Raw genomic sequence first — 56,395 nt, forward strand, 5'->3', positions numbered from 1 at the left:
GTGAACGTGGAGGCAAGGGGCCTAGTCCGCTACCAAAACCGTTTGTTTGCCGTGACCGACAGGGGCCTGGCCGAGCTGACGCTCAAGCAGTTCGCGCGGCCAATCCTTGGTGTAGGCCAGCAATGGCAGACATCGGTCAACTCGACACGATGGTTCGATGGGGTGGGTGTGCTCGACACGATGGGGGCGACGTACTTGATTGCTCCATTCGGTGCAGATGCTTGCGCGCAAACCCGTGTTCGAGAGCTCGACGGTCTCCATGTCGTCGCAGCAAAAGCCGGTCCTCGTTTTGTGTCGGTTATCGTGATTGACGCGAAGGGTGAATATCGCAAGATGGAGTTCACCTTCGACAGGCAATACAGTACTTCCTACACCGTTTGGGAGGGAGGCGCTGAAAGTCCCGAACTCAACATGGCATTGCTCCCCCGTGGAGTGATGGCGACGGTTGTTCGGGACGGTCAGCTCGTTGTGTTCGTCCCCACCTCGGGGAACGTCACGCGAGCGGACGACAAGGATGTCAAGACCGACATGCTCCTGGGCAACTGGGAGGATCAGGTTGTATACATCCGTGATGGTCAGCTCTGGCATGTCAGCATGAAGAGCTGACCGACCGCAGCCTGGTGTGGCGCCGCTCGTATTTTTCGAGCATGGCGCCACACCGACTGCGGTATTTTATTTAAGAAATTATAAATACGATAAAATAGAATCATGAAACGGCTCGCACATTATTCGCAATATTTTCTCCGTAGCCCGCGGCTCATTAAAGAACTCGTTGGTCATACATCAATTAAAAAGACGGATACGGTATACGACATAGGCGCTGGCAGCGGTGTAATAGCTTCAGTGCTGGCGGCGCGAGCAGGAAGGGTTGTAGCTGTAGAATATGAACCACGTATGGCGGTCAAACTGCGCGACAATATGAGACGTTATTCGAATGTTACTGTGCATGAAGGCGATTTCTTGACAATGGATCTGCCGCGCGAGTCGTATAAGGTATTTGCAAATATTCCATTCCATCTTAGCTCGCCGATTGTGCACAAACTCACTGAAGCATCTTATCCGCCTGATGCGATCTATCTAATAGTGCAAAAGCAGTTTGCAAATAAGCTATTGCCCGACTCGAAAGCGTTTACCGGTCAGCTCGGTATGATTGTCGGTCCTCTATTTGCTGCTCGGATACGGAAACGTTTGAATCGGTCGGACTTTTGGCCGCATCCAAATGTAGACACCGTATTGCTCGAATTGATTCGTCGGCCAGAACCACTCCTTCCGGTCGAGGATATGGTAAAGTACCGCCAGTTTATCGAGGTGTGCTTTTCTGATCCTAGAAAATTCGCTCGCACGCCGAGGCAAAAAGCTGGATTGCCCGAGGGTATAAAACCATCTCAAATGAAGCTAGCCGATTGGGTGCGATTGTTTCAGCTTTCATAAAATTTTTATTAGGTCGTGTGAGTAGCGCAAGGGTCTCTGTTTACTAGAGTCGGCGACTTGAATGCAACGTATTAAAACTTGTTAAACTAGAAGTATGGTAGCGGAAATTTTTATAGGTACCTCCGGATGGCATTACAATGACTGGACGAGAACATTTTATCCACCGGAGATTACCGGATATCATGAACTAACCTATCATGCGCGATTCTTTAATACGGTTGAGAATAATTCTTCATTTTATCGGGTTGCGAGTGAGCCGACATACAAAACATGGAGCAAAATGACACGAGGGGGTTACAAGTTTTCCATTAAGCTAAATAAACAAATCACTCATACGAATAAGTTGCGGATATCAGACGATGTCCGCGAGAAGGTAGATTATATTTTAGATACCACTCAAGTACTCGAAAACAAAATCGGAGCTCTGCTTATTCAACTGCCGGCAAGCTTTAAGTTTGATTTGGAGCGTTTGAAATTATTTTTGGCATTTTTTACAAAAAAAGTTCGATCTCACCCTTTTGCATTTGACCTGGCAATAGAATTTCGTAATCGTTATTGGTTTACCGAGGAGACATATGCATTGCTACGAAAATATAATGTAGCACTGGTTGCGGCAGATTCATCACGTTATCCGAGCGTACGCGAGGTAACGGCAAATGTGGCGTATATCCGCATGCACGGCCCTACAAAATTATTTGCTTCTTCGTATTCGGATGAACAGCTAAAGGATTTGGCCGAGTATATTCAGACCATTTCGCCTGGCGTGAACCGGATTTATGTGTATTTCAATAATGACTTTCATGGCTACGCAATTAAAAATGCTCAGAGGCTACAATATTTCCTAGGGCCTGGATGATACAGTCTCTCTCCGAGTGTGGCCGCAATGTTATGCGGCCACACTCGTACTACGAGAGCCGACTACGCACAGGTTTTTGCCCGCGAGTGGCCAAAGCGAGATGTTACGGGTGCCACGGAGACGAGCTCGGGTTGCCCGGGCACGATGTGTGGTTCGTGCTGTTCATCTTGTTCTTGAAGCGCATCCACATGTCCTCGTGGTTGACACCGTCGTAGTTGCAGACGATGACCTGGCTTCGGATGTTCCTTCCGCCAATGACCGGGTAGTCGCGAATGGCAGAAAACAGCTTGTTCTGGATACCAGCGTGGGCATAGCCGTTCACCGGGTGGCGGTAGTCGGCGGTGTACTCGCCGGCGAGGACCATCAGCACGTGGCTCTTGTCGCGCGCCAGCCAGTCCGCCAGCATCGCCGACTTGTTCGGGTAGGCGTTGTCGCAGGCACCACTGTAGTAGGCGTCCTTGTCGCCGGGGTCGATCAGCAAAACGAAATTGACGTTTTCCCAGCCGGGCGGCCGAGCCGACAAATACATGATCGGTCCGTTGCGACCCGAGCTCCAGCCGGCCAGCGTCGTGATGCGCTTGGCGGTCGGTGTTTGCGGAACGCTGTTGCTTGCGTTGCAACCGGGCTGCCAGATCTTCTGGTCCAGGGTGACCGTTGCCGGCGAAGGCGCGTTCACCCAAGTGTAGGCATGGTCGAAAGGCCAGCGGTTCTTGTACACCTTGATGCTCGGTCCGTCGTACGGCGAGTAGTACAGGGATCCGCCGCCCGGAAGGGGCTGCGAACTGTTACACGGCGGCACACCCGGAGCGACTTGATTGGCGCCGGTGCCATCGTTGACGAAGTGGGCGTTGATCCACCCCTGGTTGGATCGCGGGCCGGGAGCCGTGGGTCGGCTCGTGTTGTTTGCTTTGTACCAGATGGTGTTGCTTCCGCCGTCTCGGCGAGGCACGTTGGTCCCGCGGGCCCAGCACTGGAGCTGAACACGATGACCAGCATAGACACCCCAGCCACTCACCCGGCTTGTGTCGTTCCAGTCGGGGCTGTTGCGGAAGTAGATGCCATCCGGCGGGTACTCGGACGTGTTCATGACAGGGTAGGTCGGCCCCGCGGCGGCAGCCGGAATACTCGTAGCGAACAGTCCGCCAGCCACTATGGCCAATCCGGTCATGAAGATGACGAACGAGCGCCGCATCCGCGCAAAACGCGCAGTCATATCCTTCACCTCAATCTCTCGTAGTAGGTTCAACGCCTTGTAAAAGTTAAAGGCGCCTCCGTACAATAGTAATATAACTCCTGTACGAATGCCAGGTTACGATTACTTTATAAAAGCGTTAGTATAGTGGCCGTTGTATTTCCTGGCATGAGATAAAGACGATCTACAGCATATTTCGCGCAGCTAAAAACAGATTAACAAACACTGCAAAGTCTACCAAAATATGTATAACGAGAGTCACAAGCAGAGTTTTTGTTTTATGAAACACATACGCTTGGAACATTGCGTACAAAAACACTAATAGGACAATCCATCCTCGAAATCCAATCTGAAATAAAAAGGCACTAAAAAATATGGCTTGTAAAACTATCGCCCAAGCGTATGGAAGAACACGCTGTAATATGCCGTACACCGTACCAATAAAGAAGAATTCCTCCCAAATTCCAATCACCATAATGCATGTGAAAACGACAGCTATATCACTTGGTGTTGCCATTGACCAGTTTTCGTGAGCATTAGTTGTAGAAAAATATAAAAGCATACACAGCATGCAACTTACTACCGCACCAACAACGTACGCTATTTCCAGCCACGACCATTTGCGTCGTAAGTTCAAATTAAAATGAACAAGCGAGTGCTTAAAGTAATAGCGGGAAATTGCGTACGGTACAATTACTGCCAATAGCATACCGCCTGCCATAAGAAAAAAACGACCCCACGAGATAGATGTTCCTACAGGAGTTGCAAGCAGCAGTGCTAATCCGACAGCCATTAGACCGACATGCGAAGTCTTGTGGAGCTTTGTAAGCATAATCGCCAGAGCCACAGCTCCCCACAAAAGCCACGCAACAAACGTAAGTGAAAACATAGTGTGAAGCACATACACTAGCGCAATAAGCAGGACAATACCGAGTACGGGCAGCTGCGCTCGAGATAACAGGTACGATTCTTTTTGAAGCAAGGGGTCCTTCATATTACCTCGTAATAAAAATTGGAATAAGATCTGGATGGTGTGCATTAATGAGGGCCAGGTACAGAACAAGGTCGAGCGTCAAGTGGATCGCAATAACATACACAAGATTCTCGGTTTTCTTGAATACAATTCCTTGAAGTAGTGCAAACGGAAAAATTAAGAATGGTGCCCATCCACGAAACCCAAGTTCGTATAGGAAAGAAGTAAACATCACGGCTTGTGCCATATTTGCCCAAAAAAATGGCATATGACGTCGCATAAGCCCAAGGGCGGTTACGACAAAAAAAAGCTCATCCCAAATACCCAGGCTGTTTGTGCCTATAAATAGTAGCCCCAAAGAGGCGAACGTAATTTCAAAATTCCAATGCGTATATCCGCCTGTCGTCTGCATCCAAAACGGTAAAATAAGGTAACTAAGCACGAAGGCAAATAGAAGATATCCAATATGACCCCTTGTCCACGTATGTTTTCCCAACGGATAAACGATCGATTTTTCTTTATACACATACCGAGTTATTAAAAACGGTATACCGACCGCACATGCTAACAAACCGCCCATAAGTAGCATATGAGACAAAGTGATACTAGTATCAATAGGTGTGATACCGAGAATACCTATAGAAAGATAGATAAGCACAATATCACGCGCATATGCTCTGGGGGTGGCAAAAAGCGTTGCCGCTCCGACTGTCAAAATACCATAACCCAGCAACCGCTGCTCGAATGGAATAAGGACAACTGCACCTAGGCAGAGCAGTACAATGCTTACAACCTTGGCAACTTTTCTGAATAGAGGAAAAGTCATAAAAGTAGTTTAGCATATTAACAGATATATGGTTTTGTACCTAAGTATTCAGAGCTCGCTGAAGTAATCAGTACACTCCAACCACAAAGCCAAGCTTGAGTTATGCGGTTTTACGCTTGTAAACACGAAGCGCAAGCAAGTACGATATCACTAGCAAGCCTACACACCAAGCCAGGGCAACTCCGGCGCTATCTCCGGTGCTTCCACTGGTCAAAAGCGAACGCAGCGTTTCAATAATGGGCGTCATAGGCTGGTTTTCAGCAAACCACCTAAGAGCAGGCTCCATTTTATCTACCGGAGTAAAGCCTGAACTTATAAAGATCAATAAAAGGAGGATATAGCTAAATGCCCCTGCGCCTTCCATTGTCTTGGCGAAAAGACCGAACAATATCGCGAGCCATGTAGTCGCAAGGGTAAAGAGAATAAGAATGCCCGCAAATGTCAGCCACTCAATAATACCGGCATCCGAGCGAAAGCCAATAAGAATAGCGACAAGCAGCACCAAGAGAGATGAAAAGAGGTTAGAAAGTGTCGATGAAGCTGCATGACCGCCTAAAATAGAAGACGACGCCACCGGCATTGTTTTAAAACGGTTAATAATCCCTCTCTGCATATCCATACTTAGGCGTACCGCCGCATAAGAAATGCCACTCACCACCGTCATGATGATAATCGTCGGCGTCACGAAGTCGACATATTTTACATTGCCTGTTTGCGGGCCAAACGAGCCGCCGAAGACATACACAAACAGCAGCAGCATTGCAATTGGCATAGCCACAACCGTAATGATAGTATCCATACTTCGTATCGTGTGGCGAAGGCTCCGCTTAGCCATAGTCCATGTATCGTGTAGTACGTGCATTATTTTGTTTCCTTTTTGTCGTTAACGATTTTTAAAAAGACATCATCAAGTGTGGGTGCTTTTTGAGCAAATTCTGCAATCTCAATGTGTGCCGTTTCTAAATGATTCAGTAATCGAGTAAGTTGCGTCACGCTACCGTCAGTCGTCACCACAATAGAAGACATCTCGTTATTTACGGCTGTTTTGTAATCCTTAAGTAGCTTTATAGCTGTATTCAACTGACCTGCATTATGAAATCGCAGCTCGACCTGGCCATGCGGCAACGATTTTTTTAATTCATGTGCCGTTCCTTGAGTGACGATCTTTCCCTTATGCAAAATCGCAATAGTATCGGCCAATTGATCCGCCTCTTCCAGGTATTGTGTGGTAAGAAAGACAGTCGTGCCGCCTTCCGCAAGTAGCCGTATTGTTTCCCACATTGCGTTGCGACTTTGGGGGTCAAGCCCGGTTGTCGGTTCATCTAAAAAGATGATCGAAGGGTCGCCGATAAGACTCATGGCAATGTCTAGCCGTCGACGCATGCCGCCAGAAAAAGTCATCGTGCGACGGTCGGCGGCATCAATAAGATCGAATTTTGCTAGCAAGGTTTCGGCAGTTTTTGCCGAGTCGCTGACATGGCGTAAATCACCAATTAAAACGAGGTTCTCACGAGCCGTTAACGTATCGTCAACGGCAGCAAACTGTCCGGTAAGGCTGATTGACGCACGTACCTTGTGGGGCTGAACCGCAATGTCAAAGCCATTTACGGTCGCTTTGCCGCTATCAGGCTGGATCAATGTCGTTAAGATATTGATCATTGTCGTTTTACCGGCACCATTTGCGCCAAGTAAAGCAAAAACGCTGCCTTTTTCTACTTCAAAAGAAACGTCTTGAAGAACGTTTATTTTCTTGAACGATTTCTTTATTCCCTCGGCGGTGATTACTGAGCTCACTTTAGTCCTCCTTATTTTTATGTTGTAATGCTTGACAATTTTTTTGCCACTTTTCTTCTAGGAGTGGCATTTCTGCAACGAGAAAATCAGACAGGTTTCTTATCTCTTCAAGTATTCGTCGGCGCTCTGGCGATGCATCTTTCAGCAACTCCAAACCTTCACGAGCGAGGCGTCCTTGCTCTGCATATTCTTGGATATCAAATGCCTTGCTGCCTGTAGCGCCATTGAGGTCGATGCTTATCAAATCGACTCGACTTCCAGCTGGACGCGAGCGTTGGATCAAATGTATATTTTCGAGCATCGTTACTGCTGAAGTGATTGCGCTACGGCTCGTCAGTAGTGCATCAGCTAAGTCATTGATCGATTGCTCCATCGGGTCACACACCGATAGATACCCCAGCAGTCGTGCGGCCACCGGGTTAAAACCATACTGTCGGGTATAAAATCGGCCTGCATGATCGGCATAAATTAACATCGCGTCGTTATCCATACCTGCAATATAGCACAGAAGACACAAATAACACAAATTTGCGTTATTTGGTTTATCGATCATTGGGCAGGAATGGCAGGGGTGCTCTGATAACCCGCAACACGCATTTGCGCGCAATATAACTCGGGCACGCAAGGTAATATGCGGCCATGCTACCCCAGAAATCAGATGGGATAACGCGATTGCCGCCCACAGTGATCTTGCTACGACGGTAAATGAACTGAAACAGCAACCGGGTAAAAACATCATCGTCTTTGGGGGTGCTGGTTTTGCCGCATCACCCATCGCCGCCGAGCTTGTCGATGAATTCCATTTCATAACCAATCCAGTCGTATTGGCAAGCGGCCGGTCAATCTTTCCAGAAATGGTTGTTCCGCTATACCTGACTCATCAAAAGACGACTTCTTATGACCACGGAATGACCGTTTCACAGTGGTTGAAGTAATTTAGAGTATTTTCAAGGTTACATTGATATAGGAAAAAGGCTCTTCCGGGAACGCCATAATGGCGACTCGGAAGAGCCTTTCCTCAACTCTGTAAGTACGCGGCCACGCGGTCGCGGTATCCGTCGGTGTCTTGCCAGACAACCACGTAGCGGTTCGTACGACACACCGGTGGCCCGATCACGATCGTACCGCGACGTTCCGGCTGGCCGGACAGTGGAGCGCCAAAAGGAACCTCCAAGATCCCGACCTGCTCGTACCGGTACGGAAAGTCCTGGTGGCCCCGAACACGCTGTTCAGCGAGGATGACAAGCCCCAGATCGTGGATGAAAAGCGACGTTCCCCGCCTCTTGGCGGAGTGTTCGTAGTGCACCCGATACCCTTCAAGGAGCGGGGGATAGATACCGAGGCCTGCGAGTTGGTCGGGCGTGGCGAAACCGAGCTCGGACTGCTTGGTCATGTTCGACGGGAGAAGGATGACCTCTCCGTCGTGACCGCGCAGCACGTCGTCAAGCGCCACTGCATCAACCGCGCCATTGAACGAATTGCCCTTGCCCCCGAGGAGGTTGGTGGACTCGTCGTCAGCGAAGTCACCCGCCTGAACGAATATTGTCCCGAACTTGGCAGCGACGTCGGGCGCGTAACGCTGGATGAGTGCGACCTCGGTAAGGGGTCCACCCACAAGGACAAGGAACTTCTTGGCCTTGTGGTGCCGAAGAAATTGTATGCCCTCGGTGAACTCGTGGATCCTGGCTTCGCCCCACGCGTCCCACAGGTCGTAAACCTCCTCATTCACATGAGCGCGATGAGGGATGACAGTGCGAATCTGGGTACGGTGCACGCGTTCTCCCATGATGACGGGAATATCCGCGCGTCCGGCATTCTGGAGGAACTGCTGGAGGCGTGCCGCGTTGAGAAAGTGGATGTAACTGGAGTAGTTTTCGTCCCTTTCTTCAACCGAAGCATTGGGGTCGGTGTGTGCGGCCCGTCCCGTGACGAAAATCGCCTTCACATCCAGCAAGGAGGAAGGACGGGTCGCCGCCAAGGCGAGGGCCATGTTGTCCCAACTGGTGTTGTCAAGGAACAAGACTGCGGGGTGTTTCATTTCACCTTCCAAAGTCGAGGAAGCCAGACAGTCTCTGACTATATAATTATAACACAATAACTATGTTTTTGCAATCCGTGGTTCACAGTAATCGATAGTGGCGCGAGAACCTTATAATTGCTTTTCGGCGCCCATAGAACGAACGTGAATTTTTATTTTAGGTAGGATGGTACTAATTCGCTCTTGCGTTGCAAGAGAGGCTATATACGCGGTATTTGTCACGATACCTGTGTGGCGATAGTAGTCTATTGCAAACGCCTTCCATGTCACTCGATCTGCAAATTCTTCAAATTGGGCTGCTATTGAGGGCATAGCGGACTTATAGCAAGGACATTTAATTATAAGGTGCGATGTAACGCGCAAAAGTTTGGCCGACAATAATACACCGATTGAATAGGAGGTCTTGGGTATGACCTTTATTTCGTTTGCGACGAAGACGCCAAAGTAATCCAAGCTTTGTCTTGACGAGAGTATAGGCCTATGAGGGCAAGTACATTTTACTATTCTAATTCTACGTAGAAGTTGCCTTCAGGCAAATTATAGATAATAATAGCAATAATGGAAAGATTAAATAATGTAAATTCAAAAACACGATTTGATAACACTGACGAGGATCCTCACACAGACACTAGGCCATCAGAAGCCTCCACCATCGACATGGTGGCCCTCCAGGCGCTCACGCGGGTAAATATTCCAGCTTCTCCTCAGGAGACTGCCTTCGAGAGTCTTGTAGCTACAGATCCCGTCATTTCTCGAAGGAGTTCAGTGGTCGGAACGGGTGAGGCTCAGCGGTCTGACTTTGACGCTGACTTTGATTGATAAGAATGAATGGCAAATAGCACACACACCTTACCAACAGGACCGATATTGATTGCGACCTCGGCATATGACTGGCCGTGCATTGAACATACTGTTTCTTTACTTAAAGGCCATGGTTACGAGCTGCTTTTATTTAATTCTGACGAGATTGCCAACGGCGCAAAACAGTTCAGCATGCACATCAGTACGTCGGGTATACCGACCTTTATCTACGAAGACAAGCAGGTTGACCCCTCAAAAATTCAAGCGGCGTGGTATCGAAGGCCAAATATTTTTGGTCTTGATGAGACGCCGCTTCGCGCATATTCGCTCAACCAAGAATACCGCGAACTCCAACGGTTTTTTTGGGATTCTATTCCTCCTAGGGCATGGTTTAACGATCCGGTATACATGCGAGCGGCAAACAATAAACTTTCTCAGCTAACGTTGGCCAGAAAGTTAGGGTTTATCATCCCTGAGACCGTCGTTAGTAATAAGTGGAACGATATAACGGCACTCCGGGCGCAGACACTTACCTTTAAAATGCCCTGTAGCGGCACCCTTTACATGGGGTCAGAACCACCAAAAGGGATGGGCTCCACTACGCTAGCCAACGATCCTGCCGAGCTACCTTTACACGCATTGCCTTATCCTGGCCTATGGCAACGGCACATTCCCAAAAAGCGTGAATGGCGAGTAGCGGTTGTTGGGAAGCAATACTTTAGTACGTCGATCTACACACACAATGACGCCAAAGATGACTGGCGCAAGCATCAGGACAATCCAGAGTTAGTCCAATTTGCCGTTGAATCATTCCCTGCTGAACTAGGCGTGAAATGTTGTGAATACGTAAAGCAGTATGGGCTGACGTACGGTGCTTTTGACTTTGTCGAGCAGCCAGACGGCACCATAGTATTCCTAGAAATGAATACCAACGGTCAGTTTATACACCTAGAAGGGGCCGCCATGCCCGTCTCCGAAGCGATAGCAAACGAGCTAGCGCAAACCTTAGAGCGAAACCGTGCCACCCAGCAGTAGGCTTCCATGAATGTATTTCGTGCAATGTCTTTAGTATTATTCCCACCATGCCAATCGCAAAACAATAGCGTGAGAGCGCTTGTTTTGTAACGGTCGACTAACCCTGATACGCAACATGGCGGTACTGTAGCAGAATTCTAACCCTTCACGATGGGGTTAGAGTCAATAACACGTAGAGTTGCGTATTTTCTTATCTGTAAATAATTTTGGCTGGGCATAAAGAACGATTATAGAACTTTGATAGAGGCAGATAAACTAGATTTTGTCGAAAAAGAGGACGAAGACGAGGAGGATAGCAATCAAGAATAACTAGGTCTTGTAGCCACCGTGACCGTCAGCGCTCATTGTTTCAACCTCTTCCCACTCGACAGGTTCACGACGAACTATTATGCCTTGGGCTAGCGTCTCACCTTTTTTAACCTCTACGGCCTTGTTAGTGATGTTATATAGTTGGATCCTCAATTCATCCTCATCTCCACTAAAGAAAGGGTCGACAATGCCTACACCATTGGCTAACATCAGACCTTTCTTCCAGGGCGTACTACTGCGAACGGACAGCAATAGAAAACAGTCTGGCGGAGTTTGGATCGAGTTGTTTACTCCAACGAGCGCTAATTCATGAGGGCCGATAACTACGTCTTCTCGGCAGAAGAAGTCAAAACCAGCTACTCGACTTTTATCATATCTAGCTCCAGTTTTTGGATCAGATTCGTCAAATTCAGGGAGAGGCAACGATTTATCAAAACGTTTAATTTTTACCTTCATATTATTATTGTAACAGGAGTAAGCATGCAAGACGAAAAAAGGGATTCGAACTTTTTCGTGCTAAAATAGACTACAGTTCAAACTGTAGTTTTTCTCATAATTTCATGGCTGGAGATCAAGAACGATTATAGAACTAATTGGCCTTGAAACTGAGCCGTCAATTAAATGTGAGGAAGAAAGCGAACAATGGGACCTAGAGAGACAATCAGGAAGTAATGTCCAAAATATACAATAGTTTTAATATCCCATGTGTTTAACTGAATAAACAATACAGTATTAATGTAAAAGGAGCTTTATGAAACTAGTAACAAATATTCAAATCTCTGTAGATGGAGTAGTGCAAGCCAACGGCGGCCCGATTGAAAACGGCAAAAAAGTACTTGAGCGCGGTGGATGGGCGAGCCCGTTATTCGATGATGAGGCAATAGAATTTGTTAACCAATTCTACGAACGAGCGGAGGCATTCTTATTTGGTGAACGGACATATGAACTGTTCGCAGGTTACTGGGGTGCGAGAGATGACATGGACCATCCAATCGTTAACGCCCTGAACACCAAGCCAAAGTATGTTGTATCCGACACGCTTAAGGACCCGAAATGGACAAACACGACGGTCATTTCTGGCGATGTTGCTGCGGCCATCCGGGAGCTAAAAGCCAAACCCGGTGGCGAGCTGCAAGTACATGGTAGCGGCACTCTAACACACTGGCTTCTTGTGAACGATCTCATTGATGAAATGGACTTACTTATTTGTCCCGTAGTGGTTGGTCAAGGCAAGCGACTGTTTCCTGAAAATGGCCCGGATATTGCCCTTAACCTAATCGAATCACGTGCTTTTCCTAAAGGCATTACGCTCCAGGTGTATCAGCTAGCGGGCCGACCGGAATACGCATCATAAAAGTAATCTATCGTGACAAATGGTACGCAAAAAGCACCTTTTTAAAGAGGTGCTTTTTGAAAATAATTTCATGGCTGGGGTGGAGGGATTCGAACCCCACTAACAGAGTTATAAATAAAAAGAGTCCGAGAGTCGAACTCTTTTGTATCTGGAATAATTTCATGGCTGGAGAGAATGATCGTAAGTCGAGCTTCTGAGATTAAGGAACTAGAATTAGAAAACAAGGGATTACCCAAAAGATGGGTGGCGAGTATGTTAGTCATTTTCATGACTAGAAATAAGAGGTACTACCAAGACTTTATTTACTTCCGACTTACGTTATGTTATTTGTAATGGCCCAAGAGACCCACTAAATAACCAAAGCCTGAAAGTCCAACAAGAACCCCAAAAATGTCGAGAATCCAACCTACGACAGTTAAGGCGCTCTGAGGTTGAGCTGTCAGCGATAACCCTATCACAACGATAACTAGACCTACGACTATTATTAAAATTCCCTTTTTAACATTCTTAGTCGTGACACGTGTATTTGATGATGCCATTACAACCCTTCTTACATTAGTTCATATTTCGTACTATCTACTTCACAATGCTATTATAGAAATATGACAAAGTCAAATTCTCACGAGGCAGCACTTGAAGCACTCCGGGCAGCAGCACAGGCTATGTCCCGCCCTTCTACCGTGATGCGCACGCTAATAGCCGAAAGAGCGGGACTCAATGCGACGGATGCGGAGTGTATTGACTATCTTATGTCGAATGCGCCCTGCACGCCGAGCGACCTTGTGCGAGTAACCGGCCTAGGTAAAAGCACTGTCACCTCAGTATTGCACCGCCTTGAAAAAGCCGGTTACATTACCCGTCAAACTCATACAGAAGACCGTCGCGTCCTACAAATCTACCCGAACCTACCACTTATTCACGCAAAATTTGGTCCGTACTATAAAGCAGTCACACTAGGATTCCGCGAAATTACAGCCGACTACGGTCTTGAAGAACTCCAACTGCTTACAAAGCATTATAATCGTATGACCGACCTCTACGAGCGGCAAGTTATGCTTCTTTCAAATCCAAACTATAAAGGAGTGGGGTTTGTTGCTCCGTCGGAATAACTTCGCCCTATGGTAGGAGAACATGAAAAAAGATTGACAATTCGTCAATCTTTTTTCATGGCTGGGCGTGAGTTTCTCACCTGGCACCATCTAATATCTGACCTCATTGTTGTTGGCCAAAAATTAGAGCAATTGGGCTTCACTTACTCCCTGGGTACAGTACTTGTCATTGACCTTACGGAAATGCAATAGGCCTTAGGTAGGAGGATTAGGGTGCTCAAGCTTTGCAACCACGATGTAAGATCATTATTGACAAAAGTAAGAATAGGTAGTATAATAAAGTAAGGTAGTTACCTAGTCCTTCGATAAGGGAGTCAGAAATGACCGCCATCAGCAACTCGCAGCTTGCCACCGTCAAGATCCGTCTCGGCGCGGGCGGACTCGGAGTGATGGTACTCGGTGTCATCTTCTTCATGCTCGCGACCAACTGGGACAACCAGGCCGACCGTGTAGCATGGACGTGGATGTTCATCGCCCTCGGCATCGCCGGTGTCCTCGGGAGCCTCCTGATCGGACGTCGCTCGTTGCTGGCACGGGTCCTCCTGTGGGTGGGCATCGTCATCTTCGTCGCGAGCATCTTCGCGTTGAGGATCGCGCTCACCCTCACTGTCTGAGCCCCCCGCCACCCTGGCCGGAAATACTGCGTCTCCGACGTACTATTCCGGCCAGGTGAGACGGACGGGCTCTTTTTCTTTGTGCACAGAAAGGCTCCCTATGCTTATCTGCACACAAAGAAGTGTAAAGGTCACCCCAAAAAAACAAGCAAAGGGTGCCATATAAAGACATACGCCCCACTAAATGGAGCATATGTACCTCTGTATAAATTCATGGCTGGGGTGGAGGGATTCGAACCCCCGAATGCTGGGACCAGAACCCAGTGCCTTACCACTTGGCGACACCCCAATAGTGTTGGTCGAGTTAAATTGTACCATTTATAGGTTGTCTTCTCAAGAGTGGATGGCATGAGCGTGAGTACCTGCGGTTTTTTGCAAGTTTAAATTTTTTTCTATGGTGTAATTGTAAGACAAATACGAAAAGGAGAAAAATACGTATGCGAAAAATAATTGTTAGCAATATCGTCTCATTGGATGGTTTTTACGAAGGGCCGGGAAAGAACGTTATGGTACTTCCGATGGACGGCTCTTTTGATACTCAAAACCTCGAATGTATGAAAAATGCCGATGTCGTTCTGCTGGGCGGAAACTCATACAAATTTTTTGGCGCTTTTTGGCCGATGATGGAAAACAACCAGGAAACATCTGAAACGAATCGTGAATTTTCAAGGCGTTACAATAAAATTCAAAAGGTTGCGATTTCGAATAGTCTCACTCTTGATGATGCGCCAGAGGCTTGGAAGACAACGACCCGGATTATCTCGGAAAATGTATATGAAGAACTTGCTAAGCTAAAAGATGAGGATGGTAAGGACATTGTAATGTATGCAAGTCGCATGCTTTGGAATGACCTGATGCAACATGGTTTAGTGGACGAATTGCACTTTGTGGTTGGAAACGTGGTGCTGGGTGACGGAACCCCGATCTTTGAAAAGACGATCTCGTATGACGATCCAAATGTGAAACTAGAGCTTTTGGATACGAAAAAAGGAGAAGGATCGAATAATAATTTGGTGAAGTACAAGGTAGTCTACAAAGACTAAAAAAACGCCCTCCTGTAAAAGGAGGGCGTTTTTTTATTTCTTTCGAAGGTTGAGGGCGCTGAGTGCCAGGGTGATTTGCCAAGCGATAATCGCGATGACGACGACTCGGTTCATCCAGCCAATAGTTGCTCCAGGTCCGTAGTGACCTCCATTTTGGCCGGCTGTACTCATGAAGAGGACAAGGCCAATAAACGGCAGGGCAATAGTAGCGAGAAGCGCGGCCTTCGCTTGCTTCCAGTCTGCATTTTTACGAAGAAGGGCTAAGTTGAGTAGTATTGCCGCAAGTGGTGCGCCCCATACTGCCAGTGCAGCGCCTATCGAGTGCCAAAGTGCGCTTGTAGTGAGCTGATCTTGAGGTGTGTTCATTGGGTCGGAAATACCGATGCCACCAATGATGGCGCCAATGCCCGCAATACAAAGAAGCACAAGTCCTACGCGTCCGTAAATGTTTTTAATTTGTGACTTTAGCATGATAAATAGCGCAAGATGGCTAAGACCAAGAAGGATAAAGTTGAGTTGGCCGATCCAGCCAAAGTTTCCTCTTGAGTAAATACTGAGCGTCACCCATGAAGGATCAACCTCGGGCTTTATTATGTGAAGCAATGCAAGCAGGATGAGATAAGCAATGCTGATTCCGATAACTGCCTTTGCGGCAACCATCGATAAGTTTGATGTTTTCATATATTCCTTTTCCAGAACGCGAATATAAGAGCGTCTTATAACTCTTGGGCCAGCCTCAACCATGATGCCTGTAGCTGGTGTACGGCCTTGCTTGCGGTTGATGTTTTTGTAAGTTTCGTCTTTCCGCCCGTCAACTGCTCTAATGTGATCGTTACAAGGGCCTGCGGGCGTGTGCTGCTCGGCTCGCCAAAACCATCAGTATATGTGAGTCGCTGATAAGGAGTGACCTCTTTATACTGGCCACTTACCACAATTTCTTGTCCATGTGGATTTTCAATTGCAAAACGCCACATGCCGCCTACGCGTACGTCGTTGTAGCAGTTTGCAAGCCGTATCGTTGATGCTCCCCACCATCTTTCTATGTGCCTAGGTTCTGTATACGCATCCCAAACTTGCCGAGGCGTTGCGTTGAATACGTGACTCATAGTAAGAGTTTGATTTGAGGGTTTGCTTGTGTGACTAGGCTTATCGGCGGCCACATCCGTACCTTGTAGATAATGATCGAGTGATTCGAGGCGTGTATCCAAAGTTGTCTGGTACTCCAAGAGGTGTTTGGCCGCCATCTGAATCCGCTCATCAGAGAGACGAATAATATACTGGCGACCAACACGCTCTTTTGTGATGAGCTGCGCTGCCTCAAGAATCTTTATATGCTTAGATACGGCAGGAAGCGACATAGCATACGCATTTGCCAATTGATTGACCGATTGCTCTTTGTGGAGTACGCGCTGAAGAATATCCCTTCGGGTAGGGTCAGAAAGAGCGCTAAAGATGTTGCTAAGACTAGCATTAACCATAGGGTTAACTATATTATAATTCGCGTTCTTGTCAATATTAGTAGTTTTGTTAGACTCGAGTTCCTTTAAGATCGTAAGCCACCATACCAGGTTCGTTTTCGTGGCCTGGATCGGGACGCCATCCACCTTCAAATGAATTGCCATCTTTGCTGATGGTTGCGTGCATAGTAGCGCCAGCGTCCATGTGAATAGTCAACTCATTGTCTTCGAGGCTCCAAGTGTAGGGCACGGGGATAGGCGCCATATTGGAATAAACGAGAGAGGTGAGCGCATCTTTTTCTGCGTCGTAGCCCACAAGCTCTAAGCCGGTTGGCTCAAACATACCAGCAAAGTCGATGCGAGTTGTTTGCTTGAGGAAGAAGCCGCCCGGTAACCATTCAAGGCTGATTTCGCCGGTAATATTGTCTTCTTCGGCTCCTAGTGTGCGGCCAGTAACTTTCCATTTTCCGACCATAGGATCAAGTGACTTTAGTTTTGGATTTGGTGTAGGCATTTGTGAATTTGTATCTGCCATAGTATAGTATTCTCCTTTTTCATTATATCCTCGATACTTCTAATATCGATTCAGTTAACCCTTTGGTTTACTATAAGAAGTTAATCATGTTAAAATAAATAAAACTTGCAAAAAACCGTATGAATAAAGAATTTTTAAGAACATCTCGTTTTTTCCAGAAAACGTATAGACATAAGGGCATCCTAAACTCTCAGAACTTTGAAAAAGAAGTTGATCTGCGATGCTATGAGCCATCACCAGAGATGGCTGAGTTTGTTGACGTATATTTTATAGCCCGCTGGGACCGGCAAGGAAAGCTGCCTTATATTGCCGCGGACATATTGACGCAGCCAGTCGTGAATCTGTTTTTTACGGCTGGAGGTGCTTTTGTGCAATGGCCGGCGATGGGCGTGCGGCGCTTTAAAGTCGGTGATTCGGGAGTGTATGCCGGCGTAAAATTTAAGCCTGGCGCGTTTTATTCTTTTTGCGCGGAATTGCAAGTCGATACAAAGACGCCTGCTGATACGTTCTTTCCTGGGGCGACATCACAGTTCAGTAGCGAATTGTTGCGTCTAGCGGATGGAGATATATTGGAGGGCATGGAACGATTGCTATTAGATATGCGACCCCAGCTACACTCAAAACAGGAAGTAGTTGCGAAAGTGATGCGTGATATTGCCGAGAATTCAGCACATTCTGTTGGGTCGCTTGCAGAAAAGTACAAGATAAGTGAGCGCACCTTGCAACAAATAGCAAAACAGTATGTAGGCATAGGTATTAAGCAGGTGATGATGCGGACTCGGCTACTCACTGCTGTGGAATATGGTTTGGAGAAAAAGCCGAACTGGACAACGATTGCGGCCGAGCTAAATTACAGCACACAGTCCCACTTTACGAATGATTTTAAGCGTTACATAGGTGTGTCGCCGTCGCAATATACAAAACTTACTACGATTGATGAACTGGAGCCAATAGCAGAAAAGAGTACCGTGATACTATAAGCATATGAATTATGAAAAAAATCCACAGGTGGATGAATATATAGCCGCGTTACCCATGTGGCAGCAAAAAATGTATCAAAAAGTGCGTGATTTGGTGCATGTGGCGGATCCTGCGGTAGAAGAAGTGATAAAACGGCGTGTACAGCCATATTTTGTCCTTGGAGGGAATATTTGCGCCTTTCTTGCCGCAAAGGATCATATTAATGTTTTTATTTATGACCCGATTGCACCAGACCCGGAGAGGCTTATTAACCAAGGCCATAATAATCTTACGGCGCGATCGATCCAGCTTTATGAAGGTGATGTAATTAATGAAAAGGCATTCATCGCTTTATTTAAAGCAGTTATCGCTAACAATCGTGCCGGGGGTTGGCGCAAAGTTAAAGACAAATAGGCACTATACCTCGTAGTGTTTTTGCTTGAGTTTGTCGCCGGCAATGGCGGCCAGTTTATATTGTATGAGCGCTACAACAAAAACAATGCCAATAACGGGCCATAAATATATCCAGTTGGGCTGCGTAAAATCAAAGAAGCTGCGGCCAAAGTTGAACCCGAATGTCGCAAACGCGATAACAATGACAGATACGATATACAACCAACGAGCCGTTTTGGCTGCTGTGTCGTATATGACACCCAGCATTCGTGACGCCAGAAATACTAGGTAAACACCAAAGAATACGGTGATGATGACAGTCATAGTGCGGATATCAGCATGGTTGGGCGCGTGCAGTTGGGTCATCAGCCAGTAGCTAAAGGCGATTGCAATACCGGTAAGGGACGCAATCGGCACAACCGCCCATAATGTATCCCGCCAGAAATGTTTTGGCTGTACGCGATGTTGTGGGCTCGGTGGAAATAGCGTCCACATAATGGTAGGCAGCGTAACGAGAAAAATATTCATAAAAGTGATATGGCGTGGATCGAAAGGAAAGCGAAGTCCGAGTGCCAAGGTTGTCAAAAGGAGAATAATACCATAAATAATTTTATGGAAGAATAAGACTGAAATCACCTCAATCGCTTGCATGATGCGGTTGCCTAGGTGCATGCCGAGTGGAAGTGCGGTAAAGGAATTATTAAGGAGCACTATATCGGCAACTCGGCGGCTGGCCGAAGCTCCGGAAAACATGGCGACGCCAAGGTTGGCTTTTTTAAGTGCAAGGGCGTCATTAACACCATCACCTACCATACCGGTGAAATCTCCATCTTTCTGAAACGTTGCGATGAGACGCTCTTTTTGTTCTGGGAGAACGCGTGCAAAAATAGTCGTTTTCTTGACAGTTTTATCCCAGTCGCGATCATTTAATAGCGCAAGCTCCGCTCCCGTAATAACACGCTCAGGGTTAGAAATACCTACTTCCCGAGCGACATATTTGACCGTCTCAGGATTGTCACCGCTAATGACGCGTAGACTCACTCCATTCTTTTGCAAATACGCAACGGTGTCTTGAACGCCCTCGCGCAAGGCGTTTTTCAAAAGGATGATACCTACAGCTTCACCATTAACAACATTTTTAATTGAGGTTTTCTGGTCCTCAAATAAAGCAACAAGGAGCACGCGCTGGCCTTCACTGGTTGCATGTTTAATCTGTTTTTGAAGAGATGGGGTGATGGTGCTTACCTTACCTAAAAATTCAGGAGCTCCTATAAGAATAGTATGTGCCGTACCATTGAGTTTGACACGAACGCCACTCGTTTTGCGCTCCGAGGAGAAGGCAAGCGTATCTATGACAGTATATTTTTTTGGAAGCGACAATGCGTTGGAAATAGCCTGACTAGTAGCATTATCGCCTTCTTTAGTAGCGACGGCCACAAGGCTTTCGATGAGGGTTTGGTTTTTCTCGTACTTCTTTGTAAGCGAAAGTGATTCAAAACCGATTTCCTCACTAGTGAGTGTTCCGGTTTTATCAACACACAGCACGGATAGCAAGGCCATGGCTTCAATGGCTGAAAGTTTTTGCGGGAGTACCTTTGCTTGTGCGAGCTTTAATGACCCAAAGGCAAGAAGCAGTGAACTTGCAAGAAGGAGGCCTTCGGGCACGATGGTAACCGCCGCGGAAGTGATTGTTTTAAATATTGTTACCGCGTCGAGTCCAGAGGCTTTATAGACGACAAAAATGAGAAACGCTAGTACAAGGGCGCCATACGTCAGAAACGTAATGGCGCGACTAATTGCCTTTTGAAGCGGGGTGAGTTGAGGAGTGTACCGCTTAAGGGTTGCGGTCATGGCGCCGGCTTTTGTGTTTGCGCCTACGGCATTAACGCGTACGATAGCATTACCCGCAACAACGGCACTTGCTGCGAAAACGGTCGATTTGGCTGGCTTTTCAACAGAGGCAGATTCTCCTGTCAGCATACTTTCATCTACTTCGAGTCCGGTGCTTTTTAGAACTTCACCATCTGCGGGAATCTCATCGCCAGTCAGTAACTTAATTGTGTCACCTTGTTGAAGCTGATCGTAAAGTATTTCATCGTAGGTATCGTTTTGCATGAGCCTGCGAGCGTGGGGAGCGCTCATGAGTTCGAGTTTTTTAAGCGCCAACCTGGCCCGCATTTCCTGAATGATAGCCAAGAGGGTGTTAAGGATAATAACAAAGGATATAAAAAAAGCATCGCGGGTTTCGCCAAGAAAAAGCAGCGTGGTGCCCAAGAGCAATATAGCGATAACAATAGGCGACACAAAGTTGCGTCGTACGATAATAAGAAAATCTTTCACCTTATTAGTATAGCAGCAAGGTACAGATTAGAGGTGGTAAATAATTTGAGATGTATCACAGCGTGGAGGGCGGCTCTTAGGCTACCCTCCACACTGTACGCCCATGATGGGACTGCTAGATCAACTGGCTCAATGTGTTCATGCGGTCACTCACGACCACCACATGTACGATCTTGCCTGCGTTGTTGAAGGTGAGCGAGTCCATTGACTTGACTGTGATCTTCTTGTTGGTGGCCGGCAGGATCTCGCGTCCGTCGCGAGTCATCAGCGGCCCGTCGTGGGTGACGGTCATGGTGTAGAATGCGCCGAGACGATTGTCGTCGACGATCATTTCCTTGATGGTGACGTTGCGGCCGAAGTCGGAAAACATCATGCGCTGACGGTCGAGCTCGACGACAAACTGAGCGAAGTCGAGCGGCACTTCGATCCCGGGCAGCATTGCCAGGAACGTTTCTGTGTCGATGACGGCTGCCATCGCACTCGTGTTGTTGCTTGCGATTGCTTCGTTGAGACGACGATAGATCTCGCCGTACTGGCTGTAACGCATGATACTCCCTCGGTAGTCGGTACGGTAGTAGGGCGCATGGAATAGTATATAAGGCTTTTTGTCTCAGTCAAATATTCCATTTGAACCACAAAGATATCTCATGTATGGTTAGTAGCGTACGATACCAAAGAAAGAGCCCTTAAAGAGGCTCATTCTTTTGCACTTTGACAGTTTCTACTGATTAAGATGGGAAGAGAAATGAAACGTCTTATCGGCGCAGCGATAATGGCATGTTTGCTCGCGTCGTCATGCGGTGTTCCTAAAGAGGATGATTATGGCATACCTTCCTCTCCGGCACCTGCGACGAGTGCAGCTAGTAGGCCAACGGACATCCCGAGCAGCGCATACGCGCGCCTAAAGCCGATTTCTCCAAAATCTGACTGTGAAGTTTCAGGCGATTTAGAAGGAAGGTTCACAAAATCGCAGATGGCTCAATATCTGGAGTGCATTGTTCCGGATGTTGATCGGTGGATCGATGTTACTTACCAAGAGATGCCGCATCCTAAGGGCTATTTTTTTGTTCCCTCTGGTATTTCTGCGGTGCTGGGTGACTGTCCGGTCAACGACAAAGTGTTGCAATATTGTGGCAATGTGGATCAGATCTTCTTGGGTCAGGCGGCGGTATGGCAGCAGTATTCAGTGTACGGAGATGCTGCCCCGCCCGTAGTGGTGGCGCATGAATTAGGCCATCATTTTCAGCACGAAGTTGGAATGAAGATGGCGGCCGGTAATGCGCAGATTCGTTATGAAAATCAAGCGGATTGCGTTGCTGGTGCGTACATGAGCTGGGCCCGGTCCCGGGGTCTCATGAGCAGAGACGACGTCAAAGATTTGTCAGGCTCGCTTATTGCTGCTGCCGATGCTGATGGCCCTCGCAGGGATCATGGAACGAAAAGCGAGCGTATTGGTGCGTTCGAACTTTCGTACGACAATGTAAAGAATGTACGGCCTACCCTTCGTAACTGTAACCAGTACGTTCCCGAAATCCCCATCGTTCAGTAGAAAAGCCGGCCAGTAAAGAACGGGGAGTCTTTGCTGGCCGGCTGTGATGGTATCGTACTTTTTTCAGAGGCTCCATAGGGAAGTTCTGAAAAAACTAGACGTGTGTTGCTGCGGGTTCTGCCGCCGCCTGAGGCTGCTTTGGTGTACGGATGATAAAAATCGCGATGAGTAGTGCAATTACCATAAGCACGGAAGCAGTAAGAAAAGCGAGCTGGTAGCCGTGCACTGTTGACGCGGCAAGCGCGTGACCTTGGTTCAGGTCTTGCGCTGTCGTGCTAGTGGCCACGACCGCCAAGATAGCAAGACCAAGTGCGCCGCCGATTTGCTGCGAAGTGTTAACAAGTCCTGAAGCAAGACCTGCTTCATTTCCAGGTACACCTGCTGTCGAGGCGATGGTGACTGACAAAAATGAGAGCCCAAAGCCTACAGCAAGCAGTACAAAGGCAGGAAGGATATGGAACCAGTATGAAGAGTCGGTGCCAAGAAAACTTAGCGCAAACGTACCAATTGCAATCAGGCTCAGCCCAACTACGATGAGCGGTTTAAAGCCAAACTTACCAAGTAATTTTGGTGCTTTCAATGAAATCACACCAATAATAAGAGGAAGAGGGAGGAAGGCGAGTCCGCTAAGAAGAGGAGGGAACTTCAAAATATTTTGAACGTACACCGATAGGAAGAAAAACATTCCAAGGGCGCCTGCGCTTACAGGGAGCATCATCAAGTTACCACCGCTGACATTACGAATACGAAAAATGGAGAGGGGTACAAGCGGGTGTTTGGCCTTCGTTTCGTTCCAGAGGAAAGCTACAAGAAGGAGGGCGCTTACACAGAGGCTTATGAGTGTGATAAGACTTCCCCAGCCACTTTCGCTGGCCTGCGTAAGAGCGTATACGAGTGCCATAAGGCCGCCGGTAACAAGCACTGCGCCAGGCATATCTAGGTGTTTGTCACGAGCCTCTTGGATATGTGCCGGAACGTACTTGAGAATTCCAAGGATGGCAATGATACCGATTGGCACATTGACGAAGAAACACCAGCGCCAGCCGAGATATTGAGTCAGGAGGCCGCCAAGGAAGACGCCTGCGGCTGCTCCACCAGATGCAACCATGCTCCAAATACTCAAAGCGCGGTTACGGGCAGGCCCTTCTTCGAATGTTGTGAGAAGAATAGACAGGGCAGTCGGGGCCATAAAAGCGGCGGCGAGGCCTTGGAAGGCGCGAAGCACGACCATCATTTCGGCTGAAGCGGCAAGGCCGAGGAGAAGCGAGAAGAGTGTAAAACCTCCAATTCCCCATATCAGGACTTTACGACGACCGTAGAGGTCGGCGATACGTCCGCCGAGCATTAAGAACCCACCAAAAGTGAGGATGTATGCGGTTAATACCCATTGCAATGCCGAGCTGTCAAAATGAAGCGCGGATTTAATTGCAGGAAGGGCGACGTTGACAATTGCGCTATCGAGCACTACAAGGAACATCGTAGTTGCAAGAAGCAATAAAATAGCATTGCGCTGCTTATGCATGCAAATCCTTTCGTTTTTATTTGTTACTATCCCTAGTCTACAAAAGTTACTTTTTTTATGCAAGTATTTTTTAAACAAAGCCAGATATTGAAAATAGTTATAGGTGGCGGCGAGATGCTAAAATAGTCTTATGGAAAAAATGACACCACACGATATTTTGAACCGACGCGCGTTGCAAATTCAGCGCGGTGCGGCACGGGCGGCCGTATTGGGCGTCAATGATGGGCTTGTGAGTATTCTTTGTATCGTGCTGGCTGTCGCAGGGGCGGGCGCGCACTCGAGCAGCGTATTGCTGGCGGGGTTTGCCGGACTTATTGCTGGAGCTATCAGTATGGCGGCAGGTGAATGGATTTCTGTACGCGCTCAAGTTGAGCTGTTCGAGGGTGTGCTGAAGGACATTCACCATCTCATTCATGACGATAAAACTATTTTAGTTTCGCAGATAGCCAAGAGCCTTGAAGAAGGTGGCCAAAGCAAGAAAACTGCTGAGCGCTCGGCGAGCGAAATGGCAGAAGATCACCGTCAGCTTATCAAGGTGTATGCTCGCCAAGTTATGGGGTTCAATCCAGATGAGCTGGGTTCGCCATGGCTCGCGGCTCTTTCTTCTTTTGCGCTTTTTACCCTGGGTGCACTTGCCCCTCTTGCACCATGGGTATTTATAGGTGGCTCTATGGCAATATGGATATCGATTGGTCTTACGGGGGTGGGCAGTCTTATCGTTGGCGGATATATAGGAGTATCAAGTGGAAAGAATAGACTGTATGGTGCCGTGCGGCAGTTGGCAATCGTCGCACTTGCCTCGGTGGTCACATACGGCATAGGATATATTTTTGGCGTAAGTGTTGGCTAGGCAACGAGCATGTGGAGAAAATAGCCTGTAGAAGCTCCGACGACGATAATACAGGCGCCCAAGAACATCATTTCTACACCATCTCGCGCGGGGTGAAGGTGCATAAGAAATCCCCTCCAATAACCAGCAGCAAAAAGCATTCCGAGCGTGAGGAGGCTACAAAGTGCGAGGGCTAGATAAAGCTGTGGCACAAGAATGAGCGGGAGAAGCGTTACAAACCCTACTGCGAAGTAAGCGGCGAATTCGATGATGGCAGGCACCAGATAATGCTGAAGAGGATGGTGCTTTTCGCGACCATCGAGTTCGTCGGTGTAATGTTCAGAACTATATTTTACGGAAGCATTGTTAAAACCGTTAACAAGAATGCCGATCCCAGCGCTAACGAGAAGTATGCGGCGATCGAGGTCGGCAAAGCTTAGGCCTACTACGATACTTGCACCAATGGCGAACCCACCTTCAAGTCCTTCGAGAAGAGCGAGCAACCGCTCGGCGCCTAGGGGGAGGTGTAATTTTTTTCTTTTTGCTCTTAGCAAGCGGCGTCGCTGAGCGGTTTGAACATGCATGTCATTAGTGTAACAAACGTGGGCCAATGCTCGGTAATTATTGTCGAAATTACATTATTTTCACATATTTTCACGTACTATACTAAAGTCATAAGCGGGACTTAAGAAGCGCTTATAGAGGAGGTTGAGCATGAAAATATCAACCAAAACGGTAGCATCGCTACTTCTTGTCACGGCGGTTGCGGCTGCCGTACCGGGGACTAGCGAAAAAATACCGAAGCAGCAGCGCTTCAGGCGTGAGTCCCAATTTGATCGACTTCTTCAACGGCACGATCGCAAAGGCGAATTACGAGCAGAAATATTGGGCATGGAAACACGAGCGTTCCGTGCCCAATTAAAACGAATGAGTCTGGAGGCAATTGCTCGCCAGCGGGGATTTAAAACGGTTCGTGAGTTTCGCATTGCACTCTTCGGGAGGCTGAAAGACGAACTTCATCATCGCGGCTGGTCGTTCCGACGAATTGAGCAATATATGATGCGGCGCAGTTCACGGGTAGGCTAACCGCGTAGTATACTGGGTACATGACGCAAACGCTTATCCGGCTTCTTGCCGATGGTCTCCTTGTTCCTATCGTACTTTTTTCGGGGTACGCTCTTGTATTTTGGATTCCAAAAGGCGGTCGATTTGAAGCGTATAAACGCATTTTTATCGCAGGACTTACGACATACTTAATAGCAAAGCTCATGGGCGCGGTATATCAGCCCTCGATGGAACGCCCTTTTGAATTACTGGGGATTGCACCCGGGGCTTCATACCTTCCTAATCCAGGCTTTCCATCCGATCATGCACTATTCGCAGTATTCCTTACAGTAGCAGTATGGTTTGAGACGCGTCGTAAATCGGCAAGCATCATTCTCGTGGCTCTCACTATTCTTATGTGTATCGGCCGAATATTGGCATTGGTTCATACGCCGCTTGACATTGTAGGGGGTATTTTTGTCGCGTTGCTCGGTGCATTGTGGTACTTGCAAGGATCAAAAGAAACTCGTTCTTTCCGCAAAAAACCTGTATAATTACAAAATACAATTGATAGGGAGATACGATGACGATAGAGATGGATGAGCAGACGCACCCAATAATGACCGACATGTCACTCCGGCAAGTTGGCCAAGTGGTACTTCTTGGCTTTGTGGCGGGACTCGTTGCTGCGGGCGCAACGCTTCTTTTTAGTGCTTTCGTGTTTAAAACGCTGCCGTGTGTCTCTGAGGCCTGTGGAACCGGTGGGCAATACGCCGCCATTCTTGCCAGTATTATCAGTGGTGCAGCCGCGCTTTTTTGGCTCATGCGTGTTCAGGTTTTTCGACCTTTGCTTGTCGTTTTAGCGGTCACAGTTGCGCTGTGGGGAGTATCGCTCTATATACTTGCAATGCCTTGGTATGTAGTCTTGGCGATTTCCTCCGGTCTTCATGCAGTTGCGTACGGGCTATTTACTTGGATTTCTCGGCTTCGTCAGTTTTGGCTTGTGATTTTACTCACACTCATGATTGTAGCCGGTCTCCGATTTATCCTTGCTAGCTAATGGTATACTAGCACTATGGATATAACGCTTATTTTTATTGTTTTAGGTTTGATTATTGTCGGTTTTGCTGCGGTTATTTTTGTATTGAACCAGCGGCTAAGTGAAATGAAGAATGCGGGTGCCGTTGAGCTCATGAAGACTGATCTTGTTGAACTAAGCCGCAATGTCGGCGCCTTGCAGCAGGCCATGGGTGACAAGCTAGAACGTAGCACGACAGTCATGCAGGCATCGGTGCAAAAGCAGCTCGGCGAGAGTGCTAAGCTGGTGGCAGACGTTACTCAGCGGTTAGCCAAACTGGATGAAACCAACCGGCGCGTGGTTGACGTGGCCGACGAGCTTAAGACGCTCCAAAACGTTTTGCAAAATCCGAAACAACGCGGTGTTTTTGGCGAGTATTACTTGCAATCAGTGCTCGAAAACGTCTTGCCCCCAGGACAGTTTGCGATGCAATACAAGTTTAACGATGGTGAAATTGTGGATGCGGTGATTTTTTTGGAGCGAGGGCAAATCTTAGCTATAGATAGTAAGTTCAGCCTTGAAAATTACAATCGTATGATCGAGGCAAAAGACAAACCTGAGCGCGAGCGTTTATTGTTAAAAGTGAAGGCTGACCTTAAGGGAAGAATCGACGAAACTAGTAAATATATCCGACCAAACGAAAACACAATGGACTTTGCGTTTATGTTTATTCCGAGTGAATCATTATACTACGATCTTCTTATCAATAATGTCGGTAATGGTGGTAGCTCACGCGACCTTATTGAATATGCATTTCGCGATAAACATGTGATCATCGTGAGTCCTACAAGTTTTATGGCGTATCTCCAAACAGTGCTCCAAGGGCTTCGTAGCCTCCAAATTGAAGAGCAGGCTAAAGATATTCAGGTGCGTGTAGGCAAGTTAGGTCAGCATATCGGTAAATTTGAAGTATATATGCAAAAACTTGGGTCATCTCTTGGGACAACCGTAAACCACTTCAATAATGCCCATAAAGAACTAGGAAAAGTTGATAAAGACGTTATAAAAATAGCCAATACTGCTGCGGGTGTTGAGCCGGTGTTGCTTGATAGACCTCGCCAAGACGAGGATTAGGCATTCAAAAACCCGCTCCTTACAGTAAGCGTCTAGCTCCTTTATGGAGGAGCGAGCTTTTGAAGAGCGGGTTACCGCACGGGCAGACGATCCCACCATGCGCAGCCATCAGCGGGAACGCTGGTGTAGCCCCAGAAGCCGGTGTTTTCGGCGGTAGGAATGGCAGGAATCCTCCACTTGATGCAGTCCGTCGGCAGGCCGAGGTCAGACATGTACTTGCCGTCGGGCCGCATGGTCGAAATGTCGACACTCTGTTCTGCGGCCGAGTCGTCCGCACAGAGAAGGGTATGTGCCACCTGATGTTCTCGCCACAGCTTGACACCAGTCCTGCCACACTTGCCGCAGGTGTAGCTTGTCGGCGTCGCCGAGGAAGCGTAGTCTACCGGTTGGGTTGGGTCGATAATGGACCTGCTCACGTTTTTCACCTCGTGTAGTTGTGCCAATGACTGGGATAAATTAGCATATTTTACTATCTCTTGTCAAATAAAAGAAAGTCCGTGACAGGACCTTCTTTTATTTGATCGGTATGAATTTTTACGCGTTTTCGCGGCTGTTATTGCGAAGAAGATCGTAAAGCGCGAAACCAATAACCGCACCAAGAATGCTTCCAAGTATGTATACGGCCCATGACCATACATTGCCAAAGTTGACCTGAAGGGCAACAGCAACGGCTGGGTTGAGGATCGCGCTGGCACTAATTAGGGCTGCGGCAGAACCTGCGATCATGAGACCGAGATAGACACCAAGACCCACGGTAAAGGCGGCTGCGGTGCGCTCCTTGATTTCGCGTGTTGCTGCTGCGACGGCAAAGCCAAAGATTGCAGTACCCAAAACTTCGCTCATAAGTACAAGCCACTGCTTGCCTTCAGGAAGTGCTGCTGCCTTGAACAGCTCAGCACCGGCTGAGTAGAGCTGGTTTGGGTTTGCGGCGGTTGTATTGCTCATGTATGCATTGAGAATAACAAGTGCGAGCATTGCACCGAGCACTTGGGCAACAACGTAGCCCAGTGCACGCCATGCGCCAATACGGCGAGTGACCCATGCGGCAATAGTAAGCGCAGGGTTAACATATGCACCAGACATCGTTCCGATGGCAAGTACAACACCGACTAATGCGAAGAAAACCAAAATCGGTTGTCCTTGGCCGGCTATGATAGCCGCAGCAAAAATAAAGGTTCCGATAAACTCGGCAATCAATGCTGCGATCAGCGGCCGTCGGCCGATGTCTAGTTTAAACGTTTTTTTCTGTGTTGCTTCAGCGACAGCTACAGGACGAGATTCAACAGCCTTTACGGTCGTTACCTTTGTGCTCGTCTGCTTTTTAGCGGCTGCTTTTTTGGCAGTCGACTTTTTGCTGGTCGAAGCGGCTTTTTTGGTAGCCATGTATTTCCCTCCTTTAGTGAAATATAGGGATAGTATACCATAAATTGTATCGCGCAAATACCGGGTGTATACTAGGTGCAATGGCATTATTTATTAGACAAAGCGAAGACAGATCTAAATTACAGGAGCGTTTGGCTGCCGAACTTCAAGAAAAAGCGAAGGCGAAAGCGCTTGCCGAAAATGAACCGAAAGACATAGAAGATTCGGCATATCTAAAGGATACAAAAAAGACGACCAGCCTAGCTTGGGCATGGGTGGTTATCGGTCTTTTGGCCGCAATCGTTGTGGTGATGCTGTTTTTACAAACGGCTCGCTAATTTTTGTCTCGATTTTTTATACCTCTATAGGCTATACTAATCCATAGATATGGAAGCAATTGATACTCTGCGTTCTCAGCTTTTAGAGCGCATCGAACAATCCGAACAGCCACGAGACATTTTAAAAGCCGATGAAATTAAAAAACTCTATGCTGCTATTCCGAGCTTGTTGCCTGAAGAACGAGCTCTGTTCGGCAAGCGTGTTAACGAGCTGAAGATCGAACTTGAAAAGGCAATCGAAGTCCGTGAAGCCAGCCGGGAAGATGCGGCGATCGAACCGATTGACATTACCGCACCTTGGGACGTGAATACAAAAGCATCACAACTTCTTCCCACCACGCAAGGTAGTCGCCATCCGCTAACTCGCGAGCTGGAGCATGTCGTCGATATTTTTACACGCATGGGATTTGAAGCGATTGAGTCTCGCCAAATTGATGACGATTTTCACATGTTTGGTGCGCTCAATTTTCCCGAAAATCATCCTGCCCGCGATGGCTACGATACCTTTCGTACTGAAGAGGGATTCATCCCTCCTGCGCACACCAGCACGATGCAGAATCGTATTTTAAAAGATGGTAAGGCCAAACTTGAGGCAGGTGGGCAAATTGCCGCCGTAAGTTATGGGCGCGTGTTTCGAAATGAGGATGTCGATGCGACGCACGAACATACATTCTATCAATGCGAAGGCGTGTTCGTGAGTCGTGATGCGAGCTTGGGCCAAATGCTTGGAACGCTACGCAGCTTTTTCCAAACATATTATGGGCAAGAACTAAAAATCAAAACACAGCCGGGTTACTTCCCATTTGTTGAGCCGGGACTTGAGTTTGCAATTGAAAAACCGGCGGCACTAGGGGGTAAACCAGGCGAATGGCTGGAGATGCTTGGGTGCGGTATGATTCACCCCAATGTGCTTAAGGCGGCTGGTATCGACCCAAATAAATATACAGGTTTTGCGTGGGGAGGGGGTGTCGAGCGCCTCGTGATGCTTAAATATGGCATTGAAGATCTTCGCTATTTTGAATCCGGCAAACTACAATTTTTGAGGAAGTTCGCATGAGTCCAGCGGAAATCGAACCCATCATTCGCGAATATATTGAGCAAGTCGTTCATATGTCGCTTGCAACTGTGAAGGACAACAAGCCATGGGTATGCGAAGTGCATTTTTCGTATGATGACGAACTGAATCTTTACTTTACTTCAAGTAAAAACAGCCGCCATGCTCAGGAGCTCATTGCTAATCCTTTCGTTGCGGGCAATATTGTTACGCAGCATTTTAAAAACCAGAAAGTCCGATGCGTTGAATTTGAGGGGGAAGCGGAAATGCTTGATGGTGCCGAGGCAGAGCAGACAGCTTACGCAGCGTACGTCAATCGATTTGGTGAATCGGAAGGTCTTCTCAATGAAATCCGAAAAGACGGTGATGTTCGTTCATTTAAAATTACCGTACACGATTTCTTCTTGTTTGACAGCTATGGAGAGTCGCGCGGAAAACATCACTTACCTTGGAAGGGTAAAATAGCGGAGAGTAGCAAATGATTATTTCTGTAAATTGGCTAAAAGAATATACGGACATCGACCTGCCGATCGCTGAGCTTGCGACACTCATCGGTGCTCGTCTTGTTGAGATTGAAGAAACAATTGATCTCAGCGAAAAGTATAAAAATGTAGTGATTGCTCGTGTTGCGTCATGTGAGAAACTTGAAGATTCCGATCATCTTAACGTAACAAAACTTGATGACGGTGGCGTGGTTGATGGTGTTGAGCGTGATGAAAATGGCTATGTGCAAGTAGTTTGCGGCGCTCCAAACGTACGTGCGGGTCTACTTGTTGCGTGGTTACCTCCTCAAACAACAGTGCCTGAAACTTTTGGCACAAACGAGCCATTTGTGCTCGGCGCCCGCAAGCTTCGTGGGGTAATGAGCAATGGTATGATCGCGAGCCCGCGTGAACTGGCGCTTTTTGATGATCACGAAGGAATCTTGGAAATTGCAGACATGGATGTGCAGCCAGGTGTCTCTTTTTCAAAAACGTTCGCGCTCGACGACACATTGCTTGATATTGAAAACAAATCACTTACTCATCGCCCCGATGCGTTTGGGGTGATCGGCTTTGCTCGCGAAGTTGCAGGTATCCAAAATATGCCTTTTAAAACGCCGGTATGGCTCAAAAATACGGACCCCGATTTCGCCATTTCCGCGAGTGCAACTACGTCGCCGAAAGTATCCATAGATGACCCAGAGCTTTCTGCGCGGTACCAGGGTGTTGTTATTGGAAATCTTGACGGTCTAAAAAAGTCACAGCTTTCTTTACAAACTTTTTTGGCACGCGTGGGTATGCGGCCGATCAGCGCCATTGTTGATGTGACTAATTATCTTATGCTCGAGACAGGCCAGCCTCTTCATGCGTTTGATTACGATAAATTGGCGGCCGTTAATAATGGCGCCATCGATATCCATGTGCGGAGCGGCCGCGAGGGGGAGACTCTTGCTTTACTCGATGGCCGAACCATCACGCTCTCTTCGGAAGATATTATAATTGCGAATGGTGAAACAGCCGTTGCTCTCGCCGGTGCAATGGGTGGCGCTGATACTGAAATCGATGAGTCAACGAAAACGATTTTCCTAGAAAGCGCAACGTTTAATCTTTACAATTTGCGGGCGACGCAAATGCGCCACGGTATATTCAGTGAAGCAATTACCAGATTCACCAAAGGTCAGCCAGCAGCTCTGACGGCACCTGTTTTAAGACGGTTCATAGAACTTCTTGAGGGCACAATGACTGCGGTGCAATTAAGTGAGGTCGTTGAAGACTATCCTAAAAAGAGAGGGCAAGAATGGATTGAGCTTAGTCGTAGCCAGGTCAACAAAACGCTCGGGTCTGATTTCACAGCAGAAGCTATTGAAGCAGCGCTTCGTAACGTTGAATTTATCGTGGAAGGCGACGGTGAAATGTTTCGTGTGGCGGCGCCTTATTGGCGAAGCGATATTCATATTTCCGAAGATATTATCGAAGAAGTTGGTCGGCTTAATGGCTTTGACTCAATCAAACCGACGCTGCCTGAGCGTGACTTTACAGCTGTAGTACCAAGTGACTTTGATGTATTGCGAGCGCGTGTTCGTGATTTACTTACAAGAGCGGGGGCGAACGAGCTTTTAACATATAGTTTTGTGCATGGTGATATTTTAGAAAAGGCCGGCCAGAAAAGGGATGATTCGTATCGTATTACCAACTCCATCAGTCCCGATCTCCAGTATTATCGTCAGACACTTACGCCGAGCTTGCTTCAGTATGTTTATCCAAATATTAAGCAGGGTTACGATGCCTTTGCCCTATTTGAACTTAATAAAGTTCATCCTAAAACTCATGGCATGACTGACGAAAATGTACCGCGCGAAGCTGATATGCTTGGGCTTGTCGTTGCAAACAAGAACCAGCAAGAAGGTGCGCCGTATTATCAAGCTAAACGACTGCTTGATTACTTAGCGCAGAGCCTTGGTCTTGAGCTTGAGTATGCGTCAGTCGGTCCGAGTTCAAATTATCCCGTTACGGCACCATTTGAGTATCGGCACTCGGCATTTGTCACAGACAAGAAAACGAACACATTTCTAGGTATTGTTGGTGAGTATAGGAAATCCGTATCACGTGCATTCAAATTACCCGCAAGTACGGCAGGGTTTGAACTTGGCATGAACGAACTATATGAGGCTGTATCAAAACTCGAGAGTAACTATACGCCAATCAGCCGTTTCCCCGGAACAGAACGTGATATATGTTTTCGGGTGAGCGCTGAGATTTCTTATGCAGAAATCGTATCGGCGGTGGCACGCGTACTTGAATCTGAAACGGTAGAATCCTCAATTGCTCCTGTGGATATATATCAGTCCGAAGACAAAACGATGAAGAATATCACCATTCGAATTAAGCTTATTGCTCATGACCGTACGCTTACGGGCGATGACGCGGCGCGGATTGTTGATGATGTTACGACGAACGTTATAAAACAGACAAACGCGACTGTTGTGTAGTAAGGCAAAACACACGGACAACTTCGTAATCGCTTCTGCATTCGTCACTGGTGAATAGCTTCCCCAAACATTCATCCGGGTGTATGATATAAGCAATGTTTATGCTTAACTTTTTTCGGATAAGACATGCGAAGAATAACTAAAATTATCCTTGCTTCGGTCGCTGTTATAGGACTTGGTGGTATCTTTTATTTTCTGTTGCATGGCGCGGATATAGCCGTTTTGAACCCTAAGGGACAAATCGCGGATAAGCAGCGAGACCTTATGATTATCGCAACAATACTCGGAATGAGCGTCGTGTTGCCTGTATTCATTATGTTGTTCGTATTCGCCTGGAAATACAGAGAGGGAAACACCAAAGCGCGGTATATGCCCGACTGGCAAAATAACCGGATAATTGAAACTGTATGGTGGGGAGTGCCGTTTATTATCATTACAATCCTTGGTGTTATCGCCTGGCAAAGTTCGCACGAGCTAGACCCATATAGGTCGCTTGATTCATCTAAAAAGCCAGTTAAAATTCAGGTAGTTGCGCTCCAGTGGCGCTGGCTTTTCATATACCCGGATGACCATATAGCGAGCCTTAGTGAAGTGAGATTTCCTGTTAATACGCCGGTTGATTTTGAAATAACGGCAGATGCCCCTATGAACTCGTTTTGGATTCCAAAACTGGGCGGTCAAGTGTACGCAATGACGGGTATGTCAACGCAATTGCATCTTCAGGCGAACGAAAAAGGTGATTACCCGGGAAGTTCCGCAAATATTAGCGGTGAAGGATTTGCTGATATGAAATTTACCGCCAAGGTCGTATCGGATGATGATTTTGCACGCTGGAAAAACGATGCCAAGACCGCCAAGGAAGAAATGAACAGTACGGCATACGCTAAAATTGCTGAACCCTCAAAAGACACAACGCCTCGTCTTTATACGCTGAGTGAAATTGACCTTTATGATACGATAGTTATGAAATATATGGATATAGGGAATCACTAATGTTTGGCCGTTTGAGCGTTGATGCTTTACCGCACGATCTTATTACTATCGGTGGTGCGGTAACCATGCTGGGCGGTGCACTTTTAGTTGTTGCGGCGCTGACATTTTTTAAACGATGGAAGTGGCTGTTTAAAGAATGGCTTACTTCGCTCGACCCGAAAAAAATAGGCGTCATGTATCTGATAATCGCCAGCATCATGTTGCTTCGGGGAGTAGGAGACGCGTTGCTTATGCGGACACAGCAGGCGCTCGCTTCGGATGCGGCCGGTATTTTGAGTAGTGATCATTTTCAGCAGATATTCTCAGCCCACGGAACAATCATGATTTTCTTTGTCGCAATGGGATTGATCTTCGGTTTATTTAATCTTCTTGTGCCGCTCCAGATCGGTTCGCGGGATGTTGCCTTTCCGTTTCTTAATTCGGTGAGTTTTTGGCTATTCGCTGTTGGGTTTGGGCTCGTTAATCTTTCCCTTATAGTGGGTGAATTTTCTGCCGCTGGCTGGCTGGCATATCCGCCACTTTCGGAATTGCAGTATAGCCCGGGAGTGGGGGTTGACTATTGGATATGGAGCCTTCAAATAGCAGGTGTCGGAAGTTTGCTATCGGGAATTAATTTCTTTGTGACAATCCTAAAAATGCGCGCACCCGGTATGACACTCATGAAAATGCCTGTATTTATTTGGAGCGTGCTGGGAAGTCTTGTATTGATCATGTTTGCTTTTCCGATCCTTACGGCAACACTCGGTATGCTTTCGCTCGATAGACTTATCGGGGCGCATTTCTTCACGACCGATGCGGGTGGAAATGCCATGATGTATATAAATCTTATCTGGGCCTGGGGGCACCCAGAAGTATATATTCTCATTCTGCCGGCGTTCGGAATATTTTCTGAAGTTGTCGCTACATTTTCACGTAAGCGTTTATTCGGCTATACGTCGATGGTATGGGCGATTGCGGCTATTGCTTTTCTTTCATTCACTGTTTGGCTCCACCACTTCTTCACGATGGGAGCGGGTGCAAACGTCAATGCCTTCTTTGGCATTATGACCATGGTTATCGCCATCCCTACGGGAGTAAAAGTCTTTAACTGGCTCTTTACGATGTATCGAGGACGAGTAAAATTTGCGACGCCAATGCTGTGGTTCATGGGCTTTATTGTTACGTTTACACTTGGTGGCTTGGCCGGCGTGCTTATGTCGGTTCCGGCGATTGATTTCCAGGTACACAATAGCTTGTTCTTGGTAGCTCATTTCCACACGATGATCATAGGCGGAGTCGTATTCGGATGTTTTGCCGGGTTTACTTACTGGTTTCCTAAATTTACTGGATTTACACTTAACGAACGACTGGGACGCTATGCATTTTGGTCGTGGCTTGTTGGATTCCTTCTCGCGTTCACACCGCTGTATATTCTTGGATTTATGGGAGCGACGCGCCGACTTGACCACTACGATGCTTCTATGGGATGGCAAGGCCTCTTTGTCGTAGCCGGAATCGGGGTGCTGTTTATCGGTCTGGGTATCTTTTTTCAGCTGCTTCAGCTGGGCTACAGCATATGGAAGCGAAATGAAAATCGAGTCCAAAATGATCCATGGAATGGACGTACGCTTGAATGGGCTGTCAGTTCTCCGCCGCCGGAGTATAACTTTGCCACTATTCCCGAAGTAAGTGAGCGCGATGCTTATTGGATGATGAAGCAAACGAAGCACAAAACAAAACCTTTCAAAGGTACGATCACTATCCCTAAAAATTCACCGCTTGGATTTATCATCGCGGTATTCGCATTCATGATAGGCTTTGGTATCGTATGGCATATGTTTTGGATGGCGGGAATCGGTCTGGTGGGGATTATTGTTTGCATTATTGTTCGTATCTCATCTGACGAAACGGAGCGCCAAGTGGCTGTGAATGAAATGATACAAGAAAAAGGAAGTAGGGCATAATGCAGGTTGAAACTACCCTCCGGGCTCAAAACGAAAGAACGCTCATTGGGTTTTGGATTTACCTTATGACGGATGTCGTTTTGTTTGCCACACTTTTTGCGACGTATATGGTCTTGCAGGGCAGTACGAATGGAGGGCCGGCTGGGTCGGATATATTCAACCTACAATTCGTACTGGTTGAGACGGGACTCTTGCTGACGAGTAGCTTTACAGCAGGCTTGATGACTGTTGCCATGAGAAAGTCAGACAGCACACAGGCGGCATGGTGGCTCATAATTACCTTTCTCCTGGGGGCGAGCTTCCTTGGGCTGGAGCTCCAGGAATTTACAAAACTTGCAAGCGAAGGTAATAGCTGGCAGCATAGCGCCTTTCTTTCGAGTTTCTTTACGCTCGTCGGAACTCACGGGTTACATATTTTCTTTGGGCTGCTTTGGTCGGCGGTACTATTTATTCAGTTGATAAAAAAAGGGCTTACAAATAACGTCACTAGGCGATTATCACTCTTTGGTATGTTTTGGCACTTCCTCGATGTAATCTGGATATTTATATTTACCATCGTGTATCTTATGGGGGTTGTGTTATGAAAAAACCAGTAGTCGCCTACGTGACAGGATACCTTCTCTCTATTTTTCTTACGCTCTTAGCCTATTTCACGGTTACAAGTGGTAACTTTGCGCCGTTCATTACGATCGCGCTTATATTATCTTTTGCCGTCGTTCAGCTTTTTGTTCAACTGATATTCTTTTTGCATCTCGGCAGCGAATCACGACCTCGCTGGCGTTTAGTAACCCTGGGATTTGGTGTGCTTGTAGTAGGTATAGTCGTATTCGGTTCACTTTGGATTATGGACAATCTCAACTACAATATGATGCATTCACCAAATAAGATGCAACAATATATTGATAAACAAGCAGGCTTTTGATGCAAGCAATAAGAGTGTATTATAAACTTGCAAAGCCGGGTATCGTCTACGGCAATCTGCTGACTACGGCGGCGGGTTATTTTCTGGCCTCAGGTAGAGTTATCCAGCCCCTGATTGGCATCGGCCTATTGATTGGTATTGGCTTTGTGATGGGTTCGGCGTGTGTTCTAAATAATATTATGGATCGTGGGATCGATCGAAAGATGAAGCGGACAAAAGGAAGGGTGCTTGTAACGGGGGAGGTATCAGTACCGAGCGCAGCAGTGTATGCAGGCGTGCTAGGATTGGCGGGTTTTGCTCTTCTAGCTATATACACCAATCTGCTAACTGTAGTATTAGGGGCTGTGGCGATGTTCTTATATGTTGTAGCGTATGGAATTGCTAAGCGCCGTACGATATATAGCACACTTATCGGGACAATTCCTGGCGCTATGCCACCGGTGGCAGGTTATGTTGCGGTAACGAACGTGTTTGATGGAGCGGCCTGGCTTTTATTCATTGCCTTAATGGTGTGGCAAATGGCGCATTTCTATTCGATTGCTATTTATCGCCAAAAAGAATATAAAGCGGCTGATTTGCCTATCATGAGCGTAAAACGAGGTATTGGAGCAACTAAACAACAGATTGTTTTTTATATCATTCTCTTTATCCCTGTGGTCTTTCTTTTTACATATTTTAGTTATACCGGGATAGTTTTTGCAGTGGGTATGGTGCTTATTTCGAGTACGTGGCTTACAAAGGCGCTGCGCGGTTACAAAGGGGTCGATAGTGAAAAGTGGGCGCGAGGATTGTTTGGCTTTTCACTTAAGGTTTTACTCGTATTCTGCTTATTGTTATCAGTTGATGCATGGTTGGTCTAGGGTGTATACTCTTAAGGTATGATTGTACTGCTCCACGTTTCGATTGCCGTAGCGAGCCTTGTGCTCGTGACACACACATTTTTTAAGCCGGCGAATAAAACCTTGTTTGCAAGCTATGGTTCAATTCTGGCCACACTAATGAGTGGTTTGTATTTGGTGCTCATTGAACCCGCACGAATGCCTCACACCTGCGAGGTAGGACTTATCTATCTTGTGATCGCTGTAACAATGACACTCATGGCCCGCACACGTTTACTCAGTACGAAAAAGAGTGAAAAGACCCTATGAATATTATCGTAGTTGGTGGTGGGTTTGGTGGAATTAAGGCTGCTCTTGAACTTGCGCGCGACCGTCGCAATAAAATAACGCTCATAAGTAACAGGCCTGATTTTCAGTATTATCCGGCTCTCTATAGCGCTGCTACCGGTCATAGTCATCTGGAGTCATGGGTACCTTTAGGTACGATTTTTGCTGGTAAGAAAAATATCACCGTGCAACTCGATACTATAACGGGTGTTGATACAAAAGCTAAAAAACTCACAGGTGAATCGGGTGCGACATACACATACGAACGGTGCATTATGGCACTAGGAGTTGTCACGACTTATTTTGGAATCGAAGGGCTTGATGTTTTCTCGTATGGTATAAAATCGGAAGAAGAAGTGATGCGCTTGAAAAGGCATCTATATGAAGATATCGCCGAAAATCACACCATGGATAAGCACTATGTCGTTATCGGTGCCGGTCCTACTGGTGTCGAGTTGGCGGCAGCGCTAGGCTCGTATATCACTCGCCTATGTGACCATTATGGTGTGAAGCAAAGTGGTGCGCCTAAAATTGATCTGCTTGAAGGAGCGCCTCGCGTCTTGCCAAAAATGAGCGAAGCGACGAGTCGTATTGTCACGAAACGATTGAAGAAACTTGGAGTCAATGTTCGTACGGGTCAGGCACTTGAGTCAGCGACCGCAGATCATATTATGGTAGGAGGCAAGCCAATTCGTAGTAGGACGGTTATCTGGACCGCAGGTGTCACGAACCATCCTTTTTACAAAGTGAATGCTCCTAGTTTCGAACTTTTGCCAAACGGACGTGTAAAAGTTGATGCATTCATGAAAGCGGCACCCGATGTATATGTTATTGGCGACAATGCGGCGACTCCTTATTCTGGTCTCGCCCAGACAGCACTTCACGATGCGCTATTTGTAGCTCATAATATCTGGCGAGAACAAAACGGCAAGTCTCCTAAAAAGTACAAAGCCGTGAAGCCACCAGTAGTTATTCCAGTGGGCGAAGATTGGGCCATTCTGGAGTGGCGCGGTCTTCGTATTAGCGGTTGGCTTGGAACGTTGCTACGCCGTGCCGCCGACTTTATCGGCTATAATGATATGCTTCCACTTGGCCAAGCACTTGGTGCCTGGCATGCATCGATGGTGATGGAGGATAATTACTTTACTCCTGCCAAATCCGAAACAGGCCGGACGGCCATTCGAAAATAACAGATTATCTGGTATACTAACGGATAACGTATTAAGAAAGAGGACAGGGAATGGCAACGCCAAAGAGTCAGAGAATCGGTATTTGGGTGATCGCGTCAGTCTTAATGATCGGAACTATCGGATCGTTTGCGGTAATGATCTTGCAGAGCCAAAATGCACAGACCGATCAACAGCAACAGCAAAAGCTCATTGAAGAATATCAGAAACAGCTAGCAGATCAACAAAAGCAGGCAGATGAATTATCGAGCCAATATTATGCGGAGTTCTCTCAGTATAAAGATGTGCCTGCGGCTTTTGACATGAACGCGGTTGGCGATAAGGTCACGACAAATGATTTGAAGCCTGGAACGGGTGCTGAAATAAAATCAGATACGAAATACAAAGCCTACTATATCGGTTGGAATCCAAAAGGAAAGGTATTTGATAGTTCAATCAGTGACCAAAAGTTAAAGGCGCCAATTGATACGGCAACCACAACACTTATTGAAGGTTGGAGTCAAGGCACCGTAGGTATGAAGGTGGGTGGTGTTCGCGAAATAACGATTCCTTCTGACTTGGCTTATAAGGACCAAGGAAGCGGCGATGACATTCCGCCCAATACGCCTATTAAATTCGTAGTAATGGTTATTGCTACCAACTAAGCAAGTGCTATACTGGATATAGTAAAAAGAAGAGGGAATCTGATGGCGAAAGAAATACGCGATGTTGTAATGGTGGGTACTGGTCCGAGCGCACTTGCTGCGGCTGTTTATACGACCAGGGAAGATATTGATACAGTATTGTATGAGAAGAGCATTATTGGCGGTCTCGCTGCGGTAACGGATAAAGTTGATAATTATCCGGGATTTCCTGATGGGATCGAAGGTCTTGTCTTGGCCGAACAACTACAAAAACAGGCTGAACGGTTTGGGGCGGAAATTGAGTTCGGTGAGGTATCTGCTATTCGAGACGAAGGTGATGTCAAAGTATTGACCATCGATAGTCAGGAAGTAAAAGCACGAAGTATCCTCATAGCCACGGGTAGCGATTACACGAAGCTTGGCATACCCGGCGAAAGTGAGTACTATGGCCGTGGCGTTCATTACTGTGCTACCTGTGACGGGGCTTTTTACCGCGATAAGCGATTGGTGGTAACTGGAGGTGGTAACTCGGCGGTACAGGAAGCAATGTTCCTTACTCGTTTCGCAACGCACATTGATCTACTGGTGCGAAGTAAAATCTCTGCGAGTGAAATCCTTCAGCAGGAACTACAGAAATTTGTTGATGAGGGCAAGATTACTGTACATCTCGGCACCACAACAGATGAGATCGTTGCTACTGACGGCAAAGTGACGTCAGTTGTCGGTACGCAAAACGGTGAGCGAAAGTCTTTTCAGGCGGACGGCATCTTTGTGTTTATAGGCCTGAAGCCGAACACTGGATTTTTAGCTGGTACTGGTATCGAACTTGATGAGATGGGAATGATAAAAACTGATCGCCACCTAATGACGAGCATGCCCGGGGTATTTGCAAGCGGTGATGTCCGTTCGCATGCTACGATGCAAATCGCCAGCGCTGTAGGAGAAGGTGCGACGGCGGCACTCTCAATCCGTGAGTATCTTGATTTGAAAAAAATGGTATAATACAATTTGTCCAAATCCGGCTCTTGAGGAGTGATTTCGATGTCCGTGGAGTTTCCCGCAACGTATGAAGACTTCTGTGAAAGCATGGGTCGGAGACTGATCCGATTCAATTTCAGCGCACTTGGGATCGAGCCGCCGCCGGACGTCCTTGAAGGCCAATTTCGCCGGGTGTTCGCGGAATGGCGCGCTGATCATCTGGATGACTTGCAGTGGCTGAAGGTTGCTGCTGAAGCAGCGTTGCAGGTAGCGCCGGAAGGACTGGGGGCGGTGCGGGAAAGCTTCAATCTCGATGTCGATTCTATCGCCGAGCTCGGAGCGTTTTTTCGAGACGGCGAACAGGCGTACCTGTTGGAGCTGAGGACCGCTTTCCAAAACGATGCGATCGCTTTCGTGAAGCTCATGCACTACTTCGTGGAGCTGGGTCCGACGAGCAAGTAGCTGTGATGGGACGGGGGCGTGAAGAAATTCCGCTCCCGTTCCCATCAAATAGAATGACGCTTTAACTCTTCAATGACACGGTCTGGTCGATTGGTCACGACACCTTCAACACCCTCTTGGGCAAGAAGCGTTGCGGCATTAGGTCGATCAACAGTGTAAGCATAAGTAAATAAACCAACTTTTTTTGCTATAAGAAGGGCAAACGAATTCACGTAGAGCCTATGGAATCCCACGGCTGTCAGGCGAAGACTTCTCTGATAGGCAATGAAGAGAAATGGATTATCAAAATGGAGTAGTGAGAGGTTTGCGCGCTTGCTCACTTTTCGGATGGCTCGAAGCTCGCCACCGTTAAAAGAAGAAAATAAGATATTATCCCAATCCTCAGGTTTTTTGATGTAGTGCTTTTTTACAAAGGTGGCAGTCACTTTTCCGCTGCCTCTGCCCTTTACCTCAATATTGAGTAATATGGTCCCAAAAAATTCATCCAATACTTCCTCTAGAGTGACGATAGGGAATTCAAGAAGACGTTGGCGCAGTTCGTTGAGCGTATGATGAGAGATGATCGAAAGATCATGATGCGTGCGAAAAGTGTGAAAATCATGTGCTAAGACAGGAATACCGTCTTTGGTAATGCGCACATCAAACTCTAATATATCAGCGCCGGCTTCAAGTCCCGCTCGCAAGGCTTCAAGCGTATTTTCGTGAGCAAGGCCTGCTGCGCCCCTGTGACCAATAACCAACATATTGCCCTTAGTATAGCAAATTGTTACAATAACGTTAGTTTTAAAATAACGGAGATAATTATGGCTGATTTCAACCAAATTCTTACTCCTGGTAGCGTTGACGAAGGTGTGGTAAACGTCGTTGTCGAGATTCCTGCCGGTAGTTCACATAAAATCGAATGGAACCGCGACCTCGCGGTAATGCAACTTGATCGCGTTGAGCCGGCAATCTTTGCTAAGCCGACTAATTATGGCTTTATCCCACAGACCCTTGATGAAGATGGCGATGAGCTTGATGTACTTATTGTAACTGACGAGCCGCTCCCTACAGGTGTGTTCTTAGAAGGTAAAATCATCGGTGTTATGAAATTTGAGGATGATGGTGAAGTTGATGATAAGATCGTGGTTGTTCCTACGGACGATCGCAATACAGGCAATCGTATCCAAACCTTAGCTGATATTCCGCAGCTCGTGAAGCAAATCGAAAACCACTTTAACCATTACAAAGATCTTAAAAAACCTGGCTCAACCATTGTGAAAAGCTGGGGCGACGTTGAAGAAGCGAAAGCTGTCGTTCACGAATCTATCGAACGCTGGAATAATCGATAATACAAATCACATTACAATTAGTTCTTCTTTTTACGAAGGACTTTTTGTTTTATTACATTTGCAGCAGTGCTAATCGATTCGATCAAACCAAGTTTTTTCAATTGTGCGCGGAGCTTTTCGCGAGCATGGCTGGTCGTAACAAGATCGAGCCATGCTGGCTTTGGAAGCGATAACGTACGCGTCACCACTTCAACGACATCTCCGTTTTGGAGTGGCTTGTCGAACGGATGAATGTTGCCATTAACCTTAAAGCTATAGGCATGCATACCGATATCGCTATGGACAAGGTAGGCAAAATCAAGCGGCAACGATCCTTCTGGAAGATTGTAAATATCTCCATTTGGCGAGTAGACGAAAATACGGTCATTAAACAAATCAATATTGAGTTGTTCGTGAGAAATAGTATCACCTGATCCAAGTCGTGAAGCAACTTCCTGAAGCTGGGTAATCCACTGTAAGTGAGAAGGAAGATTGGCGATACGCTTCGTATTTTTTAAATAATCTTTTGAATTTTTTTGCTCATGATAATGAAAGCTAGCCGCAAGCCCGCGCTCCGCATATTCATGCATATCGTAGGTCCGAATCTGAAACTCAACGATCTGCTTGCTTGGTGTGATAACCGTAGTATGAAGACTTTGATATCCATTGGGCTTCGGCACGGCAATATAATCTTTAATCCGGGAAATCATCGGCTGATAAAGTGAATGAAGAAGACCGAGCACCCGGTAGCATGCTTCCTTGTCTTTTACGATAACGCGAAGTGCCATAAGATCATAGATATCATCTATGTTGCCATCGACTTTTTTTAGCTTTTTATGCAAGCTATAAATACTTTTCACGCGACCGTTTACCTCAAATTCAATATCGTGTTTTCTAAGTTCGGCTTCTACTTGTTTGCGAACCTCGCCCAACTTCCGCGTGCTTTTACCAAGGCGTTTACGCATCATATTTTTTAGATGCTGAAATTCTTTGGGGTCAAGGTAACTGTAGGCAAATTCTTCGATTTGCATACGCACTCGTCCCATACCAAGCCGGTCGGCAATCGGTGCAAATACCTCAAGGCTTTCGCGGGCGATTTTTTGTTGCTTTTCTGCGGGCATATATTGGAGAGTCGAAAGGTTATGGAGACGATCGGCAAGTTTGATAATGATGACGCGAACATCTTGGCCCACGGCAATCAGTAGTTTCGAAAGATTATCGGTTGTTTGTGGCAGATAACTCTCGAGATTACGCATACCGGCACGCGCCTGCGATACCTTGGTGACCCCATCAACTAAAAAAGCAACGTCGCCACCAAAAAGATTTTCAATATCTTTTAATGTAGTTTCCGTATCTTCAACGGTGTCGTGTAAGACGCCGGCGAGTACGGTATCGATGTCCATGCCCCACTCGATAAGTGTGTCGGCAACAGCGAGTGGATGGATGATATACGGTTCACCGCTTTTGCGAAACAGGCCTTCATGCGCGTCTGTAGCAAAATCGATCGCATGCTCCAATTCTAAAAGCTCGTCTTCTTCATAATGAGGCGAGGCGTGTTTAATGACTTCTTTTTTGTGCAATGCCATAGTAGTAACAGTATAAGTCAAGCGGAGTAAAAAAACGACTCTTAGGAATAGTGGTTGAGGTGGAGCGGGGGCTTTGAGCGGCCCCCGCTCCACGCATGTGTTCTTAGCTTTCCGTCAGTCTTGAGAAAATTGAGCGGATATCTTCATCCGAGGCGTGCACAGGATTGTCATTGGCGATGCCAAAGAGCTCCTGCGCCGCAGCCCACCGCCCGTCGTATTTTTCGATGATGAAAAGCACATACTCTTGGTCGTTGACTTCACAGAATGCAAGAGACTTCTCGTTGAACTCTTCGTACTTTTCCGACCCCAACGGTCGGCACCACGCATCCTGGCCAAAGGCCTTGAACATGAACGGGTCAAGATAGTGAAGTGTGCCATGGAAAACTGCCGCACGGGCGCGAACAAAGCTCTCGAAAGCATCCGGGTCGATTGAAATCGGCAGGAAAGAAGAGTCGCCCCAATCGTGCCCACCCCAGTCGAGCGCTCCCGAACGAATCTCCTGGAGAGACGCAAAACGAACATCCATTATTTAACCTCGCACTGATAGGGAAGATGAACAATAGTATGGTATCTGTACAGAAAATAGATGTCAACCATTTGCGGGAGGAGTTGCGACGGTATATAATAAACAACAGAAAATGATAACGCTTACAAAAGGAGTGGGGAACTCATGGGCAAAGTTAATGTCGCAATAAATGGCTTTGGTCGGATTGGTCGAAATGCATTTAAAATTGCGTTCGAACGAAGCGATGTCGATATTGTCGCGATCAATGATCTTACAGATACGAAGACGCTTGCGCATCTTTTGAAACACGATTCTTCTTACGGCACATACGGAAAAGAAGTAAGTCATGATGATACGAGCATCATTGTTGATGGCAAGCATATTCCCGTGTTTGCACAAAAAGAGCCAGGGCAGCTTCCATGGCGTGACCACAGTGTCGATGTCGTTATTGAAAGTACGGGTTTCTTTACCGATCCTGCTAAGGCGCGAGCCCATATTGACCAAGCGGGCGCGAAAAAAGTTATAATCAGTGCGCCTGCCAAAGGCGAAGGCTCGGATACGATCGTTCTTGGTGTTAATGAAGACCAACTCGGTCGGGAAGGTGCGAGTGACATACTTAATAATGCAAGCTGTACGACCAACTGTATAACGCCGGTAATGGCCGTACTCGAGCATAATTTTGGTATCGAAAAAGCGATGATGACAACCGTTCATAGTTACACCGCCGACCAACGCTTGCAAGATGCGCCACATAAAGATCTTCGTCGCGCACGTGCGGCAGCGGAAAATGTCGTTCCTACTAGTACGGGTGCAAGTATTGCGGCAGGTCAGGCGCTTCCCGCGGTAGCCGGACGCTTTGGCGGGCTTAGTTTACGAGTGCCGACTCCAGTAGTGAGTCTTAGTGATTTTGTCGTCGTGACGAAGCGAGATGTTACTGTTGAAGAAGTCAACGAAGCGTTTCGCAAAGCCGCGGAACAGCCGTTTTATCAAGGTATCCTTGCCGTCACTGACGAACAGCTTGTCAGCAGTGATTTTAAGGGTAATAGCCACAGTGCAATCGTTGACTTACCGCTCACGAGCGTTGTTGCGGGTAATCTTTTAAAGGTCGTTGCCTGGTATGACAACGAATGGGGATTCAGTAACCGTCTTGTCGAACTCGTGGCAGACGCCGGAAAACTAGGCAAGTAACTTTCGTTTTATCTTAAAACCGCTTATACTAATACTATGAAGATTTACTTGGGTGCTGATCATCAAGGCTTTGCTATGAAGGAGGATGTCTTTGCCTACCTTGCAAAGCGAGGCTATGATATAGAGGATGTAGGGGATAAAGAACTCGATCCAAACGATGATTTTCCTCAGTTTGCGCAGCTTGCCGCATTGAAGGTGCTTGGTGATGAAGATCCTGATCCAAGAGCGATTTTATTATGTGGTGGAGGTCAGGGTATGTGCATGGCGGCCAATCGCTTCAGGGGAATCCGGGCGAGTGTCATTTGGGATGCATATGAAGCTAAGATGACTCGTAATGATAACGATAGCAATGTGCTTTGCTTGCCGTCAAGAGTATTGCAAAACGAAGAAGCAGTCTGGCAGGATATCATCGATACATGGCTGAAGACGCCCTTCGCTGCGGCTCCTCGCTATAAGCGCCGTAATGCGCAGATTGATGAGCTATAGGTATGAGTGTTATCGCACCAGCATTACTTGCGGAGACTCCCGACGACTACAAAGTAATGGTAGAGAAAATTCATGGCTTTGCGCAGCGTGTCCATGTTGATATTTGTGATGGTGAGTTCGCTCCTAGTTTTACAATAGGTGCTGCCCAAGTATGGTGGCCCCAGGAGTGGACCGTCGATATACATGCGATGGTAGCTCGCCCAAGCGAACATCTTGAAACCCTACTGAGCTTAAAACCTAGTACAATTATTTTTCATGCCGAAGTACAAGAAGATATTGTTCCCATCCTTGATCATATTAAAAAATTTGGAATAAAGGCCGGCATTGCATTACTTAAAACAACAGTGCCAAATACCGTTGCCCCCGCGATTGAAGCAGCGGATCACGTTATGATATTTAGCGGCGAACTTGGAAAATATGGCGGAACAGCCAGCTTGATGCAACTTGAAAAAGTCCGTCTTATTCGTGCCATTCGACAAGATGTTGAAATCGGTTGGGATGGTGGCGTAAACCTTGAAAATGCTTACGGGCTATCGCAGGGTGGAGTTGATGTGCTTAATGTTGGCGGTACGCTCGCGAACGCTGACGATCCGGCTGCCATGTATACTTCGCTTGTCAATGAAATCAATAAACACGGAGTAATTTAAGATGGACGGTGGGCAATTGACAGTTTCTCAGCTACAAAAAAAAGCTGCGGAAGTACGAAAAAGTATCTTGGAGATGCTAGAAGCAGCGGGTAGCGGCCATAGTGCCGGCCCCCTTGACCTTGCAGATCTCGTTACGACACTTTATTTTTCTATCATGAGCGTAAATCCTAAGGATCCCGAATGGAGCGAACGTGACGTTTTCTTTCTTAGTAATGGTCATACGGTTCCTGTTCAATATGCGGTTATGGCGCATAGGGGATACTTTCCTGTTAAAGAGTTGCTCACGCTTCGTAAGTTAGGCAGCCGCTTACAGGGCCACCCTGAACGCTTAAAATTACCAGGTCTTGAAAATACGAGCGGTCCACTAGGTTCCGGCTTGAGTCAAGCCGCCGGGTATGCTTATAGTTTGCAATACCTTGATAATGCCAAGCATCGCTGGGTGTACGCGATTACGGGTGATGGGGAACTGAACGAAGGCAATATATGGGAAGCTGCGATGTTTGCTGGTAAGTATAAACTTTCTCAGCTCATAGTGTTTGTTGACCGTAATAATATCCAGATTGATGGTCCAACTGAAGAGGTGATGCCGCTTGAGGATCTCCGGGGCAAATGGGAGTCATTCGGCTGGCATGTGCAGGAAATCAATGGCCATAACATAGAGAGTATCATCGATGCAGCAGCCATGGCGAGGGCAATTACGAATCGTCCAAGCGTTATTATTACTCATACTATTCCGGGTAAAGGCGTCGAATTTATGGAATATGACTATCATTGGCATGGATACGGCAAGTCGCCAGACGATTATACGGAGGCTCTTAAGAAGTTGCGCAGTTTGAACGGCAAGATTACAGGAGAACACGAATGAGCACATATAGCCTAAATCCGCATCTTTATGGCGATGACGTAAAACTTGAACCGATTCGCGCAGGGTTTGGCCGTGGGCTTAAGGCAGCCGGTGAAACAAACGAGGCGATCGTTGCGCTGTGTGCCGACCTTACCGACAGCACCCAGATGTCACTTTTTAAGGAGGCATTTCCTGAACGATTTATTGAGATGGGGATTGCCGAGCAAAACTTAGTGACGGTTGCGAGCGGTTTGGCGCGTGCCGGTAAAGTTCCGTTTACAAGCAGCTATGCCGCATTTAGTCCAGGCCGTAATTGGGAGCAGATCCGCACTACGATTGCGCTAAATGAGCAGCCAGTGAAGATTATCGGCTCCCATGCCGGTGTGAGCGTAGGGCCGGATGGCGCGACCCACCAAATGCTCGAGGATATTGCACTTATGCGTGTTCTGCCCAACATGGTAGTGATCGCTCCGGGAGATAGTATCGAGGCGGAGAAGGCGACGCATGCGATTGTCAGTAATGGGAAGCCAAGTTATCTTCGGTTGGCTCGCGAGAAAACTCCCGTATTTAGTACCGAGCACTCGCCTTTTGAAATCGGCAAGGCCTACAAGCTTCGTAGTGGTGACGATGTCACGCTGCTCGGGACGGGCACCATGACCTATCAGCTTCTTGTAGCGGCAAAGCGACTTGAGGAAAAAGGAATCCATGCCGATGTGGTGCATGTTCCCACTATAAAACCTCTTGATGAAGAAACGATTTTAGAGAGCATTAAAAAAACAGGCAGAGTTGTGACAGCCGAAGAAGCGCAGATGGCGGCAGGCTTTGGCGGGGCAATCGCCGAACTGTTGGGCGAAAAGTTGCCTACACCGTTGCTTCGTGTTGGTATGAAGGATAGGTTTGGCGAAAGTGGCACCCCGGCCGAACTTATTAAGTATTTTGGCCTCGATGGAGAGTCGATTTCCCGAGACGTTGAAGAATTTGTGCGTAAAGTGCCGCGTTACCACCAGGGGTTTTAAGGAGGATTATGAGTTTATCAATTCGACAAATCAGAGATAATACTGTACGAGCGAGACATCTTATGCAACGAAGCCGCTCACAAAAGTTTGCGGTTGGTGCATTCAATATTGATAATCAAGAAACACTGATTGCCGTGGCGCGTGCCGCCCAAAAGCTCAACTCTCCCGTTCTCGTTGAGGTAAGTGATGGCGAAGTAAAAGCTATGGGGCTCGAGAATATTCGAGATATGGTGGATAACTACCGCGATGAGTATGGTGTTGAAATGTACATCAACCTCGATCACAGCCCAAGCGTTGAAGCGGCCAAACGCGGGATTGATGCCGGTTTTGAATTCATTCATATCGATATTTCACAAGCCAATCACGACGCAAGCAGGGAAGAAATTATCGCTAAAACCAAAGAGGTCGTTGAATATGCTAGGTTCACGGGCGCGCTTGTTGAGGCCGAAGAGCGCTACTTTATGGGCTCGTCCAACTTGCATACTGAAACGATTAATTACGAAGAAGTAAAAAAATTCAACACCAAGCCAGATGAAGCGGTTGATTTTGTGAATCAAACTGGTATTGATACGCTTGCCATACAAATCGGAAACTTACATGGTCTCTATCCGGTTCCAAAACAACTTGACCTCGAATTGCTACAGCAAATTCGTGACAAGATCCAGTGTCAAATTAGTCTTCACGGAGGAAGTGGTACGCCTCTTCATTATTTTGAAGATGCCGCAAAAATCGGTGTCAGCAAGATAAATATCAATAGTGACATGCGCTATGCGTTTCGCAAAACGCTCGAGAAAGTTCTTGCTGATAACCCCGATGAGTATGCTGTTGTAAAACTAATGCCAGTGGTTTATGAAGCTGTTCAAAAAGTGATTGAAGAAAAAATAACAGCCTTTGGTAGTGCGGGAAAAGCTGTATCATAGAACAATGACACTATCATACGAAGAAAAACGTGACCGAGTCGTGCGGCAGTACGCTGCCATTCGTGAGCAGAACGGATCTGTGCGACTTCAAAAATCTGCTTCAAACTTATTCCGTGAACGGAAAGGTAAGGCTGCCAAGCTTGATACACGTGATTTTAATCAAATTCTTTCCGTCGACGTAAAGGGCCTAACCGCCGATGTTGAAGGGATGACGCCATATAGGGCTATTGTTGATGAAACGTTAAAGTATGGCCTGTTGCCTGCCGTCGTACCTGAGCTAGCCACAATTACAGTTGGTGGTGCCGTGAGCGGTGGTGGTATTGAAGCCAACTCTTTATATAATGGGCTTGTTCACGAAACTGTACTTGAAATGGAAGTCCTGCTTCCTGATGGCTCTGTGGTAACTGCAACGCCGAAAAATAAGTACAAAGATTTGTTTTATGGCATGGCAAATTCATTTGGAACCTTAGGTTATATCTTGAAATTGAAAATAAAGCTTATCCAAACAAGGCCATACGTGAAGCTTCGGCATATTCCGTTTAAAAAGCTGGATGGTTTTCTTGAATTAGTCAAAGAAGTCGGCAAGACGAAAAAATATAAAGGCGAAACAGTCGATTTTATTGATGGGAGCGGGTTTGAAAAGAACAATATCTATGCCACCCTGGGCACGTTTGTCGATGGCGCCCCCAGAGTGAGCAACTACAGATATATGAATCGCTATTATGAATCAATTTCACGTCTCAAAGAGGATTATTTATCTGTTCGTGACTTTATCTGGCGATGGGATAGCGACTGGTTCTGGTGTTCTAAGGCGTTCTATATGAACCATACAGTGCCGCGATTTTTATTCGGCAAATGGATGCTTCGTTCTGAGAGCTACTGGAAGCTTCTGAGATTAGATCAAAAATATCATATGGCAGATACAATCCGTAGGCTGGGCGGCGAGCCGGAACCTCTTGAGACAATTATTCAAGATGTCCAGATTCCTATTGAAAATGCTACGGAATTTTGGAATTTCTTTACAAAAAATATTGCAATACGCCCTGTATGGTTTTGTCCTACAAAGTCAAAGACCTCGGCGGATTTCCCTCTTTATGAACTAAAACCTGGTCAAATCTATGTAAATTTTGGATTTTGGGATCAGGTGAAGGCGCATAAAGGCGATCCATTTTACTACAACAAACTCATCGAGGCGGAGGTGAGCAGACTGGGCGGTAAGAAAGGGCTCTACTCTGAAGCATTTTACTCCGAGAAGGATTTCTACGAGATCTACAACGGTAAAGCATACGATGCCCTCAAGAAAAAGTATGATCCAGCCGGGCGCTTAAAAACACTCTACCAAAAGTGCATAGAGCGGGCGTAAGCACGGCTTTTTCCTGCGTGAATGGGTAGCTGACCGCCAGGGCATAAAAAGACTAGGCTTCAGGCATCTAAGAGAACGAATAGCGTCTTCTGGTATAAATACTTATTTTATTGTATTATATATCTGTACGTCGCGCATCACTAGGAGAGGTGTCATGAACGACTCGCTTGATGCGGCGATTATTTCGCCGGCGCAAATTATCGAAATGAGCCACCCGCTTGCGGCGGCCAACCATCGTCAGTGGATAGCGTGGGAGCGGTGGGTACTCCGTGACCCCGCAAGGCTGACACCCGAAGGCGTAAACAGCATCGTGTGGCAGGCCCGTGCCTCTGGGCTCGACGATATGTTGGCCTTGCATGCGCGGATGGTGATCGACATCGTGAAGCTGCACGTGGGTGAGTTTGCGTATTCGCCCACCGTGGCGAGCCTGGTGCAGAGGAAGTTCGACCAATTCAACGGCTGGGTGGCGTATGTCGTCAAGAAGACACCTGAGGACCGTACTCGCTGGCTGTTGCAGTGCCGCACTCCGTTCCTTTCGCTTTCGCCTGAGATGCAGGCTTCGGATTACACTGAAGCCGAGAAGGACCTGATGGCGATCGCAGAAGCAGGAGGACTGGTGCTGACGGACCCATTCCCGGCGCTGGTGCCGCAAACAACAGAACAACTGGAGCGGTTGCGTCAACGGCACAAGCTCGGCATGCACGGTAAGTACGTGGGTAGCGAGCAGCCGTGGTCCAACATCTGTGTGGGATGCCACCGCGACTGGTCGGTATCTCACTAAGCCGCACTACGGGCATCTCATAATGAGCGCCGTCGGTAGGCGGCTCTCATTATGCCTGATTTATTTATATAGAAATTCGCGTGTCGATGGCAGATCGTTTTTTAGGCCTTTTGTAAAGACAAATTGTGATAAGTCGAAGGTACCGTAGCGGAAGCTGGTGGCAGAACCTCGGAGATATAACCGCCACATACGAATGAATGTTTCGTCGTAACCGAGTTTGCGGACCTTGCCAAGATTCTTTTCGAATCGGTTTGTCCACTCATCGAGTGTATGCGCATAATGCATTCGCAGACTCTCGTAGTCGGTAATATGAAAATCGTACTCTGGTAAATAGCGAACAACTTCGCGCACACTTGGTACATATCCACCCGGGAAGATATATTTATCAATCCATGCCGGCATATCCTCTTCGGTTTGTTGAGTAATTGAATGAACGACCGCAATGCCCTGGGGTTTTAATAATTCGTCAATGGTTTTAAAGAATTGGGCGTGATTTTCACGGCCCACGTGCTCAAGCATTCCGACGCTCACAACTCGTTCGAACGTTTTTCCGAGCGTAGGCGCATCTTGGTAATTCATGTGATAAAAAGTGGTGAGCTTCTCAACGCCTTCTTTTTTAGCGCGGGCTTTAGCGTACTCGTACTGCTCTTTGCTGAGAGTGACACCGATGCCTTTGGCGCCATATTTTTTAGCTGCTTGAATAACAAGGCCACCCCAGCCACAGCCAAGATCGATGAACTCCTGGCCCTTTGAGAGTTGAAGTTTATTTAGAACATGATTAAGCTTTTGCTCTTGGGCGGTGTCAAGCGAGTCGTTTTTCTTGCGGAAATAACCGCAGGTGTATACCATTGCCTTGTCAAGCCAAAGCTCATAAAAATCATTACCAAGATCGTAATGGCTCTCAATTTGCTCGGCTTGTTTCTTACGGATGTTGCGGGCAAATTTATAACCCGATTTTTTTCCGAATATCTTTTTAAAGTCGCGTTCGTTGAGATAGGCGAACTTCAGCAGCTCGTCAAGATTATCAACGGTTACTTTTTCGTGCATGAAGGCTTCGCCGAAGCCAAGGTCGAATCGCTTTACGATGTCGCTTATCGCAGACTCGTCGTGAATGGTAACAGTAAACAATGGCTTACCGGTTCCATATTTTTTCTTGGTTCCATCGGCATAAATAATAGCTATAGGTCCATGTTTTGCTCGGTTGAGTACTTGTTCAAAAATAGTTTTCGCAATCATAATTAAAGCATACCATGAAAGAAAACGGGGGTCGATAATGCTTACAGCGCACTGATCTCATAATCACTTTATGAGACCAGTGCGCACCCTGTTAAAGCAGGAAAAAACTGGGCTGTTCACGCAGGATGTCAATGAACAACAGCTCGCCGTTCCGGTAGCGCTGCTTGAGCGGCTCGCTCAGACCGACATGGCCGCTGAGTATGTAGTCCGCCTCTGTTGTGTTAGCGAATCTGTACGCACGCTGCGGATGCTCCTGCCATTCTCGCAGAATTTGAATGGTTTCTTGAAGGACGAGGTGGTCGAGAGTGGTTTCTTCAATCAACTGTTGGCGAGTGACGAGCATGACTTCAAAGTAACGAGGCGGAGTAACCTCATCACCCAAGTAGGGGCGGAGAATTTCGGGCAGCTTTGCCGCGAAATCTTTCACCTGATCGAACAGCTCGGGCTTTCCGTAGACTCTATCTCGGCGTAATACTTCCAGGATCGTACTCGGCTCGGGAATACTCACTTCAAAGGCCTCCAATCTCTTAAAGACGAGCTTTCAAGGGCTACAAAAGAATACCAGGATATATCAAAACCTTCAACCATAAGTGGTATAATGTGAGTAATGAACAAAAAAATACCAAAAATTCTCTCGATTGGTGCTGCGGTTCAAGATGTGTTCTTGAGCCATAGTGATGAATTTAAGCCCGTAAGTGACAAAGCCGCACGCGAAATATTCATGAAGCTCGAACTCGGAGCTAAGGCGGATGTAAATAACATCAACTTTACTACAGGTGGAGGCGCTACGAATGCAGCGGTTACATTTGCAAGGCAGGGCTTACGCGCGGAATTCATGGGAACTATAGGCCATGATCCGGCGGGTCAGGCCGTTTTAGACGACCTTGATCATGAGGGTGTTGAAACCACTCATGTCAGCTATTCAAAAAAATACAATACGGGGTATTCGGTATTGCTGCTTGCGCCGAATGGCGAGCGAACCATCCTCACGTATAGGGGTGCTTCAACTCATTACGACGCAAAAAACTTCGATATAGAGGACAGCGATGCGGATTGGTTGTATGTTTCAAGCATGGCTGGCGATATGGAGACACTCAACAAAGTTTTTCACCAGGCGCGCCAGCATGGGACGAAGATTATGTTTAATCCTGGCAAGCGGGAGCTCGCACACTCTACCAAGCTCAAGGCGCTTCTTGAAGATGTTGAGGTGCTATCGGTTAATAAGGAGGAGATGCGTCAGATTGTTGAGGGTGAAGAACTCGAAGAGCTCGTACGCCATGCGCTTCACTACGTACCTGTAGCAATTGTGAGCGATGGTCCGAACGGAGTTATGGCGTCTGATGGCAAGACGGTCATTCGTGCAGGTATGTACGAAGATGTAAAAGTAATTGATCGTACGGGAGCAGGTGATGCGTTCGGTTCGGGCTTTTTAAGTCAGTGGGCACTAGGAAAGAGTTTGAAGGATTCGTTGGTCTTCGCCAGTGCGAATTCAACATCTGTCGTGACGAAAATCGGTGCTAAATCCGGCATTTTAGAAGGTAACGTACGGCTTCATGATATGCCGCTTCACGAAAAACCACTCTAAATCTGTTATACTTATGCTTAAAGAATAGGCGACATCCATGTTTTTAAAAGAGCTGTTAGAAAACGACCATCCATTATTCACGGTAACAATGAACCAGTTGGAGCAAGCAACGGGTAATGCTGGCGTTGACGCGCGACTTATTGCTGATATTACCCAAAAAGCGCATGAAGCTATGCGATCGCTAGGACTTGACCCAAGCGATACGACAGGCGTAGAGCTTTACAATGCATTAAAAAACACTGTGCGTAACGGAAGCGCCGAGACGATCCTTGCACCACTTACGTATACGCTTCTAAATCTAGGCGATGGGCCGATCTCGTTTAATATCCAGGATGTTATTGAAAATGCACATCATGAGCTCGCCTATGTACAACGCCAAACAGGTCACGGTAAGCGCCACTTAAGATTGGAAATCGTGAAGCGATATGCCCAGCATGACCGGACACATGATGAAATTGTGCACAAACTTGCACAAGAAATAGGCTTGAAAACTTCAGAAGATGAAACATACCCGGAGATATCATCGAACGAAAAAAAGCCGTCACTTCTTGCTGTCGGGGATATTTTTACAGATGTTTTTATTCAGCTTCGTGAAGATATCGCAAGGGTTGAGACGGATGATAAAGGAAGTAAGTGGTTGAGCGTTCCTTTTGGCTCAAAGCCTCCCTATGATGGCGCGGAAGTTGTTCAGGCAGTCGGTCCGTCACCAAATGCCGCCGTAGCCGTGAGCAGATTAGGTTTAGCCACCTCTCTCATGGCCTTTTTGGGTAAAG

At 47.1% G+C, this 56,395-nt stretch carries 66 protein-coding genes and 1 tRNA gene (2 of these 67 running past the window's edge); 44 read left to right on the forward strand and 23 right to left on the reverse strand.

The features are described 5' to 3' along the window. The 4 genes from VFH06_03255 to VFH06_03270 all read left to right on the forward strand — a co-directional run. Positions 1-606: the 3' end of a hypothetical protein gene (locus tag VFH06_03255; protein HET6747095.1), read on the forward strand. The gene continues 606 nt to the left of window position 1, outside the view; the window shows 606 of its 1,212 coding nt (coding positions 607-1,212); its start codon lies beyond the left edge, outside the window; its stop codon occupies positions 604-606. 102 nt (positions 607-708) lie between these two features. Further along, positions 709-1,431: an rRNA adenine dimethyltransferase family protein gene (locus VFH06_03260; protein ID HET6747096.1), complete on the forward strand. Its 723-nt coding sequence runs from the start codon at positions 709-711 to the stop codon at positions 1,429-1,431. A gap of 94 nt (positions 1,432-1,525) precedes the next feature. Then, entirely contained in the window at positions 1,526-2,287 is a 762-nt protein-coding gene (locus VFH06_03265; GenBank protein HET6747097.1) for a DUF72 domain-containing protein, read from the forward strand. 109 nt (positions 2,288-2,396) lie between these two features. After that, a complete protein-coding gene (locus VFH06_03270; protein HET6747098.1) occupies positions 2,397-3,524 on the forward strand; it encodes a hypothetical protein in 1,128 nt (375 codons plus the stop codon). Between the two features lie 139 nt (positions 3,525-3,663). On the opposite strand, the gene VFH06_03275 is transcribed toward VFH06_03270, so the two are convergent. From VFH06_03275 to VFH06_03305, 7 genes are all read right to left on the reverse strand, one after another. Further along, positions 3,664-4,473: a type II CAAX endopeptidase family protein gene (locus VFH06_03275; protein HET6747099.1), complete on the reverse strand. Its 810-nt coding sequence runs from the start codon at positions 4,471-4,473 to the stop codon at positions 3,664-3,666. Position 4,474: 1 nt separating this feature from the next. Next, positions 4,475-5,278, reverse strand: coding sequence for a CPBP family glutamic-type intramembrane protease (locus VFH06_03280; protein HET6747100.1), 804 nt, complete (start codon positions 5,276-5,278; stop codon positions 4,475-4,477). 100 nt (positions 5,279-5,378) lie between these two features. Continuing rightward, positions 5,379-6,113, reverse strand: a complete 735-nt coding sequence (locus VFH06_03285) for an ABC transporter permease (protein HET6747101.1) — start codon at positions 6,111-6,113, stop codon at positions 5,379-5,381. A 26-nt stretch (positions 6,114-6,139) separates the two neighbouring features. Then, positions 6,140-7,072 (reverse strand): ATP-binding cassette domain-containing protein, encoded by a 933-nt coding sequence (locus VFH06_03290; GenBank protein HET6747102.1) that lies wholly within the window; start codon positions 7,070-7,072, stop codon positions 6,140-6,142. Position 7,073: 1 nt separating this feature from the next. Next, positions 7,074-7,562, reverse strand: coding sequence for a MarR family winged helix-turn-helix transcriptional regulator (locus VFH06_03295; protein HET6747103.1), 489 nt, complete (start codon positions 7,560-7,562; stop codon positions 7,074-7,076). A gap of 528 nt (positions 7,563-8,090) precedes the next feature. Next, entirely contained in the window at positions 8,091-9,110 is a 1,020-nt protein-coding gene (locus tag VFH06_03300; GenBank protein HET6747104.1) for a nucleoside hydrolase, read from the reverse strand. Between the two features lie 111 nt (positions 9,111-9,221). After that, positions 9,222-9,422, reverse strand: coding sequence for a hypothetical protein (locus VFH06_03305; protein HET6747105.1), 201 nt, complete (start codon positions 9,420-9,422; stop codon positions 9,222-9,224). 246 nt (positions 9,423-9,668) lie between these two features. On the opposite strand from VFH06_03305, the gene VFH06_03310 reads away from it, so the two are divergent. After that, entirely contained in the window at positions 9,669-9,929 is a 261-nt protein-coding gene (locus VFH06_03310; GenBank protein ID HET6747106.1) for a hypothetical protein, read from the forward strand. A 9-nt stretch (positions 9,930-9,938) separates the two neighbouring features. After that, a complete protein-coding gene (locus VFH06_03315; GenBank protein ID HET6747107.1) occupies positions 9,939-10,946 on the forward strand; it encodes a hypothetical protein in 1,008 nt (335 codons plus the stop codon). Positions 10,947-11,255: 309 nt separating this feature from the next. Here the strand turns inward: VFH06_03315 and VFH06_03320 are convergent, their stop codons facing one another. Next, on the reverse strand, positions 11,256-11,711 hold the full coding sequence (locus VFH06_03320; GenBank protein HET6747108.1) for a hypothetical protein: 456 nt from the start codon (positions 11,709-11,711) through the stop codon (positions 11,256-11,258). Between the two features lie 295 nt (positions 11,712-12,006). On the opposite strand from VFH06_03320, the gene VFH06_03325 reads away from it, so the two are divergent. After that, positions 12,007-12,609: a dihydrofolate reductase family protein gene (locus VFH06_03325; protein ID HET6747109.1), complete on the forward strand. Its 603-nt coding sequence runs from the start codon at positions 12,007-12,009 to the stop codon at positions 12,607-12,609. Positions 12,610-12,932: 323 nt separating this feature from the next. Here the strand turns inward: VFH06_03325 and VFH06_03330 are convergent, their stop codons facing one another. Beyond that, complete coding sequence (locus VFH06_03330) at positions 12,933-13,148, reverse strand: hypothetical protein (protein ID HET6747110.1); 216 nt, start codon at positions 13,146-13,148, stop codon at positions 12,933-12,935. 63 nt (positions 13,149-13,211) lie between these two features. On the opposite strand from VFH06_03330, the gene VFH06_03335 reads away from it, so the two are divergent. Together VFH06_03335 and VFH06_03340 are read left to right on the forward strand one after the other, a co-directional pair. Further along, positions 13,212-13,718, forward strand: a complete 507-nt coding sequence (locus VFH06_03335) for a MarR family transcriptional regulator (GenBank protein ID HET6747111.1) — start codon at positions 13,212-13,214, stop codon at positions 13,716-13,718. A gap of 320 nt (positions 13,719-14,038) precedes the next feature. Beyond that, positions 14,039-14,332, forward strand: a complete 294-nt coding sequence (locus VFH06_03340; GenBank protein HET6747112.1) for a hypothetical protein — start codon at positions 14,039-14,041, stop codon at positions 14,330-14,332. 214 nt (positions 14,333-14,546) lie between these two features. On the opposite strand, the gene VFH06_03345 is transcribed toward VFH06_03340, so the two are convergent. Beyond that, positions 14,547-14,621, reverse strand: a tRNA-Gln gene (locus tag VFH06_03345). 148 nt (positions 14,622-14,769) lie between these two features. Here VFH06_03345 and VFH06_03350 point away from each other — a divergent pair. Then, positions 14,770-15,375 carry a dihydrofolate reductase family protein gene (locus tag VFH06_03350; GenBank protein HET6747113.1) on the forward strand — a complete coding sequence of 202 codons (606 nt, stop codon included), beginning with the start codon at positions 14,770-14,772 and terminating at the stop codon, positions 15,373-15,375. 33 nt (positions 15,376-15,408) lie between these two features. Here VFH06_03350 and VFH06_03355 read toward each other — a convergent pair whose 3' ends face one another. Genes VFH06_03355 through VFH06_03365 form a run of 3 tightly spaced genes read right to left on the reverse strand, consistent with a single transcriptional unit; the run spans position 15,409 to position 17,367 of the window. Then, positions 15,409-16,056, reverse strand: a complete 648-nt coding sequence (locus VFH06_03355; protein ID HET6747114.1) for a DUF998 domain-containing protein — start codon at positions 16,054-16,056, stop codon at positions 15,409-15,411. Positions 16,057-16,091: 35 nt separating this feature from the next. Then, positions 16,092-16,853 (reverse strand): metalloregulator ArsR/SmtB family transcription factor, encoded by a 762-nt coding sequence (locus VFH06_03360; GenBank protein ID HET6747115.1) that lies wholly within the window; start codon positions 16,851-16,853, stop codon positions 16,092-16,094. 49 nt (positions 16,854-16,902) lie between these two features. Then, positions 16,903-17,367, reverse strand: coding sequence for a DUF1579 family protein (locus VFH06_03365; protein HET6747116.1), 465 nt, complete (start codon positions 17,365-17,367; stop codon positions 16,903-16,905). A 119-nt stretch (positions 17,368-17,486) separates the two neighbouring features. Here VFH06_03365 and VFH06_03370 point away from each other — a divergent pair, with 119 nt between their 5' ends. Beyond that, a complete protein-coding gene (locus VFH06_03370; GenBank protein ID HET6747117.1) occupies positions 17,487-18,347 on the forward strand; it encodes an AraC family transcriptional regulator in 861 nt (286 codons plus the stop codon). Positions 18,348-18,351: 4 nt separating this feature from the next. Then, complete coding sequence (locus VFH06_03375; GenBank protein HET6747118.1) at positions 18,352-18,741, forward strand: DUF1801 domain-containing protein; 390 nt, start codon at positions 18,352-18,354, stop codon at positions 18,739-18,741. Between the two features lie 3 nt (positions 18,742-18,744). Here the strand turns inward: VFH06_03375 and VFH06_03380 are convergent, their stop codons facing one another. Continuing rightward, positions 18,745-21,060: an HAD-IC family P-type ATPase gene (locus tag VFH06_03380; protein HET6747119.1), complete on the reverse strand. Its 2,316-nt coding sequence runs from the start codon at positions 21,058-21,060 to the stop codon at positions 18,745-18,747. Positions 21,061-21,175: 115 nt separating this feature from the next. Beyond that, on the reverse strand, positions 21,176-21,607 hold the full coding sequence (locus VFH06_03385) for an ester cyclase (GenBank protein HET6747120.1): 432 nt from the start codon (positions 21,605-21,607) through the stop codon (positions 21,176-21,178). A 198-nt stretch (positions 21,608-21,805) separates the two neighbouring features. Here VFH06_03385 and VFH06_03390 point away from each other — a divergent pair, with 198 nt between their 5' ends. Then, positions 21,806-22,609 carry a neutral zinc metallopeptidase gene (locus VFH06_03390; protein HET6747121.1) on the forward strand — a complete coding sequence of 268 codons (804 nt, stop codon included), beginning with the start codon at positions 21,806-21,808 and terminating at the stop codon, positions 22,607-22,609. A gap of 94 nt (positions 22,610-22,703) precedes the next feature. On the opposite strand, the gene VFH06_03395 is transcribed toward VFH06_03390, so the two are convergent. After that, positions 22,704-24,131, reverse strand: coding sequence for an MFS transporter (locus VFH06_03395; protein ID HET6747122.1), 1,428 nt, complete (start codon positions 24,129-24,131; stop codon positions 22,704-22,706). A gap of 130 nt (positions 24,132-24,261) precedes the next feature. Between VFH06_03395 and VFH06_03400 the strand changes: the two genes are divergently transcribed. Then, entirely contained in the window at positions 24,262-24,981 is a 720-nt protein-coding gene (locus VFH06_03400; GenBank protein HET6747123.1) for a VIT1/CCC1 transporter family protein, read from the forward strand. Here the strand turns inward: VFH06_03400 and VFH06_03405 are convergent. After that, on the reverse strand, positions 24,978-25,544 hold the full coding sequence (locus VFH06_03405) for a VIT1/CCC1 transporter family protein (GenBank protein HET6747124.1): 567 nt from the start codon (positions 25,542-25,544) through the stop codon (positions 24,978-24,980). The two genes, VFH06_03400 and VFH06_03405, sit on opposite strands and share 4 nt — an antisense overlap. Positions 25,545-25,674: 130 nt before the next feature. Here VFH06_03405 and VFH06_03410 point away from each other — a divergent pair, with 130 nt between their 5' ends. The 5 genes from VFH06_03410 to VFH06_03430 are packed head-to-tail and all read left to right on the forward strand — an operon-like array spanning position 25,675 to position 28,590. Further along, positions 25,675-26,046, forward strand: coding sequence for a hypothetical protein (locus tag VFH06_03410; GenBank protein ID HET6747125.1), 372 nt, complete (start codon positions 25,675-25,677; stop codon positions 26,044-26,046). 20 nt (positions 26,047-26,066) lie between these two features. After that, entirely contained in the window at positions 26,067-26,558 is a 492-nt protein-coding gene (locus VFH06_03415; GenBank protein HET6747126.1) for a phosphatase PAP2 family protein, read from the forward strand. A gap of 29 nt (positions 26,559-26,587) precedes the next feature. Next, positions 26,588-27,064 carry a hypothetical protein gene (locus VFH06_03420; protein HET6747127.1) on the forward strand — a complete coding sequence of 159 codons (477 nt, stop codon included), beginning with the start codon at positions 26,588-26,590 and terminating at the stop codon, positions 27,062-27,064. Between the two features lie 15 nt (positions 27,065-27,079). Then, positions 27,080-28,156, forward strand: a complete 1,077-nt coding sequence (locus VFH06_03425; protein HET6747128.1) for a DNA recombination protein RmuC — start codon at positions 27,080-27,082, stop codon at positions 28,154-28,156. A gap of 59 nt (positions 28,157-28,215) precedes the next feature. Next, on the forward strand, positions 28,216-28,590 hold the full coding sequence (locus tag VFH06_03430; GenBank protein HET6747129.1) for a hypothetical protein: 375 nt from the start codon (positions 28,216-28,218) through the stop codon (positions 28,588-28,590). Positions 28,591-28,690: 100 nt separating this feature from the next. On the opposite strand, the gene VFH06_03435 is transcribed toward VFH06_03430, so the two are convergent. Then, a complete protein-coding gene (locus tag VFH06_03435; GenBank protein ID HET6747130.1) occupies positions 28,691-29,539 on the reverse strand; it encodes an aquaporin in 849 nt (282 codons plus the stop codon). An 80-nt stretch (positions 29,540-29,619) separates the two neighbouring features. Between VFH06_03435 and VFH06_03440 the strand changes: the two genes are divergently transcribed. From VFH06_03440 to VFH06_03505, 14 genes are all read left to right on the forward strand, one after another. After that, positions 29,620-29,856, forward strand: a complete 237-nt coding sequence (locus tag VFH06_03440; protein ID HET6747131.1) for a hypothetical protein — start codon at positions 29,620-29,622, stop codon at positions 29,854-29,856. A gap of 49 nt (positions 29,857-29,905) precedes the next feature. Next, on the forward strand, positions 29,906-30,913 hold the full coding sequence (locus VFH06_03445; protein HET6747132.1) for a phenylalanine--tRNA ligase subunit alpha: 1,008 nt from the start codon (positions 29,906-29,908) through the stop codon (positions 30,911-30,913). Next, positions 30,910-31,392 (forward strand): pyridoxamine 5'-phosphate oxidase family protein, encoded by a 483-nt coding sequence (locus VFH06_03450; protein HET6747133.1) that lies wholly within the window; start codon positions 30,910-30,912, stop codon positions 31,390-31,392. Before VFH06_03445 ends, VFH06_03450 begins: the two co-directional genes overlap by 4 nt. Further along, complete coding sequence (gene pheT, locus VFH06_03455) at positions 31,389-33,881, forward strand: phenylalanine--tRNA ligase subunit beta (protein ID HET6747134.1); 2,493 nt, start codon at positions 31,389-31,391, stop codon at positions 33,879-33,881. The genes VFH06_03450 and pheT overlap by 4 nt, the downstream gene beginning before the upstream one ends. Positions 33,882-34,007: 126 nt before the next feature. Next, positions 34,008-34,874 carry a ubiquinol oxidase subunit II gene (cyoA, locus tag VFH06_03460; protein HET6747135.1) on the forward strand — a complete coding sequence of 289 codons (867 nt, stop codon included), beginning with the start codon at positions 34,008-34,010 and terminating at the stop codon, positions 34,872-34,874. Further along, on the forward strand, positions 34,874-36,817 hold the full coding sequence (gene cyoB, locus VFH06_03465; GenBank protein ID HET6747136.1) for a cytochrome o ubiquinol oxidase subunit I: 1,944 nt from the start codon (positions 34,874-34,876) through the stop codon (positions 36,815-36,817). Before cyoA ends, cyoB begins: the two co-directional genes overlap by 1 nt. Further along, positions 36,817-37,401 carry a cytochrome o ubiquinol oxidase subunit III gene (gene cyoC / locus VFH06_03470; protein HET6747137.1) on the forward strand — a complete coding sequence of 195 codons (585 nt, stop codon included), beginning with the start codon at positions 36,817-36,819 and terminating at the stop codon, positions 37,399-37,401. The genes cyoB and cyoC overlap by 1 nt, the downstream gene beginning before the upstream one ends. Continuing rightward, positions 37,398-37,739 (forward strand): cytochrome o ubiquinol oxidase subunit IV, encoded by a 342-nt coding sequence (cyoD, locus tag VFH06_03475; protein HET6747138.1) that lies wholly within the window; start codon positions 37,398-37,400, stop codon positions 37,737-37,739. The genes cyoC and cyoD overlap by 4 nt, the downstream gene beginning before the upstream one ends. Continuing rightward, a complete protein-coding gene (gene cyoE / locus VFH06_03480; protein HET6747139.1) occupies positions 37,739-38,599 on the forward strand; it encodes a heme o synthase in 861 nt (286 codons plus the stop codon). The genes cyoD and cyoE overlap by 1 nt, the downstream gene beginning before the upstream one ends. An 18-nt stretch (positions 38,600-38,617) precedes the next feature. Next, positions 38,618-38,887 (forward strand): hypothetical protein, encoded by a 270-nt coding sequence (locus VFH06_03485; GenBank protein HET6747140.1) that lies wholly within the window; start codon positions 38,618-38,620, stop codon positions 38,885-38,887. Further along, a complete protein-coding gene (locus tag VFH06_03490; GenBank protein HET6747141.1) occupies positions 38,884-40,095 on the forward strand; it encodes an FAD-dependent oxidoreductase in 1,212 nt (403 codons plus the stop codon). Before VFH06_03485 ends, VFH06_03490 begins: the two co-directional genes overlap by 4 nt. Before the next feature lie 50 nt (positions 40,096-40,145). Further along, positions 40,146-40,736: an FKBP-type peptidyl-prolyl cis-trans isomerase gene (locus VFH06_03495; GenBank protein HET6747142.1), complete on the forward strand. Its 591-nt coding sequence runs from the start codon at positions 40,146-40,148 to the stop codon at positions 40,734-40,736. 42 nt (positions 40,737-40,778) lie between these two features. Continuing rightward, a complete protein-coding gene (locus VFH06_03500) occupies positions 40,779-41,717 on the forward strand; it encodes an FAD-dependent oxidoreductase (GenBank protein ID HET6747143.1) in 939 nt (312 codons plus the stop codon). A 45-nt stretch (positions 41,718-41,762) separates the two neighbouring features. Next, complete coding sequence (locus tag VFH06_03505) at positions 41,763-42,155, forward strand: hypothetical protein (GenBank protein HET6747144.1); 393 nt, start codon at positions 41,763-41,765, stop codon at positions 42,153-42,155. Between the two features lie 44 nt (positions 42,156-42,199). Here the strand turns inward: VFH06_03505 and VFH06_03510 are convergent, their stop codons facing one another. Then, the gene (locus VFH06_03510) at positions 42,200-42,898 is read right to left on the reverse strand and encodes a glycerophosphodiester phosphodiesterase (protein ID HET6747145.1); all 699 of its coding nucleotides are present in this window, start codon (positions 42,896-42,898) and stop codon (positions 42,200-42,202) included. 60 nt (positions 42,899-42,958) lie between these two features. Here VFH06_03510 and VFH06_03515 point away from each other — a divergent pair, with 60 nt between their 5' ends. Next, complete coding sequence (locus VFH06_03515) at positions 42,959-43,486, forward strand: inorganic diphosphatase (protein HET6747146.1); 528 nt, start codon at positions 42,959-42,961, stop codon at positions 43,484-43,486. Positions 43,487-43,503: 17 nt separating this feature from the next. On the opposite strand, the gene VFH06_03520 is transcribed toward VFH06_03515, so the two are convergent. Both VFH06_03520 and VFH06_03525 read right to left on the reverse strand, forming a co-directional pair. Then, positions 43,504-45,051, reverse strand: coding sequence for a RelA/SpoT family protein (locus tag VFH06_03520; GenBank protein HET6747147.1), 1,548 nt, complete (start codon positions 45,049-45,051; stop codon positions 43,504-43,506). Positions 45,052-45,154: 103 nt separating this feature from the next. Continuing rightward, positions 45,155-45,577, reverse strand: coding sequence for a hypothetical protein (locus tag VFH06_03525; GenBank protein ID HET6747148.1), 423 nt, complete (start codon positions 45,575-45,577; stop codon positions 45,155-45,157). A gap of 144 nt (positions 45,578-45,721) precedes the next feature. On the opposite strand from VFH06_03525, the gene gap reads away from it, so the two are divergent. The 8 genes from gap to VFH06_03565 all read left to right on the forward strand — a co-directional run bounded on the left by gap (position 45,722) and on the right by VFH06_03565 (position 52,801). Further along, positions 45,722-46,744 (forward strand): type I glyceraldehyde-3-phosphate dehydrogenase, encoded by a 1,023-nt coding sequence (gene gap, locus VFH06_03530; protein ID HET6747149.1) that lies wholly within the window; start codon positions 45,722-45,724, stop codon positions 46,742-46,744. A 36-nt stretch (positions 46,745-46,780) separates the two neighbouring features. Then, positions 46,781-47,230, forward strand: a complete 450-nt coding sequence (locus tag VFH06_03535) for an RpiB/LacA/LacB family sugar-phosphate isomerase (GenBank protein ID HET6747150.1) — start codon at positions 46,781-46,783, stop codon at positions 47,228-47,230. Between the two features lie 2 nt (positions 47,231-47,232). Continuing rightward, positions 47,233-47,877 (forward strand): hypothetical protein, encoded by a 645-nt coding sequence (locus tag VFH06_03540; protein ID HET6747151.1) that lies wholly within the window; start codon positions 47,233-47,235, stop codon positions 47,875-47,877. 1 nt (position 47,878) lies between these two features. Continuing rightward, positions 47,879-48,742 (forward strand): transketolase, encoded by an 864-nt coding sequence (locus tag VFH06_03545; GenBank protein ID HET6747152.1) that lies wholly within the window; start codon positions 47,879-47,881, stop codon positions 48,740-48,742. Continuing rightward, a complete protein-coding gene (locus tag VFH06_03550) occupies positions 48,739-49,737 on the forward strand; it encodes a transketolase C-terminal domain-containing protein (protein ID HET6747153.1) in 999 nt (332 codons plus the stop codon). Before VFH06_03545 ends, VFH06_03550 begins: the two co-directional genes overlap by 4 nt. 8 nt (positions 49,738-49,745) lie before the next feature. Then, positions 49,746-50,657, forward strand: a complete 912-nt coding sequence (locus VFH06_03555) for a class II fructose-bisphosphate aldolase (protein ID HET6747154.1) — start codon at positions 49,746-49,748, stop codon at positions 50,655-50,657. Between the two features lie 4 nt (positions 50,658-50,661). Further along, positions 50,662-52,020, forward strand: coding sequence for an FAD-binding oxidoreductase (locus VFH06_03560; GenBank protein ID HET6747155.1), 1,359 nt, complete (start codon positions 50,662-50,664; stop codon positions 52,018-52,020). Positions 52,021-52,174: 154 nt separating this feature from the next. Continuing rightward, complete coding sequence (locus VFH06_03565) at positions 52,175-52,801, forward strand: hypothetical protein (GenBank protein HET6747156.1); 627 nt, start codon at positions 52,175-52,177, stop codon at positions 52,799-52,801. A gap of 60 nt (positions 52,802-52,861) precedes the next feature. Here the strand turns inward: VFH06_03565 and VFH06_03570 are convergent, their stop codons facing one another. Together VFH06_03570 and VFH06_03575 are read right to left on the reverse strand one after the other, a co-directional pair. Then, positions 52,862-54,037: a cyclopropane-fatty-acyl-phospholipid synthase family protein gene (locus tag VFH06_03570; protein HET6747157.1), complete on the reverse strand. Its 1,176-nt coding sequence runs from the start codon at positions 54,035-54,037 to the stop codon at positions 52,862-52,864. Positions 54,038-54,128: 91 nt separating this feature from the next. Further along, the gene (locus VFH06_03575) at positions 54,129-54,545 is read right to left on the reverse strand and encodes a hypothetical protein (protein HET6747158.1); all 417 of its coding nucleotides are present in this window, start codon (positions 54,543-54,545) and stop codon (positions 54,129-54,131) included. A gap of 99 nt (positions 54,546-54,644) precedes the next feature. On the opposite strand from VFH06_03575, the gene VFH06_03580 reads away from it, so the two are divergent. Continuing rightward, positions 54,645-55,622 carry a carbohydrate kinase family protein gene (locus VFH06_03580; protein HET6747159.1) on the forward strand — a complete coding sequence of 326 codons (978 nt, stop codon included), beginning with the start codon at positions 54,645-54,647 and terminating at the stop codon, positions 55,620-55,622. A 37-nt stretch (positions 55,623-55,659) separates the two neighbouring features. Then, positions 55,660-56,395, forward strand: the 5' end (the start) of a protein-coding gene (locus tag VFH06_03585; GenBank protein ID HET6747160.1) for a carbohydrate kinase family protein. It continues 752 nt past the right edge of the window; the window shows 736 of its 1,488 coding nt (coding positions 1-736); its start codon is at positions 55,660-55,662; its stop codon lies beyond the right edge, outside the window.

It is taken from the genome of Candidatus Saccharimonadales bacterium (genome assembly GCA_035697325.1).
Classification (GTDB): Bacteria; Patescibacteriota; Saccharimonadia; order Saccharimonadales; family Saccharimonadaceae; genus JALRBM01.

Coding starts and splice junctions, on each gene's coding strand:
- VFH06_03260 (HET6747096.1), top strand. CDS start 709: ATGAAACGGCTCGCACATTATTCGCAATATTTTCTCCGTAGCCCGCGG.
- VFH06_03265 (HET6747097.1), top strand. CDS start 1,526: ATGGTAGCGGAAATTTTTATAGGTACCTCCGGATGGCATTACAATGAC.
- VFH06_03275 (HET6747099.1), bottom strand. CDS start 4,473: ATGAAGGACCCCTTGCTTCAAAAAGAATCGTACCTGTTATCTCGAGCG.
- VFH06_03280 (HET6747100.1), bottom strand. CDS start 5,278: ATGACTTTTCCTCTATTCAGAAAAGTTGCCAAGGTTGTAAGCATTGTA.
- VFH06_03285 (HET6747101.1), bottom strand. CDS start 6,113: ATGGCTAAGCGGAGCCTTCGCCACACGATACGAAGTATGGATACTATC.
- VFH06_03295 (HET6747103.1), bottom strand. CDS start 7,562: ATGGATAACGACGCGATGTTAATTTATGCCGATCATGCAGGCCGATTT.
- VFH06_03300 (HET6747104.1), bottom strand. CDS start 9,110: ATGAAACACCCCGCAGTCTTGTTCCTTGACAACACCAGTTGGGACAAC.
- VFH06_03305 (HET6747105.1), bottom strand. CDS start 9,422: ATGCCCTCAATAGCAGCCCAATTTGAAGAATTTGCAGATCGAGTGACA.
- VFH06_03310 (HET6747106.1), top strand. CDS start 9,669: ATGGAAAGATTAAATAATGTAAATTCAAAAACACGATTTGATAACACT.
- VFH06_03315 (HET6747107.1), top strand. CDS start 9,939: ATGGCAAATAGCACACACACCTTACCAACAGGACCGATATTGATTGCG.
- VFH06_03320 (HET6747108.1), bottom strand. CDS start 11,711: ATGAAGGTAAAAATTAAACGTTTTGATAAATCGTTGCCTCTCCCTGAA.
- VFH06_03325 (HET6747109.1), top strand. CDS start 12,007: ATGAAACTAGTAACAAATATTCAAATCTCTGTAGATGGAGTAGTGCAA.
- VFH06_03330 (HET6747110.1), bottom strand. CDS start 13,148: ATGGCATCATCAAATACACGTGTCACGACTAAGAATGTTAAAAAGGGA.
- VFH06_03335 (HET6747111.1), top strand. CDS start 13,212: ATGACAAAGTCAAATTCTCACGAGGCAGCACTTGAAGCACTCCGGGCA.
- VFH06_03340 (HET6747112.1), top strand. CDS start 14,039: ATGACCGCCATCAGCAACTCGCAGCTTGCCACCGTCAAGATCCGTCTC.
- VFH06_03350 (HET6747113.1), top strand. CDS start 14,770: ATGCGAAAAATAATTGTTAGCAATATCGTCTCATTGGATGGTTTTTAC.
- VFH06_03355 (HET6747114.1), bottom strand. CDS start 16,056: ATGAAAACATCAAACTTATCGATGGTTGCCGCAAAGGCAGTTATCGGA.
- VFH06_03360 (HET6747115.1), bottom strand. CDS start 16,853: ATGGTTAATGCTAGTCTTAGCAACATCTTTAGCGCTCTTTCTGACCCT.
- VFH06_03365 (HET6747116.1), bottom strand. CDS start 17,367: ATGGCAGATACAAATTCACAAATGCCTACACCAAATCCAAAACTAAAG.
- VFH06_03370 (HET6747117.1), top strand. CDS start 17,487: ATGAATAAAGAATTTTTAAGAACATCTCGTTTTTTCCAGAAAACGTAT.
- VFH06_03375 (HET6747118.1), top strand. CDS start 18,352: ATGAATTATGAAAAAAATCCACAGGTGGATGAATATATAGCCGCGTTA.
- VFH06_03385 (HET6747120.1), bottom strand. CDS start 21,607: ATGCGTTACAGCCAGTACGGCGAGATCTATCGTCGTCTCAACGAAGCA.
- VFH06_03390 (HET6747121.1), top strand. CDS start 21,806: ATGAAACGTCTTATCGGCGCAGCGATAATGGCATGTTTGCTCGCGTCG.
- VFH06_03395 (HET6747122.1), bottom strand. CDS start 24,131: ATGCATAAGCAGCGCAATGCTATTTTATTGCTTCTTGCAACTACGATG.
- VFH06_03400 (HET6747123.1), top strand. CDS start 24,262: ATGGAAAAAATGACACCACACGATATTTTGAACCGACGCGCGTTGCAA.
- VFH06_03405 (HET6747124.1), bottom strand. CDS start 25,544: ATGCATGTTCAAACCGCTCAGCGACGCCGCTTGCTAAGAGCAAAAAGA.
- VFH06_03410 (HET6747125.1), top strand. CDS start 25,675: ATGAAAATATCAACCAAAACGGTAGCATCGCTACTTCTTGTCACGGCG.
- VFH06_03415 (HET6747126.1), top strand. CDS start 26,067: ATGACGCAAACGCTTATCCGGCTTCTTGCCGATGGTCTCCTTGTTCCT.
- VFH06_03420 (HET6747127.1), top strand. CDS start 26,588: ATGACGATAGAGATGGATGAGCAGACGCACCCAATAATGACCGACATG.
- VFH06_03425 (HET6747128.1), top strand. CDS start 27,080: ATGGATATAACGCTTATTTTTATTGTTTTAGGTTTGATTATTGTCGGT.
- VFH06_03435 (HET6747130.1), bottom strand. CDS start 29,539: ATGGCTACCAAAAAAGCCGCTTCGACCAGCAAAAAGTCGACTGCCAAA.
- VFH06_03440 (HET6747131.1), top strand. CDS start 29,620: ATGGCATTATTTATTAGACAAAGCGAAGACAGATCTAAATTACAGGAG.
- VFH06_03445 (HET6747132.1), top strand. CDS start 29,906: ATGGAAGCAATTGATACTCTGCGTTCTCAGCTTTTAGAGCGCATCGAA.
- VFH06_03450 (HET6747133.1), top strand. CDS start 30,910: ATGAGTCCAGCGGAAATCGAACCCATCATTCGCGAATATATTGAGCAA.
- pheT (HET6747134.1), top strand. CDS start 31,389: ATGATTATTTCTGTAAATTGGCTAAAAGAATATACGGACATCGACCTG.
- cyoA (HET6747135.1), top strand. CDS start 34,008: ATGCGAAGAATAACTAAAATTATCCTTGCTTCGGTCGCTGTTATAGGA.
- cyoB (HET6747136.1), top strand. CDS start 34,874: ATGTTTGGCCGTTTGAGCGTTGATGCTTTACCGCACGATCTTATTACT.
- cyoC (HET6747137.1), top strand. CDS start 36,817: ATGCAGGTTGAAACTACCCTCCGGGCTCAAAACGAAAGAACGCTCATT.
- cyoD (HET6747138.1), top strand. CDS start 37,398: ATGAAAAAACCAGTAGTCGCCTACGTGACAGGATACCTTCTCTCTATT.
- cyoE (HET6747139.1), top strand. CDS start 37,739: ATGCAAGCAATAAGAGTGTATTATAAACTTGCAAAGCCGGGTATCGTC.
- VFH06_03485 (HET6747140.1), top strand. CDS start 38,618: ATGATTGTACTGCTCCACGTTTCGATTGCCGTAGCGAGCCTTGTGCTC.
- VFH06_03490 (HET6747141.1), top strand. CDS start 38,884: ATGAATATTATCGTAGTTGGTGGTGGGTTTGGTGGAATTAAGGCTGCT.
- VFH06_03495 (HET6747142.1), top strand. CDS start 40,146: ATGGCAACGCCAAAGAGTCAGAGAATCGGTATTTGGGTGATCGCGTCA.
- VFH06_03500 (HET6747143.1), top strand. CDS start 40,779: ATGGCGAAAGAAATACGCGATGTTGTAATGGTGGGTACTGGTCCGAGC.
- VFH06_03510 (HET6747145.1), bottom strand. CDS start 42,898: ATGTTGGTTATTGGTCACAGGGGCGCAGCAGGCCTTGCTCACGAAAAT.
- VFH06_03515 (HET6747146.1), top strand. CDS start 42,959: ATGGCTGATTTCAACCAAATTCTTACTCCTGGTAGCGTTGACGAAGGT.
- VFH06_03520 (HET6747147.1), bottom strand. CDS start 45,051: ATGGCATTGCACAAAAAAGAAGTCATTAAACACGCCTCGCCTCATTAT.
- VFH06_03525 (HET6747148.1), bottom strand. CDS start 45,577: ATGGATGTTCGTTTTGCGTCTCTCCAGGAGATTCGTTCGGGAGCGCTC.
- gap (HET6747149.1), top strand. CDS start 45,722: ATGGGCAAAGTTAATGTCGCAATAAATGGCTTTGGTCGGATTGGTCGA.
- VFH06_03535 (HET6747150.1), top strand. CDS start 46,781: ATGAAGATTTACTTGGGTGCTGATCATCAAGGCTTTGCTATGAAGGAG.
- VFH06_03540 (HET6747151.1), top strand. CDS start 47,233: ATGAGTGTTATCGCACCAGCATTACTTGCGGAGACTCCCGACGACTAC.
- VFH06_03545 (HET6747152.1), top strand. CDS start 47,879: ATGGACGGTGGGCAATTGACAGTTTCTCAGCTACAAAAAAAAGCTGCG.
- VFH06_03550 (HET6747153.1), top strand. CDS start 48,739: ATGAGCACATATAGCCTAAATCCGCATCTTTATGGCGATGACGTAAAA.
- VFH06_03555 (HET6747154.1), top strand. CDS start 49,746: ATGAGTTTATCAATTCGACAAATCAGAGATAATACTGTACGAGCGAGA.
- VFH06_03560 (HET6747155.1), top strand. CDS start 50,662: ATGACACTATCATACGAAGAAAAACGTGACCGAGTCGTGCGGCAGTAC.
- VFH06_03565 (HET6747156.1), top strand. CDS start 52,175: ATGAACGACTCGCTTGATGCGGCGATTATTTCGCCGGCGCAAATTATC.
- VFH06_03570 (HET6747157.1), bottom strand. CDS start 54,037: ATGATTGCGAAAACTATTTTTGAACAAGTACTCAACCGAGCAAAACAT.
- VFH06_03580 (HET6747159.1), top strand. CDS start 54,645: ATGAACAAAAAAATACCAAAAATTCTCTCGATTGGTGCTGCGGTTCAA.